Source organism: Micromonospora coerulea (assembly GCF_016598485.1).
GTDB classification, from domain to species: Bacteria; Actinomycetota; Actinomycetes; order Mycobacteriales; family Micromonosporaceae; genus Micromonospora; species Micromonospora coerulea.
Genome location: NZ_JAEMUW010000005.1, coordinates 57253 through 113590, shown reverse-complemented (window position 1 = coordinate 113590; position 56338 = coordinate 57253). Strand labels below are relative to the sequence as shown.

General features: G+C 73.8%; 52 protein-coding genes, 1 tRNA gene and 1 pseudogene (1 of these 54 cut by a window edge). 31 read left to right on the top strand and 23 right to left on the bottom strand.

Annotation, left to right across the window (positions count from 1 at the left end; all coding sequences use genetic code 11):
• Together ppc and I8N68_RS08985 are read right to left on the bottom strand one after the other, a co-directional pair.
• Positions 1-674, bottom strand: partial view of a phosphoenolpyruvate carboxylase gene (gene ppc / locus I8N68_RS08990; protein ID WP_200209411.1) — the start only. Its footprint begins 2113 nt before the window's first position; the window shows 674 of its 2787 coding nt (coding positions 1-674); it begins with the start codon at positions 672-674; its stop codon lies off the left edge, out of view.
• Positions 675-802: 128 nt separating this feature from the next.
• Complete coding sequence (locus I8N68_RS08985) at positions 803-1816, bottom strand: hypothetical protein (protein WP_200209410.1); 1014 nt, start codon at positions 1814-1816, stop codon at positions 803-805.
• 83 nt (positions 1817-1899) lie between these two features.
• Here I8N68_RS08985 and I8N68_RS08980 point away from each other — a divergent pair, with 83 nt between their 5' ends.
• Positions 1900-2940 (top strand): S66 family peptidase, encoded by a 1041-nt coding sequence (locus I8N68_RS08980; protein ID WP_200209409.1) that lies wholly within the window; start codon positions 1900-1902, stop codon positions 2938-2940.
• A 17-nt stretch (positions 2941-2957) separates the two neighbouring features.
• Here the strand turns inward: I8N68_RS08980 and I8N68_RS08975 are convergent, their stop codons facing one another.
• Both I8N68_RS08975 and I8N68_RS08970 read right to left on the bottom strand, forming a co-directional pair.
• Positions 2958-3866, bottom strand: coding sequence for a cyclase family protein (locus tag I8N68_RS08975; RefSeq protein ID WP_200209408.1), 909 nt, complete (start codon positions 3864-3866; stop codon positions 2958-2960).
• Between the two features lie 271 nt (positions 3867-4137).
• The gene (locus tag I8N68_RS08970) at positions 4138-5031 is read right to left on the bottom strand and encodes a helix-turn-helix domain-containing protein (RefSeq protein ID WP_200209407.1); all 894 of its coding nucleotides are present in this window, start codon (positions 5029-5031) and stop codon (positions 4138-4140) included.
• 133 nt (positions 5032-5164) lie between these two features.
• Here I8N68_RS08970 and mfd point away from each other — a divergent pair, with 133 nt between their 5' ends.
• The 4 genes from mfd (at position 5165) to I8N68_RS08950 (ending at position 12430) form a co-directional block, all read left to right on the top strand.
• Positions 5165-8797, top strand: coding sequence for a transcription-repair coupling factor (gene mfd, locus I8N68_RS08965; protein WP_200209406.1), 3633 nt, complete (start codon positions 5165-5167; stop codon positions 8795-8797).
• Positions 8798-8931: 134 nt separating this feature from the next.
• Positions 8932-9708 (top strand): hypothetical protein, encoded by a 777-nt coding sequence (locus I8N68_RS08960; RefSeq protein ID WP_200209405.1) that lies wholly within the window; start codon positions 8932-8934, stop codon positions 9706-9708.
• A gap of 2 nt (positions 9709-9710) precedes the next feature.
• Positions 9711-10703 carry a nucleoside triphosphate pyrophosphohydrolase gene (locus tag I8N68_RS08955; protein ID WP_200209404.1) on the top strand — a complete coding sequence of 331 codons (993 nt, stop codon included), beginning with the start codon at positions 9711-9713 and terminating at the stop codon, positions 10701-10703.
• Between the two features lie 107 nt (positions 10704-10810).
• Complete coding sequence (locus I8N68_RS08950) at positions 10811-12430, top strand: DUF885 domain-containing protein (protein WP_200209403.1); 1620 nt, start codon at positions 10811-10813, stop codon at positions 12428-12430.
• Positions 12431-12441: 11 nt separating this feature from the next.
• On the opposite strand, the gene nudC is transcribed toward I8N68_RS08950, so the two are convergent.
• The gene (gene nudC, locus I8N68_RS08945) at positions 12442-13365 is read right to left on the bottom strand and encodes an NAD(+) diphosphatase (protein ID WP_307812711.1); all 924 of its coding nucleotides are present in this window, start codon (positions 13363-13365) and stop codon (positions 12442-12444) included.
• Positions 13362-14054, bottom strand: a complete 693-nt coding sequence (locus tag I8N68_RS08940) for a hypothetical protein (RefSeq protein ID WP_200209402.1) — start codon at positions 14052-14054, stop codon at positions 13362-13364. The genes nudC and I8N68_RS08940 overlap by 4 nt, the downstream gene beginning before the upstream one ends.
• Positions 14055-14298: 244 nt before the next feature.
• On the opposite strand from I8N68_RS08940, the gene eno reads away from it, so the two are divergent.
• Genes eno through I8N68_RS08920 form a run of 4 tightly spaced genes read left to right on the top strand, consistent with a single transcriptional unit; the run spans position 14299 to position 17342 of the window.
• A complete protein-coding gene (eno, locus tag I8N68_RS08935; RefSeq protein ID WP_200209401.1) occupies positions 14299-15582 on the top strand; it encodes a phosphopyruvate hydratase in 1284 nt (427 codons plus the stop codon).
• Between the two features lie 29 nt (positions 15583-15611).
• On the top strand, positions 15612-16244 hold the full coding sequence (locus I8N68_RS08930; protein ID WP_200209400.1) for an FtsB family cell division protein: 633 nt from the start codon (positions 15612-15614) through the stop codon (positions 16242-16244).
• Positions 16245-16278: 34 nt separating this feature from the next.
• Positions 16279-16836, top strand: a complete 558-nt coding sequence (locus I8N68_RS08925; protein ID WP_200209399.1) for a DUF501 domain-containing protein — start codon at positions 16279-16281, stop codon at positions 16834-16836.
• Positions 16833-17342, top strand: coding sequence for an amino-acid N-acetyltransferase (locus tag I8N68_RS08920; RefSeq protein ID WP_200209398.1), 510 nt, complete (start codon positions 16833-16835; stop codon positions 17340-17342). The genes I8N68_RS08925 and I8N68_RS08920 overlap by 4 nt, the downstream gene beginning before the upstream one ends.
• 8 nt (positions 17343-17350) lie before the next feature.
• Here the strand turns inward: I8N68_RS08920 and I8N68_RS08915 are convergent, their stop codons facing one another.
• Positions 17351-18244 carry a CE1 family esterase gene (locus I8N68_RS08915; protein WP_307812709.1) on the bottom strand — a complete coding sequence of 298 codons (894 nt, stop codon included), beginning with the start codon at positions 18242-18244 and terminating at the stop codon, positions 17351-17353.
• A gap of 97 nt (positions 18245-18341) precedes the next feature.
• Here I8N68_RS08915 and I8N68_RS08910 point away from each other — a divergent pair, with 97 nt between their 5' ends.
• Positions 18342-19361, top strand: a complete 1020-nt coding sequence (locus I8N68_RS08910; protein ID WP_200209397.1) for a helix-turn-helix transcriptional regulator — start codon at positions 18342-18344, stop codon at positions 19359-19361.
• Positions 19362-19401: 40 nt separating this feature from the next.
• Complete coding sequence (locus I8N68_RS08905; protein WP_200209584.1) at positions 19402-20331, top strand: Ppx/GppA phosphatase family protein; 930 nt, start codon at positions 19402-19404, stop codon at positions 20329-20331.
• Positions 20332-20425: 94 nt separating this feature from the next.
• On the opposite strand, the gene I8N68_RS08900 is transcribed toward I8N68_RS08905, so the two are convergent.
• Complete coding sequence (locus I8N68_RS08900) at positions 20426-21133, bottom strand: hypothetical protein (RefSeq protein ID WP_200209396.1); 708 nt, start codon at positions 21131-21133, stop codon at positions 20426-20428.
• Positions 21134-21313: 180 nt separating this feature from the next.
• Complete coding sequence (locus I8N68_RS08895) at positions 21314-21943, bottom strand: LysE family translocator (protein WP_200209395.1); 630 nt, start codon at positions 21941-21943, stop codon at positions 21314-21316.
• Between the two features lie 79 nt (positions 21944-22022).
• On the opposite strand from I8N68_RS08895, the gene I8N68_RS08890 reads away from it, so the two are divergent.
• The 11 genes from I8N68_RS08890 (at position 22023) to I8N68_RS08840 (ending at position 31261) form a co-directional block, all read left to right on the top strand.
• Positions 22023-22355 carry a PadR family transcriptional regulator gene (locus tag I8N68_RS08890; RefSeq protein WP_089011147.1) on the top strand — a complete coding sequence of 111 codons (333 nt, stop codon included), beginning with the start codon at positions 22023-22025 and terminating at the stop codon, positions 22353-22355.
• Positions 22352-23377: an HAAS signaling domain-containing protein gene (locus I8N68_RS08885; protein WP_200209394.1), complete on the top strand. Its 1026-nt coding sequence runs from the start codon at positions 22352-22354 to the stop codon at positions 23375-23377. Before I8N68_RS08890 ends, I8N68_RS08885 begins: the two co-directional genes overlap by 4 nt.
• A gap of 132 nt (positions 23378-23509) precedes the next feature.
• Entirely contained in the window at positions 23510-24013 is a 504-nt protein-coding gene (locus tag I8N68_RS08880) for an LppU/SCO3897 family protein (RefSeq protein ID WP_200209393.1), read from the top strand.
• Positions 24014-24123: 110 nt separating this feature from the next.
• Positions 24124-24810, top strand: a complete 687-nt coding sequence (locus I8N68_RS08875; RefSeq protein ID WP_200209392.1) for a dienelactone hydrolase family protein — start codon at positions 24124-24126, stop codon at positions 24808-24810.
• Positions 24811-24829: 19 nt separating this feature from the next.
• Positions 24830-25543 (top strand): uracil-DNA glycosylase, encoded by a 714-nt coding sequence (locus tag I8N68_RS08870; RefSeq protein ID WP_200209391.1) that lies wholly within the window; start codon positions 24830-24832, stop codon positions 25541-25543.
• Between the two features lie 19 nt (positions 25544-25562).
• Positions 25563-26300, top strand: a complete 738-nt coding sequence (locus I8N68_RS08865; protein WP_200209390.1) for a DUF4129 domain-containing protein — start codon at positions 25563-25565, stop codon at positions 26298-26300.
• On the top strand, positions 26297-26881 hold the full coding sequence (locus tag I8N68_RS08860; protein ID WP_200209389.1) for a hypothetical protein: 585 nt from the start codon (positions 26297-26299) through the stop codon (positions 26879-26881). Before I8N68_RS08865 ends, I8N68_RS08860 begins: the two co-directional genes overlap by 4 nt.
• Positions 26881-27888, top strand: coding sequence for an AAA family ATPase (locus I8N68_RS08855; RefSeq protein ID WP_200209388.1), 1008 nt, complete (start codon positions 26881-26883; stop codon positions 27886-27888). The genes I8N68_RS08860 and I8N68_RS08855 overlap by 1 nt, the downstream gene beginning before the upstream one ends.
• The gene (locus I8N68_RS08850) at positions 27888-29258 is read left to right on the top strand and encodes a DUF58 domain-containing protein (RefSeq protein ID WP_200209387.1); all 1371 of its coding nucleotides are present in this window, start codon (positions 27888-27890) and stop codon (positions 29256-29258) included. Before I8N68_RS08855 ends, I8N68_RS08850 begins: the two co-directional genes overlap by 1 nt.
• 8 nt (positions 29259-29266) lie before the next feature.
• The gene (locus I8N68_RS08845; RefSeq protein ID WP_372433690.1) at positions 29267-29827 is read left to right on the top strand and encodes a hypothetical protein; all 561 of its coding nucleotides are present in this window, start codon (positions 29267-29269) and stop codon (positions 29825-29827) included.
• Between the two features lie 102 nt (positions 29828-29929).
• Positions 29930-31261: an NAD(P)/FAD-dependent oxidoreductase gene (locus I8N68_RS08840; RefSeq protein ID WP_200209386.1), complete on the top strand. Its 1332-nt coding sequence runs from the start codon at positions 29930-29932 to the stop codon at positions 31259-31261.
• An 89-nt stretch (positions 31262-31350) separates the two neighbouring features.
• Here I8N68_RS08840 and I8N68_RS08835 read toward each other — a convergent pair whose 3' ends face one another.
• Positions 31351-33183 carry a hypothetical protein gene (locus tag I8N68_RS08835; protein WP_307812706.1) on the bottom strand — a complete coding sequence of 611 codons (1833 nt, stop codon included), beginning with the start codon at positions 33181-33183 and terminating at the stop codon, positions 31351-31353.
• 101 nt (positions 33184-33284) lie between these two features.
• On the opposite strand from I8N68_RS08835, the gene I8N68_RS08830 reads away from it, so the two are divergent.
• From I8N68_RS08830 to I8N68_RS08815, 4 genes are all read left to right on the top strand, one after another.
• Positions 33285-33365 (top strand) — tRNA-Leu (locus I8N68_RS08830).
• Positions 33366-33475: 110 nt separating this feature from the next.
• Positions 33476-34312, top strand: a complete 837-nt coding sequence (locus I8N68_RS08825; RefSeq protein ID WP_200209384.1) for a Bax inhibitor-1/YccA family protein — start codon at positions 33476-33478, stop codon at positions 34310-34312.
• Between the two features lie 125 nt (positions 34313-34437).
• Complete coding sequence (locus tag I8N68_RS08820; protein ID WP_200209383.1) at positions 34438-35196, top strand: Bax inhibitor-1/YccA family protein; 759 nt, start codon at positions 34438-34440, stop codon at positions 35194-35196.
• 23 nt (positions 35197-35219) lie between these two features.
• Positions 35220-35540 (top strand): hypothetical protein, encoded by a 321-nt coding sequence (locus I8N68_RS08815; RefSeq protein ID WP_200209382.1) that lies wholly within the window; start codon positions 35220-35222, stop codon positions 35538-35540.
• Positions 35541-35607: 67 nt separating this feature from the next.
• Here the strand turns inward: I8N68_RS08815 and I8N68_RS08810 are convergent, their stop codons facing one another.
• The 4 genes from I8N68_RS08810 to I8N68_RS08795 all read right to left on the bottom strand — a co-directional run bounded on the left by I8N68_RS08810 (position 35608) and on the right by I8N68_RS08795 (position 40394).
• Entirely contained in the window at positions 35608-37101 is a 1494-nt protein-coding gene (locus tag I8N68_RS08810) for a CYTH and CHAD domain-containing protein (protein WP_200209381.1), read from the bottom strand.
• A 39-nt stretch (positions 37102-37140) separates the two neighbouring features.
• Entirely contained in the window at positions 37141-38403 is a 1263-nt protein-coding gene (locus I8N68_RS08805; RefSeq protein ID WP_200209380.1) for an acetyl-CoA C-acetyltransferase, read from the bottom strand.
• Between the two features lie 74 nt (positions 38404-38477).
• The gene (locus I8N68_RS08800) at positions 38478-39275 is read right to left on the bottom strand and encodes an SGNH/GDSL hydrolase family protein (protein WP_200209379.1); all 798 of its coding nucleotides are present in this window, start codon (positions 39273-39275) and stop codon (positions 38478-38480) included.
• Positions 39276-39347: 72 nt separating this feature from the next.
• Positions 39348-40394, bottom strand: coding sequence for an SGNH/GDSL hydrolase family protein (locus I8N68_RS08795; RefSeq protein ID WP_200209378.1), 1047 nt, complete (start codon positions 40392-40394; stop codon positions 39348-39350).
• Between the two features lie 179 nt (positions 40395-40573).
• On the opposite strand from I8N68_RS08795, the gene I8N68_RS08790 reads away from it, so the two are divergent.
• On the top strand, positions 40574-40930 hold the full coding sequence (locus I8N68_RS08790; RefSeq protein WP_200209377.1) for a YkvA family protein: 357 nt from the start codon (positions 40574-40576) through the stop codon (positions 40928-40930).
• A gap of 67 nt (positions 40931-40997) precedes the next feature.
• Positions 40998-42368 carry a cystathionine beta-synthase gene (locus tag I8N68_RS08785; RefSeq protein ID WP_200209582.1) on the top strand — a complete coding sequence of 457 codons (1371 nt, stop codon included), beginning with the start codon at positions 40998-41000 and terminating at the stop codon, positions 42366-42368.
• A gap of 45 nt (positions 42369-42413) precedes the next feature.
• On the opposite strand, the gene I8N68_RS08780 is transcribed toward I8N68_RS08785, so the two are convergent.
• The 4 genes from I8N68_RS08780 to I8N68_RS08765 form a co-directional block, all read right to left on the bottom strand.
• Positions 42414-43364, bottom strand: coding sequence for a S1C family serine protease (locus I8N68_RS08780; protein ID WP_200209376.1), 951 nt, complete (start codon positions 43362-43364; stop codon positions 42414-42416).
• A gap of 78 nt (positions 43365-43442) precedes the next feature.
• Positions 43443-43952 carry a GNAT family N-acetyltransferase gene (locus I8N68_RS08775; protein ID WP_200209375.1) on the bottom strand — a complete coding sequence of 170 codons (510 nt, stop codon included), beginning with the start codon at positions 43950-43952 and terminating at the stop codon, positions 43443-43445.
• The gene (locus I8N68_RS08770; RefSeq protein ID WP_200209374.1) at positions 43949-44878 is read right to left on the bottom strand and encodes a ribonuclease Z; all 930 of its coding nucleotides are present in this window, start codon (positions 44876-44878) and stop codon (positions 43949-43951) included. The genes I8N68_RS08775 and I8N68_RS08770 overlap by 4 nt, the downstream gene beginning before the upstream one ends.
• 356 nt (positions 44879-45234) lie before the next feature.
• A complete protein-coding gene (locus I8N68_RS08765; RefSeq protein WP_200209373.1) occupies positions 45235-46209 on the bottom strand; it encodes a helix-turn-helix transcriptional regulator in 975 nt (324 codons plus the stop codon).
• Between the two features lie 63 nt (positions 46210-46272).
• On the opposite strand from I8N68_RS08765, the gene I8N68_RS08760 reads away from it, so the two are divergent.
• Positions 46273-47400 carry an epoxide hydrolase family protein gene (locus I8N68_RS08760; RefSeq protein WP_234039153.1) on the top strand — a complete coding sequence of 376 codons (1128 nt, stop codon included), beginning with the start codon at positions 46273-46275 and terminating at the stop codon, positions 47398-47400.
• A 33-nt stretch (positions 47401-47433) separates the two neighbouring features.
• On the opposite strand, the gene I8N68_RS08755 is transcribed toward I8N68_RS08760, so the two are convergent.
• From I8N68_RS08755 to I8N68_RS08735, 5 genes and pseudogenes are all read right to left on the bottom strand, one after another.
• A complete protein-coding gene (locus I8N68_RS08755) occupies positions 47434-48618 on the bottom strand; it encodes an osmoprotectant NAGGN system M42 family peptidase (protein ID WP_200209372.1) in 1185 nt (394 codons plus the stop codon).
• Positions 48615-50445, bottom strand: a pseudogene (gene ngg, locus I8N68_RS08750) (N-acetylglutaminylglutamine synthetase). Before ngg ends, I8N68_RS08755 begins: the two are co-directional and overlap by 4 nt.
• Before the next feature lie 2 nt (positions 50446-50447).
• A complete protein-coding gene (locus I8N68_RS08745; RefSeq protein WP_200209371.1) occupies positions 50448-52232 on the bottom strand; it encodes an N-acetylglutaminylglutamine amidotransferase in 1785 nt (594 codons plus the stop codon).
• A gap of 203 nt (positions 52233-52435) precedes the next feature.
• Complete coding sequence (msrA, locus tag I8N68_RS08740; protein ID WP_200209370.1) at positions 52436-53098, bottom strand: peptide-methionine (S)-S-oxide reductase MsrA; 663 nt, start codon at positions 53096-53098, stop codon at positions 52436-52438.
• A 74-nt stretch (positions 53099-53172) separates the two neighbouring features.
• The gene (locus tag I8N68_RS08735) at positions 53173-53589 is read right to left on the bottom strand and encodes an HIT family protein (RefSeq protein ID WP_200209369.1); all 417 of its coding nucleotides are present in this window, start codon (positions 53587-53589) and stop codon (positions 53173-53175) included.
• 178 nt (positions 53590-53767) lie between these two features.
• On the opposite strand from I8N68_RS08735, the gene I8N68_RS08730 reads away from it, so the two are divergent.
• Both I8N68_RS08730 and I8N68_RS08725 read left to right on the top strand, forming a co-directional pair.
• On the top strand, positions 53768-54907 hold the full coding sequence (locus I8N68_RS08730) for a cystathionine gamma-synthase (protein ID WP_200209368.1): 1140 nt from the start codon (positions 53768-53770) through the stop codon (positions 54905-54907).
• Positions 54908-54923: 16 nt separating this feature from the next.
• Positions 54924-56333, top strand: a complete 1410-nt coding sequence (locus I8N68_RS08725) for an amidase (protein ID WP_200209367.1) — start codon at positions 54924-54926, stop codon at positions 56331-56333.
• Positions 56334-56338 lie beyond the last annotated feature (5 nt).

The window sequence follows — 56338 nt, the reverse complement described above, 5'->3', positions numbered from 1 at the left end:
AGGTCGTCGAGCACCTGCGGGGCGGCCTCGGCGTGCAGGTCGCGCAGGTAGTAGATGGCGTTGCGGGCCTCGTCGGTCGGGTCCGGCCGGTCCAGGCGCAGCTCGTCGGTCTGCCACATCAGGTCCAGCAGCTCCGCCAGCCGCCGGTTCGCCGGGCCCTCGTCGCTGGCCCCGTAGAGGATCGCGTTGGCGGTCTCGGTGTCCAGCTCGTCGGCGATCGCGCGCAGCTTCGACAGGATCGACCGGCGGGCCGCCTCGGTGGGGTGGGCGGTGAAGACCGGGCGTACCGCCAGCCGGCGGGCCGCGGCCGCGATCTCCTCGGCCGGCACCCCGCGCTCGGCGATCATCTTGGCCGCCTGGTCCAGCCAGCCGCCGTGGATCGCCCGGCGGCGGCGCAGGTCACGGGCCCGGTGCACCTGCTCGGTGATGTTGGCCAGGTGGAAGTAGGTGGAGAAGGCCCGGGCCAGCTTGGTGCCGGTGGTCACGTCCAGCCCGCCGAGGCGCTGGGCGGCGGCCGGCGGGTCGGAGCGGACCTGGGCGCGAATCTCCTCGACCAGGTCGAGCAGCGGGCGGCCCTCCTGCCGGGCGAGGGTCTGCCCGAGGAGCGTGCCGAGGCGGCGGATGTCGGCCCGCAGCGCGGCGTCCGGGCCGTCGTGGTCGTGCTGGTCGGTCACGGTGCGCTCCTTACGTGAGTACGAAGGACAGCGCTGTCCGACTCCCTGGATGGTATCCGCGCCGGAGTCGGTCGCAGGAGGGGCTCTCCGCATGGTGCGCCGTGACGAGGGACACCCCGGAGATCACCTCAACCGTCCTGGCCGGGCCGGGCCCGACGGCCACGGACCAGGGTCGCGGCGAGCAGCGCGGCCAGGCCGAGCACCGCCCAGAGCACCAACCCGGACACGGACCAGCCGATCGAGCGCCGGTCGAAGTAGGCCGCGGACTTGATCAGGTCGGTGCCCAGCCCCGGCACGTTCCACCGGTGCATCCCGCGCAACCAGGTGGGCAGGAACTCGGGTGCGTAGATGCCGCCGGAGCCGGGGTTGCCGAGCACCACCAGCAGAAGGATGACCAGCCCGGTGCCGAGTAGGCCGAGCCAGCCCTGGACCGCGGCGGCCACCATCGCGGCGGCGAAGACCGTGAGCACGCCGGTGCCCGCGATGGCCGGCAGGTCGTGGTTCCAGACGTCCAGCACCGGGCCGACCAGCGCCGCCCCGACGATGCCGAGCACCACGCTGTAGACGGCGAGCACGCTGATCCGCAGGGCGGCGCGACGCAGTGTGCGCGGGGTGGTGCCGGCGGACAGCCCGAGCGCGGTCGAGGCCAGGTAGCCGCCGAGCACGTACCCGACGGCCAGGTAGAACGGCACCAGGCCGCGCGGGTCGGTGTCGGCCACTGGCACCTCATCGGTCACCCGCAGCGGCAGGCGGGCCTGTTGCGCGGCGGCAGTGAGCACTTGGGTGACCAGGTCGGTGGCGGCCGGGGCGCTGGCGCTGGCGTTGGTCAGGACGAGCCCACCCTCGGGGCCGGAGCCGAGCACCGCGTACACCTCGCGGCTGGTCAGCCCGTCGTCGGCGGCGCCCGGGTCGTCGTACTCGACGGGTTTGATCTTGCTATTCCGTTCGCGGACGCCGGCCAGCACCCTCTGCGCGGGTTGGTCGCCGAGCGCCACCCCGACCGGCACGTCGCGAGGAGTGGGCTGGTGCAGCGCGCCGACGTAGGCGGCGATGAACGCGCTGGCCAGCGCCAGGGTGCCGAGCAGCAGGCCGGCGATGCGGGGCAGCCAGTCGCCTACCCGGACCTCCGGCGCCTCGCCCACCAGGCCAGCCTAGGGCCGGCTTTGCCCCGCTTGGGGCTTTTCGCCTGGCGGAAACCGGTGGTGGGGCCGGTTAACGTCTGATCATGGACCTGCCGCGCTACGCCGCCAAGCCGAAGCCGGGCGACCGGGTCGCCATCGTGTCGCCCTCCGCCGGCCTGCCAGGCCTCTTTCCGCACGTGCACGAGCTGGGCCTGCGACGGCTGCGCGAGGAGTTCGGCCTGGAGCCGGTGGAGTATCCGACCACCCGACGGATGGGGGCGGACCCCCGGGACCGGGCCCGGGACCTGACCGCCGCCTTCGCCGACCCGACGATCACCGCAGTGCTCGCCACCGTCGGCGGGGACGACCTGATCACGGTCACCCCGCACCTGGACGACGCCGTGATCCGGGCCAACCCCAAGCCGTACTACGGCTACTCGGACAACACCAACGTGCTCAACCACCTGTACCGGCTGGGCATGGTCGCGTACCACGGCGGGTCGGTGCTGGTGCACCTCGGCCGACCAGGGCGGCCGCACCCGCTCACCTTCGACTCGCTGCGGGCGGCGCTGTTCACCTCCGGGTGGTACGAGCTGACCCCGGCGACCGAGTGGGGCGACGAGCCGCGCGACTGGCGGGATCCGGCGACGCTGGCCGACGACCCCGTGATGTTCCCCGGCGAGGGCTGGCGCTGGCACGGGCCGGCCCGGGTGGTGCAGGGGCGGACCTGGGGCGGCTGCCTGGAGATACTCCACTGGCTGATGGCCGCCGACCGGGTCCCCTCGGCCGCCGAGCTGGCCGGTTCGGTGCTGGTCTTCGAGACCTCCAACGAGCTGCCCAGCGCGCAGGAGGTCTTCCGCATCGTGCGCAACATGGGGGAGCGCGGGCTGCTCACCGCCTTCCCGGCGATCGTGGTCGGCCGGCCCAAGGCGTGGGACTTCGAGAAGCCGCACAGCCTGGACGAGCGGCGGGCCTGGGGCGAGGCGCAGCGGGCGGCGATCCTCCGGGCGCTGGCGCCGTACGCCGAGGACCCGGTGGTGGTCTTCGACGTCGACCTCGGCCACACCGACCCGCAGCTGATCGTCCCGTACGGCGGCGAGATCCGGGTCGACGCGGTCGAGCGCCGGATCGCCGTGCGCTACTGACGTCCGTCCGGGACCGCTCAGTCCACGGTCGCGAAGGCCCGGACCGGGAAGGTGCCCATCCCGGCCACCCGGGGCGGGGCGGCGGTGAACCGGAAGCCTTCCGGGGGCAGCGCGTCCAGGCCGGTCAGGTGCTCGACGATCGGGATGCCGGCGCCGAGCAGGGTGCTGTGCGCGGGGCGTTCGCCGCCGGCCGTCGGGCTCATGTCGTCGATGTTGATCGAGTCGATGCCGACCAGCGCCGCGCCGGCATCGGCCAGCGCCCGGGCGGCGTCCCCGGTCAGGTGCGGCGCCTCCGGCGCGCCGTACCGGTCGGTGCCGAAGTGCGCGTCCCAGCCGGTGTGCAGCAGCACCGCGCGCCCGGCCACCTCGTACGGGGCGAGCATCAGCCGGTCCACGGCCCGGGTGCCGGCCGGCACCCGGACCACCGCGCCGGGCAGGTCGGCGAGCCGGTCCAGCGGCACCCCGGCCAGGTCGGCCCCCTCGGCCCAGCGGTGCGCCGGGGTGTCCAGGTAGGTGCCGGTGTTGGCGATCATGTCGACCCGGGCGACGTGGAACTCGACGCCGGGGGCGTAGTTCGCCCGGGACGCCGCGAAGGTCAGCCAGTCGGTGATCTGCGGCGCGGGCCAGCCGGGCAGAGTGGTCATGCCGTCGGTGATCACGTGACTCAGCTCGACCAGCCGGCGCGGGGGCCTGGTGCCGGTGGTGACGCCCCGACCGCCCTTGTGCGGCTCCTCGATGATCGTCTTGGCCCCGATCCGGACCTCGGCGACCATCAGCAGCCCGAGGTGCCGGACGAAGAGCGCGGCCAGCTCGTCGTCGGTGATGTCCCGGCCCGGGATGTCCAGCCGGAACCCGTCCGTCCGCAACCCGCCACCGTTGGCGAAGGTGACCTCCGCGTCGAACTGCGCCCGATACTGCTCCGCCATGCGGGCAAGCCGATCACGGGTGGCGAACCCCGGTCAAGATCCAAGTGTGCGGACGCCGGTAGCCGGCATTCGAGCAATTTTCTTCAAGAACCGCGCGGCGCCGGGCCCGGAGGATGGAACGCGTCAGCCCGACGGGGCCGCCACGGGACGGCGGCCGGAGCGGGGCACGCGGACCTGTTCGGGGAGGTCCGACGCCCCCGTCGGGCCGCCACGGGCAGCTTCGGGCGGGCCCGACGGAGGTGCCGTACGGCACCTCCACCGGCCGTTGCGCTCAGTCGGCGAGGAGGCGGCGCAGCCGGGCCGGCGGGTGCCCGACCTGGTCCCGCACCACCCGGGTCAGGTGGGCCTGGTCGGCGAAGCCGTACTCGCTGGCCAGCGCCCCGAGCGGACGCCCGTCCGGCTCGGCGAGGGTGTCCAGCACCGCCCGCACCCGCAGCCGGTTCCGGTAGGCGGTCAGGCTGCTCCCGGTCATCCGCTGGAACACCCGGCTGAGGTGGTGCGGCGAGGTGCCGATCTCCCGGGCGACCTCCTCCAGACCCAGGGTGAAGTCCGAGGTGGCCAGCACCTCGCGGGCCCGGTCGGCGAGGCGGCGGTGCGCGGCCAGGGTGGCCGGTCGCCGCCGGACGGCCCGCTCGATCTCGGCGCCGGCGTCGTGGGCGGCCAGCGCGCTGTGCTGGAGCAGCCGGCCCAGGAACCGGTGCAGCCGCTCGGCCATCTCGAACCGGTCCAGGCCCCGCCGGCACTCGGCCACCAGCAGCCGGTGCGCCAGGTCCAGGGAGGCGTCCGAGGTGCCCGCCCAGCCGGCCCGGTCCAGCCAGCCGACCGCGTCCGGCCGCCCGGTCAGCACCTCCCGGTCGATCTCCAGGCAGGTGTACGAGTCCCCGCAGCCGTACGGGTGGGCCACCGCCATCTCGTCTCCCGGGCGCGTGATCAGCACGGAGGTGGCGTCGGAGACGCCGGTACGGCCGTTCAGGCGGCGCTGGTAGGTCCCCGAGCGACCAATCACGATCTTGAACTGGTCCTCGGCGGCGGTCTCCGTCCAGCCGTGGTTCTCGACGATGCAGCGGACCTGGTAGATCAGCATCCCGTCCGGGTGCCCCAGCACCCGCCACCGCGCCGGGGTGGTCTTGCGGCGCGGATCACTGCCGGTTCCCTCAGCAGGCATTCGGTTCTCCCAGGTGTTCCTCGACGGCGTGGCGGCCGATCGTCTCCCGGAGAGATAGTGTCGATCCGCAAACCCCCCGTCCAGACCGGGCGCGGGGTGATCGTCGTGTGCCATCCGCAGGAAGTGATCACTGATGCTCACCGGACTGTTCGCCGCCGCCCTCGCCGACCCCGGGTTGGCCCGGGCGCGTGACCTGGCGCGTTCCGGTGCCGCGCAGGTCGACGGCCTGGACCTGACCGCCCCGGCCGCGCTGCGCCCGTTCGCGGTCGCCGCGGTCGCCGCGGACGAGCCCGCCGGCGGGGCCGGCCGCCCGGTGCTGGCGGTCACCGCCACCAGCCGGGAGGCCGACGACCTCGCCTCGGCACTGGGCAGCCTGCTGCCGCCGGAGCAGGTGGCGGTCTTCCCGTCCTGGGAGACGCTGCCGCACGAGCGGCTCTCGCCCCGCTCCGACACCGTCGGCCGCCGGCTGGCCGTGCTGCGCCGGCTGGCCCGCCCGGAGTCGGCCGACGCGCACGGGCGCACCGGGCCGCTGCGGGTGGTCGTGGCGCCGGTCCGGTCGCTGCTGCAACCGCAGCTCAAGAGCCTCGGGGACCTGGAGCCCGTGCAGCTCGCCGCCGGCGACGAGGCGGACCTGGAAGAGGTCGCCCGCCGGCTCACCGACATGGCGTACGCCCGGGTCGACCTGGTCACCAAGCGGGGCGAGTTCGCCGTGCGCGGCGGCATCCTGGACGTCTTCCCGCCCACCGACGAGCACCCGTCCCGGGTCGAGTTCTGGGGCGACGAGGTGGAGGAGATCCGCACCTTCGCCGTCGCCGACCAGCGGACCATCGAGGGGGTGCCGCAGCTCTGGGCGCCGCCGTGCCGCGAGCTGCTGCTGACGCCGTCCGTGCGTGAGCGGGCCGCCGCGCTGGCGCAGGAGCACCCGGAGCTGGCGGAGATCCTGGACAAGCTGGCCGAGGGCATCCCGGTCGAGGGGATGGAGTCGCTGGTTCCGGCGCTGCTCGGCAGCGAGAGCCTGGAACTGCTGGTCGACACCATGCCCGCCGGCACCCACGTGCTGCTCTGCGACCCGGAGCGGATCCGCACCCGGGCGCACGACCTGGTCCGTACCTCGGAGGAGTTCCTCCAGGCCAGCTGGGCCGCGGCCGCCGTCGGCGGCCAGGCCCCGGTCGACCTCGGCGCCGCCGCCTTCAAGACCCTGGCCGACGTACGCACGCGGGCCCGTGGCCTGCGCCAGCCCTGGTGGACCCTCGCCCCGTTCGGCCTGGTCGAGGCGGACGCCACCGCTCCGGCCCGGCAGCCCTGGGAGGACGCGCCGACCGAGGTCGACGTCACCCCGGACGACGCCATCGCGGTGACCCTGGCCGCCCAGCCCGCCCCGCTCTACCACGGCGAGACCGCCCGGGTGGTCGACGACCTCAAGCGCTGGGCCGGCGAGGGGTGGTCGATCGCCCTGGTATTCGAGGGTCACGGCCCCGCCCAGCGGGCCGTCGAGGTACTCCGCGACGCCGGCCTCGGCGCCCGGCTCACCGAGGCGGTGCCGAGCGCGCCCGCCCCGGGCGAGGTGATCGTCTCCTGCGGCTGCCTGACCGCCGGCTTCGTCGACGAGGCGTCCCGGTTCGTGCTGCTCACCGGCAACGACGTCACCGGCGGCCGGGGCACCTCCACCCGGGACATGCGCAAGATGCCGAGCCGGCGGCGCAACACCATCGACCCGCTGGAGCTCAAGGCCGGCGACCACGTCGTGCACGAGCAGCACGGCATCGGCCGGTACGTCGAGCTGGTGCAGCGCACGGTCAACGGCGCCTCCCGGGAATACCTGGTCATCGAGTACGCCGCGAGCAAGCGCGGCCAGCCCGGTGACCGGCTCTTCGTCCCCACCGACCAGCTCGACCAGCTCTCCCGGTACGTCGGCGGCGAGCAGCCCACCCTGCACAAGATGGGCGGCTCGGACTGGCAGAAGTCCAAGGCCCGGGCCCGCAAGGCGGTCCGCGAGATCGCCGCCCAGCTGATCCAGCTCTACGCCGCCCGCAAGGCGTCCAAGGGGCACTCGTTCGGCCCGGACACCCCGTGGCAGCGGGAGCTGGAGGACGCCTTCCCCTGGCAGGAGACGCCGGACCAGCTGGCCGCGATCGAGGAGGTCAAGCGGGACATGGAGCAGACCGTCCCGATGGACCGGCTGATCTGCGGCGACGTCGGGTACGGCAAGACCGAGATCGCGGTGCGTGCCGCGTTCAAGGCGGTCCAGGACGGCAAGCAGGTGGCGGTGCTGGTGCCCACCACGCTGCTGGTGCAGCAGCACTACAACACCTTCGCCGAGCGGATGGGCCAGTTCCCGGTGACGATCCGGCAGCTGTCCCGGTTCCAGACGCCGAAGGAGAGCGAGCGGACGTTGGAGATGATCGCCGACGGCACCGTCGACATCGTCATCGGCACGCACCGGCTGCTCCAGACCGCGACCCGGTTCAAGTCTCTCGGCATGGTGGTCATCGACGAGGAGCAGCGGTTCGGCGTCGAGCACAAGGAGCACCTGAAGACGCTCCGGGCCTCGGTCGACGTGCTGAGCATGTCGGCCACCCCGATCCCGCGGACGCTGGAGATGGCGATCACCGGCATCCGGGAGATGTCCACCATCGCCACCCCGCCGGAGGAGCGGCACCCGGTGCTGACCTTCGTCGGGGCGTACGACGACCGGCAGGTGGCCGCCTCCATCCACCGCGAGCTGCTCCGCGACGGGCAGGTCTTCTACCTGCACAACCGGGTCGAGTCGATCGACCGGGCGGCCCGCCGGATCCGGGAGCTGGTGCCGGAGGCGCGGGTCGCCGTGGCGCATGGCCAGATGGGTGAGGAAGCGCTGGAGAAGGTGATGGTCGGCTTCTGGGAGAAGGAGTTCGACGTCCTGGTCTGCACCACGATCGTGGAGTCCGGCATCGACATCCCGAATGCCAACACGCTGATCGTGGAGCGGGCCGACCTGCTGGGCCTGGCCCAGCTGCACCAGATCCGCGGCCGGGTGGGCCGGGGCCGGGAGCGGGCGTACGCCTACTTCCTCTACCCGACGGAGAAGCCGCTCACCGAGCACGCGCACGAGCGGCTGGCCACCATCGCCCAGCACACCGAGCTGGGCGCCGGCATGTACGTGGCGATGAAGGACCTGGAGATCCGGGGCGCCGGCAACCTGCTCGGCGGCGAGCAGTCCGGGCACATCGAGGGCGTCGGCTTCGACCTGTACGTCCGGATGGTCGGCGAGGCGGTGTCGGCGTTCAAGGGCGAGCAGCCCGAGGAGGAAGCCGACGTCAAGATCGATCTTCCGGTGGACGCGCACCTGCCGCACGACTACGTGGGGGTGGAACGGCTGCGCCTGGAGATGTACCGCAAGCTCGCCGAGGCGCGCGACGACGAGCGGCTGCGCGAGGTGGTCGCCGAGATGACCGACCGGTACGGCGAGCCGCCCGTCCCGGTGCAGAACCTGGTCGCGGTGGCCCGGTTCCGGCTGCTGGCCCGCCGGTACGGCCTCACCGAGGTCTCCATGCAGGGCAAGCACATCCGGTTCGGCCCGCTGCCGCTGCCGGACTCGAAGCAGTTGCGGCTCAAGCGCTACCACCCGGACTCGGTCTACAAGCAGGCCACCGACCAGGTCAGCGTGCCTCGGCCGAGCACCCGCCGGGTCGGCGGCGAACCCCTGCGCGACCAGGCCCTCCTGGAGTGGTGCGCCCAACTCCTCTCCGACGTCCTCGGCGAGCCCGCCCTGGCCGGTGCCCGCTGACCGGCCCATCGATCATGAAGTTGTTGTCGCGACACGCCGAGGCGGGCGGCAACAGTTTCATGATCAAGGCGGTGGGCGGCGCCGCTCGGTGGGTGGCGTCACAGCCGGGTACCTGGCGTGAGAGAGTGACCGGCATGCGTGCTCGCCGTCTCACCGCCGCCGCCAGCGTCGCGGCCCTCGCTGTCCTCTCCCTCGGTGCCTGCGGCCGGTCCGCGCCGGACGTCGCCGCCTACGTGGGTGACACGACGTACTCGGTCGACCGGGTGGACGCCATCCACGACGAGGCCCAGGCGACGTACGCGGAGTCGGTGAAGGCCGCCGCCGCGCAGCAGGGGGCCTCCCCGTCGCCGGAGCAGCTGAAGCTGAACGTGGACCGGCAGGACATCCTCAACCTGCTGGTCGGCATCGACCTGGGCAAGCGGATCGCCGAGGACAAGAAGGTGCCGGTGCAGGACCAGCTCAGCGCCGAGCAGATCGGCAAGGAGCTGGGCGTGCCGAACACCGAGTACGCGAAGCTCGCCGCCGAGTGGTACGACCTCTACCTGGGCCTGCAGGCGGGGCTGCCGCCGGCCGAGCTGACCGATGACTCCCGCGGCGACCTCTACGCCGCGCTGGTCAAGGCCGACGTGGCCCCGGCCGGGTGGTCCGTTGACGAGCAGCGCCAACAGTTCGCGGGAGCGGCGTTCACCCGCCAGGTCTCGGCGGTCAGCGTGGCGCTCCAGGACGAGGTGGAGAAGCTCGACGTCACGGTCAACCCGCGCTTCCCGGCGCTGGAGATCCCAGCACTGCTGCAGACCCAGAGCGGCCTGCGTCAGTTCGACCTGCCGTACGTCGACGGCAACGGGCAGGTGACCGACGTCTCCACCCCGGAGCCGCTGCCCACCGAGCCCACCGAGCCGGCCGCCTCCTGAGCATGTCCGCGCGGATCGTCCTGCTGGTCACCTCGCCCCGGCTGCCGGCCGGCCTGCTCACGGCCGCCGCCTGGGACGTCGTACGTGCCGCACCGGTGCTGGCCGGGGCGGAGAGCGCGCTGACCGCGGCGGTCCGCTCGGCGGGCGTCGAGGTCACCGTGGTCGACGGTGGCGCGACGAGCGCGCTGCTGGACGCGGTGGCCGCGCACGGCACGGCGGTCTGGCTGGCCGGGCCCGCCGGCGACGAGGCGCTGGCCCGGGAGCTCGGGCTGCGGCTGGCCCGCCAGCCGGGCCTGGCCGAGCTGGAGCTGATGTACGGCTCGTGGGATCCGCCGGGCGCCCGGCTGCTGGACGCGGTCGAGGTGATGGACCGGCTGGCCTCCCCGGGCGGCGATCCGTGGAAGCGGGCCCAGACCCACCGCAGCCTCGCCGGCTTCCTGCTGGAGGAGTGCTACGAGGCGTACGACGCGATCAGCGCCGACGACACCGACGCGCTCCGCGAGGAGCTGGGCGACGTGCTGCTCCAGGTGCTGCTGCACGCCCGGCTCGCCGAGGACCTGCCCGAGGGCGAGCGGTGGACCGTCGACGACGTGGCCGGCACCCTGGTCGACAAGATGGTCCGCCGCAACCCGCACGTCTTCGCCGGCGCGGAGACCGGCTCGCTGGAGGAGATCGAGGCCAACTGGGAGCGGATCAAGCGGGCCGAGAAGGCCCGCGCCTCGGTGCTGGACGGCATCGCGCTGAGCCAGCCCGCCCTCGCTCTGGCCGCCAAGATCCTCGACCGCGCCGCCCGGGTCGGCCTCGCGGTGCCACCACCCCTGTCCGACTCCCAGGTCGACCCGGAGGCGAGATTGGGAGCCAGCCTCCTCGCCACGGTCGCCGCCGCCCGGGAGGCGGGCATCGACCCCGAGGCCGCCCTGCGCCGCGCCACCCTCGCCTACGCCGACGCCGTCCGCGCCGCCGAACGCGCGTCCCGCACCGACCAGTCGAGGTGATCAAGAAGGTCGCGTCCGGAAACCGCACCTCGGCCCGACGCGAACTTCTTGATCACCGCAGGCCCCGACGCGACCTCGCGGAGCCGCGGGGTCGGTAGGGTCGGGGGATGGAAGCGTTCGTGCCGCTCGCGGAGCGGATCGTCGAGGCGGTGTTGGAGAGCCGGCCGGGACTGGCCACCTCGGCGGGGGACCACCGGTACGACGACCGGCTGCCGGACCTCTCCGCCGACGCGGTCGCCGCCGACCAGGCGATGCTCAAGGACGCGGCCGACGCGCTCTCCGAGATCGACCCCGACGCGCTCGACGTCGAGGAGCAGGTCGACCACGCGCTGCTCAGCTCGCTGGTGGACCGGGGGCTGTTCGAGTCGACGGAGATCCGCGCCCACGAGTGGGACCCGCTGCGGCACAACCCCGGCCCGCTGCTGCACGCGCTGCTGGCCCGCCCGTACGCGCCGGTCGAGGAGCGCCTGACCCACCTGGCCGGGCGGCTGTCGGCCGTACCGGACGCGCTGGCGACCGCGCGCGCGACGCTGCGCGACATGCCGCGGGTCCACGCCGAGACGGCGGTCGGGCAGTTCACCGGCGCGGCGGCGCTGATCCGCGACGAGGTGCCCCGGCTGCTGGCGCAGGCACCCGGGCTGTACGACCGGGTGGAGCCGGCGGCGATCGACGCGATCGCCGCGCTGGAGGAGTTCGTGGCCTGGCTGCGCATCGGGCTGGCCACCGACGCCGGGCCGGGGCGCGACCCGCGGCTGGGCCGGCGGCGCTGGGAGGCGCGGCTCTGGCACACCCTCGACACCGAGCTGGGCGCCGCCGAGGTGCAGCGCCGGGCCTGGGCCAACCTGGAGCGGGTCACCGCAGAGATCCGCGAGGCGGCCGTCGAACTGGTCGGCGGCCCGGCCGACGACGAGACGGTACGCCGGGCACTGGACCTGCTCGCCGCCGAGCACCCGGACGACCACTCCATCGTGGCGCTGGCCTCGGTCACCCTGGACGAGGCGAGCGACTTCGTCCGCGCGCACGACCTGATCACCCTGGTCGAAGACCCGTGCGTGATCCAGGAGATGCCGGAGTTCGCCCGGGGCGTCGCGGTGGCGTACTGCGACTCGCCGGGCCCGCTGGAGACGGCCGACCTGCCCACCTTCTACTGCATCGCGCCCACCCCCGCGGACTGGCCGGCGCACCGGGTCGAGTCGTTCTACCGGGAGTACAACGACCACATGATCCGCAACCTGACCGTGCACGAGGCGATGCCCGGTCACTTTCTCCAGCTCGCCCACGCCCGCCGGTACGCCGGCCCCACCCGGGTCCGCGCGCTGACCGAGTCCGGCGTGTTCGTCGAGGGCTGGGCGGTCTACACCGAGGAGCTGATGGCCGGCCTCGGTTTCGGCGGCCTGCCGGTGCGGTTGCAGCAGCTCAAGATGCAGCTCCGGATGACCATCAACGCGCTGCTCGATCAGCTCGTGCACTGCGAGGACCTGCCCGAGGCGGAGGCGATGGCGCTGATGACCGGGCGCGGCTTCCAGGAGGAGGGTGAGGCGGCCGGCAAGTGGCGCCGGGCGCTGCTCACCTCGACGCAGCTCTCCACCTACTTCGTCGGGTACAGCGAGATGGCCGACATCGCCCGGTCCCGGCCGGCCGGGGTGTCGGTGCGCGACTGGCACGACGGGATGCTCGCGCACGACTGCCCGCCGCCCCGGCACCTGCGCACCCTGCTCGGGATCTGACCGCCGGCGGGTCAGCGTCCGGCGGCGACGGCGTCGATCAGCCAGCGGGAGATCGAGTACGCCGGCGGCAGCTCCGCCGGCAGCGCGTCCAGCGGGAACCAGCGCGCCTCGGTGAGTTCCTTCCCGTCGACCACCGGCTCGGCGGCCGGGTCGGCGGCGGTGGCGGTGAAGCCGGCCAGCAGGGTGCCCGGCCCGGACATCGCCCAGGGCTGGCTGCCGAAGTAGGTCGGGTCGGTGATCGCCAGGCCCACCTCCTCGCCGACCTCCCGGTGGGCGGCCGCCTCCAGTGACTCGCCGGCCTCGACGAAGCCGGCCACCAGGGCCCACAACCCGGTCGGCCCGTACGCGTGCCGGACCAGCAGCAGCTCGTCGGGGCCGCCGGGGCGGGGGCGGGTGATCGCGACCAGCACGGCGGCGGAGAGCGGCAGCGGCACGTACAGGTCGCAGCCGGGGCAGCGCCGGGCGGTCTCGCCGGGCACGTCGGCGAGCTCGGTCCGGCAGGCGCCGCACCACCGGTGGGTGCGCCGCCAGGTCACCACGGCCAGCGCCCGCCCGGCGAGTGTCGCGAGGGGTTCGGGCAGCTCGGCGGCGAGTGCCCGCCAGCTCCGCCAGTGTCCGGGCAACTCATCGGCGTCGGGCACCTCGACCGCCCAGGCGGGTACGCCGTCGAGCGTCCCCACCGGCACCCGGGGCAGGCCCGTCGGCAGGTCGCCGATCCGGGGGAACGCCCCGTCGGGGCCGGTCCACAGCTTGCGACCGGCGACCGGCAGCGCGATGTCCCCGGGCGCGGGCGGCACGCTGCCGTCGGCCCCCGGCACGAACCCGCCGCGGCCGGACCTGGGACCGGTCGCGCCGGCCGGGTCGTTGGCCGCCGGGCCGGTGGCGGCTGGTGGGCCGGAGCTGCCGCCCGGGGCGGCGGGGGACGGGCCGGTCACGGCGTCGGCGTGCGGCGGTCCACCACGCCCGCGCCGGCCGGGACGTCGAAGGCGCGCGGGTCGACGATGTCGGTGTAGCTGGTCAGCGCCAGCTCCTCCGGCCGGCCGTCGAGGCTGCCGGTGAAGCTGCCGAGCACCCCCTCGTTGGTGACGCAGGCGGTGAAGCGCTCGCCCGCCCGGGTGACGTCCACGCAGGTGGCGTGGTGACCGGCGAGGGTGGTGTCGCTCTGCGTGATGCTCGCCTGCGGGTCGAGCGCCGCCTCGGTGAGCAGCCGGATCACGGCCGGCGGGGTGACCAGGCCGCGCTTGCTCGCCTCGGCGTAGACGGCGACCGACGGCTTGCCGGCGGTCAGCACCGGGGGCACCACCGTGCACGAGGTCTGGCCGGCGGCGGTCGTGCAGTTGGTGACCGCGTCCTGGGTCACCGTGATCTTGCCGGCCGGCCAGGTGTACGACGAGCGCAGTGGCTCCTTCGTCTGCGCGATCGAGGCGGCCCGTCCGCCGGAGAGCTGGTAGTCGGCGGCCCAGGTCTGCTCCAGCGACCGGTCCATCCGGGCGGCCAGGTCGTTGACCAGGTCGGCGTGGCCGAGGGCCTGTCCGGCGTCGTCGAGCGCCTGACACCCGGTGACCGTGAGCGACGCGATGACCGAGGCGGTGAGCACGCGGAAGGTGGTCGAGGCGGCGGGCATGGCGCCCAGCCTTGTCGATCGAGGCAACCTCTCGCAAACCCGTTGCCGGTTGACGCCCGAGAATCCGGGAATGTCCGTGTCACCCACCGCCGGGGGTGGGATCCGGGCCCGGCTCCGTGCGCCGGCGGGACACCGGGTGGAGACGTGCGACCGGGCGCCGCCCGATACGCTGCGTTCAACACCTGCCTCAGCCGCACCGTCGCGGCCCATACCGGACCGGAACACACAAACGAGGAGCGACTCAGTGGCAACCATCGAGGGAATCGTCGCCCGGGAGATCCTGGATTCGCGGGGCAACCCGACGGTCGAGGTCGAGGTCGGGCTCGACGACGGCACGATCGCCCGTGCCGCCGTGCCCTCCGGCGCCTCCACCGGCGCCTTCGAGGCGATCGAGCTGCGCGACGGTGACGCGGACCGCTACCAGGGCAAGGGCGTCGAGAAGGCCGTCTCGAACATCGAGGACAAGATCGTCGACCAGCTCATCGGGTACGAGGCCAGCGAGCAGCGGCTGATCGACCAGAAGATGCTCGACCTCGACGGCACGGACAACAAGGCCGAGCTGGGCGCCAACGCCATCCTCGGTGTCTCGCTGGCGATCGCCAAGGCCGCCGCGGGCAGCGCCGAGCTGAGCCTCTTCCGCTACCTGGGTGGCCCGAACGCGCACCTGCTGCCGGTGCCGATGATGAACATCCTCAACGGTGGGGCGCACGCCGACTCCAACGTCGACGTCCAGGAGTTCATGATCGCGCCGATCGGCGCGCCCAGCTTCCGCGAGGCGCTGCGCTCCGGCGCCGAGGTCTACCACGCGCTGAAGTCGGTGCTGAAGAAGAAGGGCCTGTCGACCGGTCTCGGCGACGAGGGCGGCTTCGCGCCGAACCTGCCCACCAACGCCGCCGCGCTGGACCTGATCGCCGAGGCGGTGGAGAAGGCCGGCTACCGGCTCGGCACCGACATCGTCTTCGCCCTGGACGTGGCCGCCACCGAGTTCTTCGACAACGGCACCTACACCTTCGAGGGCAGCGCGAAGTCCGCCGAGGAGATGAGCAACTACTACACCAAGCTCATCGGCGACTACCCGATCGTCTCCATCGAGGACCCGCTCTCCGAGGACGACTGGAGCGGCTGGGCCACCCTGACCGCCGCCGTGGGCGACCGGATCCAGATCGTCGGCGACGATCTCTTCGTCACCAACCCGCAGCGGATCGCCCGTGGCATCACCGAAAAGGCCGCCAACGCGGTGCTGGTGAAGGTCAACCAGATCGGCTCGCTCACCGAGACCCTGGACGCGGTGGACCTGGCCCACCGGGCCGGCTTCAAGTGCATGATGAGCCACCGCTCCGGCGAGACCGAGGACACCACCATCGCCGACCTGGCGGTGGCCACCGGCTGCGGCCAGATCAAGACCGGCGCCCCGGCCCGCTCCGACCGGGTGGCCAAGTACAACCAGCTCCTGCGCATCGAGGAGGAGCTGGCCGACGCGGCGCGGTACGCCGGTGCGGGTGCCTTCCCGCGTTACCGTTCGGCCTGAGCGCCTAGCTCCGGGGGAGGGGTGTGACGATGCAGCAGCGCCGCACACCGGGTGGTCAGCGTCCGACCCGCCGGCCTGGCCAGGCCGGCCGGCCGGGCGGGGCCCGGTCGGCGGTCCGTGAGGGTGGCGTGCGCGCCGAGCCGCGCGGCGCCGCCGGCCGCGCGCCCGGCGCGGCCCGGGGCGCGGAGGGCGTACGCTCCGCGAGCCGGCCCGCCGCCGCCCGGCGTACCGCCGCCGGCGGCACCGTCAAACGGCTCTCCGCACCCCACCCCCGGCGCTTCACCGGGCGGGCCACCGTGCTGTTCGCGGTGCTGATCGCGCTCGCCCTGGCGTACACCTATCCGGTCCGGGTCTACCTGGACCAGCAGGCCGACATCGAGCGGATGGAGGCGTCCCAGGCGGATCAGCGCCGCCGCATCGAGGACCTCTCCGCCGAGGCGGCCAAGTGGCAGGACCCGGCGTACATCGAGACGCAGGCCCGGGAGCGCTTCTTCATGGGCAAGCCCGGCGAGACGCTGCTGGTGGTGCTCTCCGATCCGGAGGGGGCGGCCAAGGACGGTGGCAAGGGCGCGAAGCCGGGGCCGCCGAAGCCCCCGGACCCCTGGTACGACACGCTGTGGTCGAGCGTGCAGGCGGCGAACGCCGAGCGCCCGGACAAGTGAGCACCACCGCAGCACCGAACGAGAGATGGGCACCGTGACTGTTGTACCACCGCAGGACCCGGCGGCGGGTTCCGTACCCCCGCCGGAGCGCCAACCGGCCACCGAGGCCGACCTGGCCGCGGTGGCCGCGCAGCTCGGCCGCCCGCCCCGCGGCACCCGGGCGGTGGCCCACCGCTGCCCCTGCGGCCTGCCCGACGTGGTGGAGACGACGCCCCGGCTGGCCGACGGCACGCCCTTCCCGACGCTGTTCTACCTGACCTGCCCACGGGCGACCGCGGCGTGCAGCCGGCTGGAGTCGGCCGGGCTGATGAAGGAGATGGCCGACCGGCTGGTCGAGGACCCGGAGTTGGCCGCCCGGTACCGGGCGGCGCACGAGGACTATCTGACCCGCCGGGAGGCCATCGGCCAGGTGCCGGAGATCGCCGGCATCTCGGCCGGCGGCATGCCCGGCCGGGTGAAGTGCCTGCACGTGCACCTGGGGCACGCGCTCGGCGCGGGGCCGGGGGTGAACCCGTTCGGGGACGAGACCCTGGCCCTGATGGAGAAGTGGTGGGCCGCCGGCCCGTGCGTGGACGTGCCAGGGCAAGAGTGAGCGGCGGGGAGATCGTCGTCCGGCGGGCCCGCACGGCTGACGTGCGCGGGATCCGGCGGCTGGTCGACACCTACACCGACGACCGGCGGCTGCTCAGCAAGGCCACGGTCACCCTCTACGAGGACGTGCAGGAGTTCCGGGTGGCGGTGGCACCCGACGGCACGGTGGTCGGCTGCGGCGCGCTGCACGTGATGTGGGAGGACCTGGCCGAGATCCGCACGGTGGCGGTCGACCCGGCCTGCCGGGGGCGGAAGCTCGGCCACCGGATCGTCGGCGACCTGATCGACGCGGCCCGTGGGCTGGGGGTGGCCCGGATCTTCGTGCTCACCTTCGAGACCGACTTCTTCGGCTCGTTCGGTTTCCGGGAGATCGACGGGGCGCCGGTGCCGCAGCCGGTCTTCGAGCAGCTGCTGCGCTCCTACGACGAGGGTGTGGCCGAGTTCCTGGATCTGGAACGGGTCAAGCCGAACACGCTCGGCAACACCCGGATGCTGCTGCGCCTCTAGGCCGGGCGTCAGTTCAGGCGGGGGTGGGCGACGAAGAAGTCCCAGACCACGTCGGTCGCCTGGAGCCCCGCGTCCGGCGCGGCCAGTTCGCCGGAGGCCGCCCCCGGCCAGCTGTGCCCCATGTCGGGGATGAGGTGGATGCTGACCTCGCTGCCGTCGGCGCACCGCGCCGCGCTCTGCGACACCCGGGACGTCTTCGGCGTCTTCGGCGTGGCCGGCACCGGCCGGCAGGAGAGCCGCTGCTGCCAGGTCCGGATGCCCGCCTGGAAGATCCCGGCGTACCGGTCCTGGCCGCCGATGACGGTGATGACGGACACCGGGCGCTTCGGCACGTAGTCCTCGCTCGCGGTCAGCGGTCCGCTGTAGCCGCCGCTGACCACACCGATCGCGGCGAAGACGCCCTCGGTCTCCACCGCGGCACGGAAGCTCATGTCGCCGCCGTTGGAGATGCCGGTGAGGAAGATCCGGTCCGGATCGGCCCCCCAGGTCTTCGTCAGGTGACCGGCGAGGGCCCGCAGGAAACCGACGTCGTCGGACTTTCCGCAGCAGATCAGCGCGTTGAAGCCGCCATCCTTGCCGTCCGGGTAGGCGACCAGGAACTTCTCCCGGTCGGCCTTGACGTCCAGTCCCACCATCTCCTGCATCGAGGTTCCGCTGCCGGGAAAGAAGTGCAGCGCGATGACCAGCGGGGTGGGTCGCGCGGGGTCGTACCCGGGCGGCGCGTGCAGCACGTAGCTGCGCTGCACCCCGTCGTGCCGGAGGCTGAGCCGGTGCTCGCCGGCCGCCGGCCGCTCGACCGGCGACGTGGCGGGTGGCGTCGCCGATCCGCGCCCCCCGTCACCGCACGCCGCGCCGACGAGCACCAGGCACAGCCCCACCAGCACCGCCACCGTCCGTCGCACGCTCCGCCCCCTTCGTGGATCCGCCGTCCACACTCGAATCCGCAGACGGGTCGGTCAAGCCCTTCGGTCCTGGCCGAAGGGAGGCAGGCTGCTTCGTATGCTTCGCCTTGAGCTCGGGCCGGCCGATCTCCGCCGGGTGACATTCGCCGAGCGGCTGCATCCGGTCGGCACCGCCATGCTGGCCTGGCAGGCATTGCGCGACCCCACCGTCGCCGCGCTGGCGCCGGCCCTGGCCGGCCGGGCGGCGACGGTCGAGCAGGCCGGCACGGCGCACCGGACGGTCGCGACCCTGCGGCACCTGCTGCCGGCCCGGGGGCGGATGCCGGATTTCCTCACCCCGTTCGACGGCCTGGAGTCGCTGGCGGCCGGGCTGGCGGTGATCCGGGCCACCTCGTCCCGGCGGATACGCGCCGAGGTGACCGCCGCCTACGCCGAACTGACCGCCACGCCGCTGCGGCGCCGGTTCGCCGCCGCCGACCCGGAGGTCCGGGACCTGCTCGGCCGGGCGGTGCGCGACTGGTTCGAGGCGGTGCTCGCACCGCACTGGGCCGACCTGTCGATCACCCACGGACACCAGGTGGCGAGCGCCGGTCACCGGCTGGCGATGCACGGCGTGGACGGCCTCTTCACCGGACTGCACCCGGCGATCCGGTGGCGTCCCCCGGTGCTGGAGGTATGCACCTGGTGGAGCGGGGAGTTGACCGGTACCGGCCACGGCCTGATCCTGCTGCCCTCACCGCTGGCTGGTCCGCGCCCGCGCGTGCTGGTCGAGCCGGACCGTCCGGTCCTGCTGGTCTACCCGGTGCCGATGCCGCGACCGGTCGCCGCGGGGGGCGATCCACTCGGCCGGCTGCTCGGCGCCACCCGGGCGGCCGTGCTGCGCCAGCTCGCCCGGTCCGGTGCCGCGACCACCACGGCGCTGGCCGGGGCCGCCGGGATCGGGCTCTCCTCCGCCTCCGAGCACGCCACGGTGCTGCGGGCAGCCGGCCTGATCACCAGTGACCGGGACGGCGGCGCGGTCCGGCACCGGCTGACGCCGCTCGGGGCGCACCTGCTCGGGCCGGGGCTGACGACCGCCGGCTCCGGGTCGGGTTCCGGCGGTGACGCCACCGGGTGACCGAGGCGGCTGCCGTAGGGTTGCTGCCGTGACGACGCGTGTGGCCGCCATCGACTGCGGGACCAACTCCATCCGCCTGCTGGTCGCCGACCTGCCCGACGAGTCCGCGGGCCCGGCGGCGCCGCTGGTCGACGTGACCCGCCGGATGGAGATCGTCCGGCTCGGCCAGGGCGTCGACAGGACGGGCCGGCTCGCCCCCGAGGCCATCGAGCGCACCCGGGTCGCGCTGGCGTCGTACGCCGCCGAGATCGAGAAGCTGGGCGCCGAGCGGGTCCGGATGTGCGCCACCTCGGCGACCCGCGACGCGGCCAACGCCGCCGACTTCCGGGCCATGGTCGAGCAGACCCTCGGCGTCGAGCCCGAGGTGGTCACCGGCGACGAGGAGGCCCGACTCTCGTTCACCGGCGCGGTGCGCGGCCTGCCCGCCGACGCCGAGCCGCCGTACCTGGTGGTCGACATCGGCGGCGGCTCCACCGAGTTCGTGGTCGGCACCCGTGCGGGCGGGGTCGAGGCCGCGATCTCGGTGGACATCGGCTGCGTCCGGATGACCGAGCGGCACCTGCACGACGACCCGCCGACGCTAAACGAGGTGGCCGCCGCCCAGGCCGACATCACGGTCGCGGTGGACCGGGCGCTCGCGGCCGTGCCGGGCCGCGGGGCCGCCACGCTGGTCGGGCTGGCCGGGTCGGTCACGACCGTGGTCGCCATCGCGCAGGGCCTGACCCAGTACGACCCGGCGCGCATCCACCACGCCCGGGTGTCGTACGAGCAGGTCGCCGACGTCACCGCCGACCTGCTGGCGAAGACCCGAGAGCAGCGGCTGGCCATCCCGGTGATGCACCCGGGACGGGCCGACGTGATCGGCGCGGGGGCACTGGTGCTCCGCGTGATCATGGAGCGGGCCGGCATGCCCTCGGTGGTCGCCTCCGAGCACGACATCCTCGACGGTATCGCCTGGAGCATTCTGTAACGGGCATCGCCTGGAGCCCCGCGGGTGGTGGTGTGGGTGGCCGGCGGTGAGATGACTGAGGGCTCTCTCTCGGCACACTGAGCCCGTCAGCGGTTCACCTCGACGGCTGGCGCGGCCAGTCCGATGACCGCCCGGACCTGTTCCCCGAGTTGCCCGACCACAGGCCGGTCCAGTCCGAACGACCGGCCCAGTCCGAACCGCCGGCCCCCTCCGAACGGCCGGCCCAGTCTGAACCGCCGGCCCCAACCAGCTCCGGTTCGGGCGTGCTGCCTGGCGTGTTCAGGCCGAGACCGTCCACGCCCAGTGGGCGGTCCCGTCGCGTTGTGGGCGGGATGATCTCGTCCGGTTGCAGCGCCCCGGGTGCGTCGGCCGCGTGCTGCGGCCACTGCCGCCAACGGCGGATGCTCACCACCCCGACGAGCAGCAGCGAGCCCACAAGCAGGCTCGTCCCGGTCCGGAGGGGGGCCGCCAGGTCGACTTGGTGGCCGCTCAAGGTCGGCTTTTGGTCGAGCAGTCTCAGCATCGCGGTCGGGTTGATCAGCAGGCCCAGGTAAGTGGTCGAGTAGATCAACCCGGTCAGCGCCGCGCCCAGCGGGGAGAACCGAAGCGTGGCGATGAGCCCGAGCAGGAGCCCCGCAGCCGCCAGGAGCAGCGCGGGTCGAACGAGATCACCGCTGTCCAGCGCGCCGCCGTTTTGTGCATCAGCGAACGCCCGCGCCGACTGATCCTGGCCAAGGGCGAAGAGAATCCAGGCCAGCGGGCCGACGATTGCCGCGGCGATCACGGTTCCGATGTGTCGCATCCGGGCAACGTACCGATCTTCCCCGAGGATGAGCAGGCCTCATAAGCGAAACTTAAGTCGATTGCCACGCCGTGGTGGCGGGGAACGTCAGTCCCTGGGCGACGGCGCGCAGGCTCGCGCGCTGGTGGGCGTACTCGGGAAACTGCTGCGGATCGCGGACCACGATGGGGCGGTCGGAGGTCAGGCGCGCTCGGTGGCGAGGCGGGCGCTGAAGCCGAGCAGGGCCACTCCGGTCAGCCCGTCCAGCCAGCGTCGTACCCGGCGGCGGGACAGCAGCCCGCGGGCGCGGTTCATCGTCGCGACCAGTAGCAGCAGGTAGGCCAGCCCCAGCACCGCATGACTGAGCGCGAAGACCAGCAGCACCGCCAGGGGCGCGGAGCCGCCGACGAACTGCGGCAGCACGGCCAGGTAGAAGGCCAGCACCTTCGGGTTGGTGATGTTGGACAGGAAGCCCTGCCGGAAGCCGGTGAACGCCTCGCCGGACGGGGTGGGGCCGCCGTCGGCCAGCGGCGCGTACCGGCCCCGCCAGGCCGAGCGCCACGCCTGCACGCCCAGGTACGCCAGGTACGCGACGCCGACCCAGCGGATGGTCTCGAACAGTGGCTGGGAGCGGACGATCAGCGCACCGAGGCCGGCCGCCGCGGCCGCACCCTGCACGACGTTGGAGCCGGTCACCCCGACCGCGCTCCACCAGCCGCGCCGTCGGCCGGCGGCCAGGGTGTTCCGGGTGACCACCGCGAAGTCCGGGCCGGGGATGAGGATCAGCACCGTGGCGAAGACCAGGAAGGATCCATAGCTGCTCCACGACATGCCTTCGACCCTACGACGGGACCGGCACACGGTACTGTTTTCTTGACGGTACTCCGCAATCCGCACTAGTGTCGGAAGCGTGGATACCACACAGCTCCTCAAGGGCGTGCTCGACCTCGCCGTCCTCGCCGTGCTCCGGGAGGAGGACGGCTACGGGTACGACATCCTCCGCCGGTTGCGGGACGCCGGCCTGGAGGAGGTCGGCGACGCCTCGGTCTACGGCACCCTGCGCCGGCTCTTCGCCGCCGGCCTGCTCACCACCTACGTCGTGCCGAGCGAGTCCGGCCCGCACCGCAAGTACTACGCGCTGAACGCCGCCGGCCGGGACCAGCTCGCCCGCTCCGGCAAGACCTGGCGCTCCTTCGCCACCACCATGGACGCACTGCTCGACGATCGGGGGATGGCGGCATGACCGTCACTGGGCAGGACATCGCGGACTACGTCGACCGGGTGCGCGCCGCACTGGCCGACCTGCCGCCCGCGGTCCGGGACGAGTTGACCGAGGACCTGCCGGAGCACCTGACCGAGGTGGCCGCCGAGGCGGACGGCTCGCTGGTCGACCGGCTCGGCGAGCCCGAGGCGTACGCGGCCGAGCTGCGGGCCGCCGCCGGGGCCGGCGACCCGGCCGCGGGCGGCCGGGGCCTCGACCGGCGGATCGCTGCCGCCCGACACCGGGTCCGCGCCCGGCTGTCCGGGCTCGACGCCCGGCTCGGTCCCCTCCTCGGGTACGCCTCGGCCAGCGAGTTCCTCCGACTGCTCCGCCCGGCCTGGTGGGTGCTGCGCGGCTACCTGGCGGCGGCGCTGCTCTCGGCGATCCTCGGTGGTGACCTCACCCTCCTGCCCCGGCCCTTCCGCAGCGAGGTCACCGGCCTCCTCGTGCTCATCGCCGCCGTGCTGACCTCGATCTGGCTCGGTCGCAACGCCGACCGCCTGCGGCGGTGGCCGCGCCGGCTGATGCACGCCGGCGCCCTCGTGCTGGTGGTCTTCGGGCTGGTCCTGCTCGTCAACCTCGACGAGCGGTCGCAGCGGGACGAGTTCGGCTACCAGGGGGTGTCCGTCGGCGACCGGTACGACAGCGTCCAGGACGTCTACGTCTACGACAGCGAGGGGCGGTTGGTGGAGAACGCCCGGCTCTTCGACCAGAACGGCGTGCCGATCCGGCTCGGCTACCCGTGGTGCGTCGACCCGGCCCAGCCGGACGCCGCGCTGCGGACCGGCTACCCGTTCTGCCCTGAGCTGGCCCCGTTCCGGTCGCGGCCGCCCGCGACGGCGCCGGTGCCACCGGGGACGAACGGAGGCCGGGCGCCCGCCGGGACCCCGGCGCCGTCGGGAGGCTCGGTGCCGACGGCGGCCGCCACGCCGACCGCGGTTCCCAGTGCGACGGTGACCCCGGCCCCGACCGGCACGGTCCCGGAGCCGAGCCCGACCCGCTGAACCATCCCGAAGGGGCGCCCGCCGAACCGGTGGGCGCCCCTGCTGCGTCCACGATGGACGGGGCGGGACAGCGCGGCCCGATCTTGGTCGCTACCGTGTCGCTTGCTCACCCCACCCCCGGAAGGAACGCCCGTGTCAGAGCAGGTCGCCGCACCGCCCGCACCGCCCGCACCGCCCGCGCCGGAGAGCGAGCAGCAGCCGGCCGCCCCGTCCGCGCCGACCGGCGGGCGGTCCCGGATCGGCACGGTCCTCGGCGTCGTCGTGCTGGTCTTCGGGGTGCTGGTCGCGTTGACCGTGACCGCGGTGCTCACGCGAGGGGTCGGCCCCCTCGCCGGACTGCTGGGCGGGGACGGCACCGCCGACGCGAAGGCCGGCGACTGCGTCGGCGAATTGCCCCGGGTCGCCGGCACCGGGGCGAAGTCGGTCGAGGACGGCCGCCTCGTCCCCTGCACCAGCGCCCGCGCCGCGTACGCGGTGGTGGGCCGGGTGGACGACGCGGCGGCGGCGCGGAACCAGTCGGCGGTGGCGTGTGAGCCGCACTTCCGGCCGGGGGACGACGCCTACGTCCTCTACCGGGTCGGCGACGACGGTGAGGGCTACCTGCTCTGCCTCGTCCGGAAGGCGAACGGGAGGTGAATGCCACTGTCCTCGCGTCTTCCCCGGCGCGGTGGCGGCGTGGCAGGCTACCGGCACGTAGGACCACTGGGCGACCAGCCAACGATGACTGACCGCTAGGAGGACGGGCCATGGGCGAGACGGTGAGCTTCACCAACAACGGAGGGACACGCGAGGGGTATCTCGCGATACCCTCCGGCGGTGTGGCCAGCCCGGCGGTCATCGTCATCCAGGACTGGTGGGGTCTGGTGCCCCACGTCCGGGCGGTCGTGGACCGCTTCGCCGAGGCGGGCTTCGTCGCCCTGGCCCCGGACTTCCGGCACGGCCAGCCGGCCAGCAGGCCGACCGAGCCTCGGCAGATGCTGAACGGGCCGCAGATGGACGAGGCGGCGACCGACATCGCCGCCGCGGCGGAATACCTCGCCGGCCGTCCCGAGGTCACCGGCAAGGTCGGCTGCGCCGGGTTCTGCGCCGGCGCCAGCCTGGCCCTCTGGTCGGCCACGTTCTCGGAGCGGATCGTCGCCACCGCCGGCTTCTACCCCCGCCTCCCCTGGGAGGGGATGCGCTCCGAGTGGGCCGACTATGCCGGCAAGGCCGCGCTCATCCACTGCTCCGAGGAGGACGGCACCTCGTCGGCGGACGGCGTGCAGACCGCCCGCCGGGCCATCGAGGCGGCCGGCGGCACCTGCCAGACCTACGACTACCCGGGCACGTCGCACGCGTTCTTCAACGAGGACCGGCCGGAGAAGTTCGACCAGCGCGCCGCCGCCACCGCCTGGGCCCGCACCCTGGAACTCTTCCGGGCCAAGCTTGGCTGAGCCGCGTACCCCTGGTGACGTGGTCGCTCGCGCCGCGCGGGCGACCGACCTGGTCGACCTCGACGGCGCGGTGAGTAACTGCTTCGCCTGCCCGCGCCTGGTCGCCTGGCGGGAGGAGGTCGCCCGGGTCAAGCGGGCGGCCTTCCGCGACCAGCAGTACTGGGGCCGCCCGGTGCCGGGCTTCGGCGCGCCGGACGCGCGGATCGGCATCCTCGGCCTGGCGCCGGCCGCGCACGGTGGCAACCGCACCGGCCGGATCTTCACCGGCGACCGCTCGGGCGACGTTCTCTTCGCCGCGCTGCACCGCGCCGGTCTGGCCAACCAGCCGACCAGCGTCGCCGCCGACGACGGCCTGGTCCTGCGGGACACCCGCATCTTCGCCGCGGTGCGCTGCGCGCCGCCGGACAACAAGCCGACCCCGGTCGAGCGGGACACCTGCGCGCCGTGGCTGCACCGCGAGGTCACGCTGATCCGGCCCACCCTGCGCGTGGTGGTCGCACTGGGTGCCTTCGCCTGGGCCGGCTGGTGGCCGGTGCTGCGGGACGTGTACGGACAGCAGCCGCCCAGTCCGCGACCGGCCTTCGGCCATGGGGCACACTGGTCCGGCAGTTCCGCACCGGCCCTGCTCGGCTGCTATCACGTCAGCCAGCAGAACACCTTCACCGGGCGGCTGACACCAGGGATGCTGGACGATGTGTTCGCCCGGGCGAAGCAGTTGGCCGGGGTGGACTGAGGATGCGTGGGGCGGTGGGATGGACCTCGGCGTGCTGCGCAGGTGGTGGCCGATCGCGGCGGTGACCGTCCTGCTGGCCGTCGCCGCGGTGGCGGCCGGGCACTCCTCGATCGGGGCCAGCCGGATCCCGCCCGCCGTGGACAACATCCCCTACGTACCGGACTACCCGTCAGCCGAGCCGGCACCCTCGATCCCGGTCGAGCCGCGGGGTGCCGCCGAGGCCAACCAGCCGCAGATCCCGCAGTGGATCTTCACCGCCGTCCTGGTCGTGCTCGGCCTGGCGGTCCTGCTCGCGCTCGGGTACGTGGCCTGGACGCTGATCGGGGGCGCGCTGCGGCGGACCACCCGGGCGATCCCGGCACAGCGGGCCCGGCGTACCGCCGAGGGCACCGCCCGGGAGGTGGTGGCCGCGCTCGACGCCGGCCTGGTCGAGCTGGACGACCGGTCCACCGACCCGCGGACGGCGGTGATCGCCTGCTGGGTCCGGCTGGAGGAGGCCGCCGAGGAGGCCGGTGTGCCCCGGCTCGCCGGGGACACCCCCACCGACCTGGTCAGCCGCCTGCTGGTCGGCGACCCGGCGGCGGGCGTCCCGGCGATCGCCAGCGCCGACGTGCTGGACGGGTTCGCGCACGTCTACCGCGAGGCCCGGTACGCGACGCACACCGTCGACGAGCGGATGCGCGACCAGGCCCGGGCGGCGCTACGCCGGCTGCGCGGCGAACTCACCAGCGTCGCCGCCGGTGAGGTGGCGTCATGAGTACCAGCATCGACGATCTGCTGTCGTTCGAGGAGGAGGAGGCCGCCGAGCCGGCCGTGGGGTCGCGCGGCGGCCGGGTGCGCCTGGTGCTGCGCACCCTCGCGGTCACCGCGGCGATCGTGGCGGTCGTCGTGGCGGGCCTGCGGGCGGTGGGTCTCCAGGTTTCCCTGTGGATCGTGGTCGCCGGTGTGCTCGCCCTGCTCGCCCTCCGGCGGGTCACCGGCGCCCTGTCGCCCCCGCCGCCGCCCCGGAGCGGTGGCCGGGCACCGATCGGCGAGGAACCGGGCACCTGGAACTGGGCCGCCCTGGACGCGCTGCGCGTCGCGATCAACGGGTGGGAACGCCCGCTGGACTGGTGCGCGGGCAACCGCGAGCGGTTCACCGAGCGGATCCTGCCGCGGCTCGGCGAGCTGGCCGACGAACGCCTGCGCCAGCGGCACGGCCTCACCCGCGAGTCCGACCCGGCTCGCGCCCGCACTCTGCTGGGGGAGCCGCTGTGGACGTTCCTCAGCACCCCCTCCCGCCGCCCCCCGTCGCCGCGCGACCTCGCGGTGATCGTCGCCGAACTGGAGAAGCTGTGATGAACGACGTGGACCGGAGCATGCCCCCCGCCGAGGTGGGCCGGCTGGCCCGGGCGGTGCTGGACGCGGTCGGCACGGTCGTGGTCGGCAAGCGGGAGGCACTCGAACTGGTCCTCGCCGGCATCCTCGCCGGCGGGCACGTGCTGCTGGAGGACCTGCCAGGACTGGGCAAGACGCTGACCGCGCGCTCGTTCGCGCAGGCGCTCGGCCTGGACTTCCGCCGCCTCCAGTTCACTCCGGACCTGTTGCCCGCCGACGTCACCGGCTCCTTCCTGTACGACCAGCGCACCGGGGACTTCTCGTTCCGGGCCGGTCCGGTCTTCACCAACCTGCTGCTGGCCGACGAGATCAACCGCACCCCGCCGAAGACCCAGTCGGCGCTGCTGGAGGCGATGCAGGAGAAGCAGGTCTCCGTCGAGGGCGTCACCTACCGGCTGGACGAGCCGTTCCACGTGCTGGCCACGGCCAACCCGATCGAGTACGAGGGGACCTACCCGCTGCCGGAGGCGCAGCTCGACCGGTTCCTGCTCCGGGTGTCGTTCGGCTACCCGAATCACGAGGAGGAGTGGGAGGTGCTCCGCCGGCGGATGGCCCGCCGCCGGGAGGAGGCCGAGATCAAGCCGGTGGTGGACGCGGCGACGCTGCGGGCCATGCAGGCGGCCCTGGAGGACGTGGTGGTCGAGGACTCGATCGGCCGCTACATCGTGGCGCTCGCCGCGGCCACCCGGGAGCACCCGTCCGCCCTGGTCGGCTCCTCGCCGCGTGGCTCGCTCGCGCTGCTGCTGCTGGCCCGCGTCCGGGCCGTCCTGTCCAACCGGGACTACGTGGTGCCGGAGGACGTCAAGGCGGTGGCGGTGCCCGCGCTGGCGCACCGGATCACGCTGCGCCCGGAGATGTGGCTGCGCCGGGTCGACCCGTCGTTCGTCGTCGGCGAGGTCCTCGAGCAGACGCCCGCCCCGGCCAGCGGCGCGCTGCCCAGCTACGCGGCCGGGCGGCCCGGGCGCTGATGGCCAGCCGTCACGAGCCGGAGCCGGCGACGGGCTGGGCGCCCACCTGGGCGCTCGGCCGGGCGGTGCTGCTCACCGGCCTGCTGGTGATCGCGGCGGTGCTCTTCGGCCGGATCGACCTGGTGGTGCTGGCCACGCCGTTCGCCGTGGGCACCGCGTACGCGCTGCGCCGCCGGCCCACCGCCGGACCGCAGTTGGAGATCGGCACCGGGGACGCGCACCTGGTCGAGGGCGGTCCGATGGCGGCCACGGTCGTCGTCGGCAACCCCGACACCGTGCCGTACCACGTGGCGGTGGTGCGGACCCGGATGTCGCCGTGGCTGCGGGTGGAGCAGGTCGGCTTCGGCGGGGCCGGCGTGGACGTGGCCCGTTCCGGAGGCGCCGACCGGCCGTTCGTCACCTCGGTGCCGACGGGTACCGCGGTCGACCTGGAGCTGTCCGGCACGGCGCTGCGCTGGGGCCGGCACCCGATCGGCCCGGCCGGCGCCCGGGTCGCCACGGCCGACGGGCTGCTGGTCTCCCGGGCCGTGATCACCGACCCGGTACGGCTGCGGGTCTATCCGCGGACGGAGCCGTTCGAGGCGGTGGAGGCGATGCCCCGGGCGGCCGGGCTGGTCGGCGCGCACCACTCCCGGCGGCCGGGGGAGGGCGGCGAACTGGCCGGCGTGCGGGTCTTCGCCCCCGGCGACCGGTTGCGCCGCATCGACTGGCGGGTGTCGCTGCGGGCCCGCCAGCTGCACGTCGCGGCCACCCTCTCCGACCGGGACGCCGAGGTGGTGGTGCTGCTCGACGTGCTGGCGGAGGCGGGCCGCTCCGGGGGTGTCAACGGTCCCGCGTCGGTGCTCGACACCACGGTCCGGGCGGCCGCAGCGATCGGCGAGCACTACCTGCACCGGGGTGACCGGGTGGCGATGCTGGAGTACGGCCCCGCCGCCCGCCGGCTGCGCCCGGCCACCGGTCGCCGGCAGTACCTGACCGTGCTGGAGTGGCTGCTCGACGTGCACGCCGAGTCCTCGCCGCACGAGCCGTACGACCAGGTCTTCGGGCCGCAGGTGCTGTCCTCCGACGCGCTGGTGGTGGTGCTCACCCCGCTGCTCGACGAGCGGTCGGCGCAGATGCTGGCCCGGCTGGCCCGGGGCGGCCGGTTCGTGGTCGCGGTGGACACCCTGCCGGCGGACCTGCCGCCGCCGAAGGACCGCGGCTGGGCCGAGGTGGCGTACCGGCTGTGGCGGCTGGACCGGGACACGATGATCGGTCAGCTGCGCGAGCACGGCGTGCCGGTGGTGCGCTGGGCCGGCGCGGGCAGCCTGGACCAGGTGCTCCGGGACGTGGCGAGACTGGCCACGGCCCCGAGGGTGGGGGCCCGATGAACGACATGCTGGACGCTCTGAACGAGCGGGTCCGGGCGGTGCGGTACGCGGCCACCCGGGTCAGCCTCGCCCCGCTGCTGGTGCGGCTGGCCATCTTCGTGACCGTGCTGGTCGGCTTGCTGCTGGCGTACCCGGCGGAGGTGTTCGCGGCGCGGGCGCTGCTGGCCCTGACGGTGGTGGCGGTGCTGCCGGCGGTCGGGCCGCGCCGGGTCTGGCCGACCTTCGCGGCACTGGTCACGGTCGGCGGGTGGCTGCTGGCCACCGCCGGGTTCGGCCGGCCGATCGCGCTGTGGCGCCTCCTGGCGGTGGCCACCCTGCTCTACCTCGCGCACACGCTCTGCGCGCTGGCCGCGCTGCTGCCCTTCGACGGGATCGTCGACCCGGACCTGATCGTGCGGTGGCTGACCCGGACCGGCGGCGTGGTGCTCGCCAGCGCGGTGCTCGGCATCCTGCTGGCGCAGCTCGGGGAGGTCGGCGCGGGCCGGGGCTTCCAGGCCGCCACGGTGGCCGGACTGCTCGTCGCGGTGGCACTCAGCGTGTTGCTCGGGTGGCTGTTGCGGCGCAGATAGTGGGACGATGCTGGACGTTGCGCAGGTCACAGGTGTTGTGCTCCGTCACAGAAGGGGGTCTCGGACGGGATTAGCCGAGCCGCCCGGGGAAAGATAGATGGCGTGAACCCGAAGCGGATCCTTGTCGTGGGTGCCGGGCACGTTGGCCTGTACGCCGCTCTGCGCCTGTCCAAGAAGCTGAGCTCCCGTGAGGCCGAGGTCATCGTCGTTGACCCGCAGCCGCACATGACCTACCAGCCGTTCCTCCCCGAGGCGGCGGCTGGCAACATCTCGCCCCGGCACTCCGTGGTGCCGCTGCGGCGCGAGTTGCGCAAGTGCAAGGTCGTGGCCGGCACGGTGACGCGGATCGACCACGACCGGAAGACGGCGATCGTGCAGCCGATCAGCGGCCCGACCCGGGAGATCCAGTACGACCACGTGATCGTCGCCCCCGGCTCGGTGTCCCGGACGCTGCCGATCCCGGGCCTGCACGAGCAGGGCATCGGGTTCAAGACGATCGGTGAGGCCATCTTCCTGCGCAACCACGTGCTGGACCGGCTGGACGTGGCGGCCGCCACGACCGACCCGGACATCCGCCGTTCCGCGCTGACCTTCACCTTCGTCGGTGGTGGTTACGCCGGCATCGAGGCGCTGGCCGAGATGGAGGACATGGCCCGGGACGCGCTGCGGTACTACCCGGAGCTCAAGCCGGACGACATGCGCTGGGTTCTGGTCGAGGCCACCCAGCGGGTGCTGCCCGAGGTCGATCGGGACATGGGCGCCTACACGGTGCAGCAGCTGCTCAAGCGGAACATGGACATCCGGCTGGACACCCGGCTGGAGTCCTGCGTCGACGGCGTGGTGAAGCTCTCCGACGGCGACAGCTTCCGCTCCGACACGATCGTCTGGACGGCCGGCGTGAAGCCGTCGCCGATGCTGGACGCCACCGACTTCCCGCGCGACGACCGCCGGCGGGTCACCTGCCTGCCCACCCTCCAGATCGTGGACGGGGACCGGGTCGTCGAGGGCGCCTGGAGCGCCGGCGACTGCGCCGCCGTGCCGGACCTGACCAAGGAGCCGGGCAACTTCTGCTCGCCCAGCGCGCAGCACGCGGTCCGGCAGGCCGCCCGGATGGCCGACAACATCGTGAACGTGATCCGCGGGCGCGAGCCGGTCAACTACAAGCACAAGCACGCGGGCAGCGTGGCCAGCCTCGGCCTGCACAAGGGCGTGGCGCAGGTCTACGGGATCAAGATGACCGGCTGGCCGGCGTGGTTCATGCACCGGACGTACCACATGTCGCGCATCCCGTCGTTCAACCGCAAGATCCGGGTCGTGGTCGACTGGTCGCTGGCGTTCTTCCTGAAGCGTGAGGTGGTCGCGCTGGGCCAGCTGCACGATCCGCGCGAGGAGTTCGCCGAGGCGTCCCAGCCGGTCGGCGCCGCGCGCGTCTGAGCCGTACGAGGAAGGGCCCGCCGCCACACGTGTCGTGGCGGCGGGCCCTTCTCGCGTACCCGGCCGCCAGCCCTGCGGTGGGTCCGAGGTCAGAAGCGCCAGGTCCAGGCGTCGGCGACCCGGGTGCCGGGGCCGAAGAGCGCCTCGAGCGTCTGCCGCAGGGTCGCCGCGTGCGGGGCGTTGTCGGTCAGCGCCACGCAGGACGCCCCCCAGAAGCGGACGTCCCGGGCGGCCTGCCGGCGCTGCTCGTCGCCGATCGCCGGCGGCACGCCCCGCCTGGCCACGTCGGCCAGCAGCGCCGAGGTGGGGCGCTTGTAGGTGCCCATGGTGGCGGAGCCGCCCCGCCCGTAGGGGCCGATGAAGAAGCCCTCGGGCATGCCGAACTCCGCGTCCGCGGCGGTCGCCCAGCGCATCGGCCACGGGTCCTTGGGGGTGGCCGTCGGCACCGGGACCAGCACCCCGCCCGGGCGTACGCACTGCCGCCAGTGCCCGGCGGTGACGAATTCCGGCAGCGCCGGCCGGTCGGTGGTCGGCAGCGGTGCCGGGAAGACGCTCAGCAGTGCCGCGCCGACGGCGAGTGGAACCAGCCACCGGGCCGAACCCCGTTCCCGCAGGGCCCGGTCCATCGCGAGCGTCAGCACCGTGCCGGCCAGTGGCAGCACGGCGAGGCCGAACCGCATCGGCAGCGCGCCGTCCACCACCGGCAGGCCGGCCAGCAGGGCGTACGGGCCGGGCAGCGCGGTCCGCTCGCCGGAGATCACCAGCTCCGGGCCGAGCGACAGCGCACCCATCACCAGGGCCCCCGCGACGCAGGCCAACACCAGCGGCCGCCGGCCCAGCCAGCCCGCGCACGCGGCGGTCACCAGCAGCAGCGGCCAGCCGAGGAAGGTGTTGTACTCGGCCGGCCCGGTGGTCAGCCGGGAAGAGGTGTCGCTGCCCGCCACGGAGAGCGGGGAGATCGTCCACCAGCTGCTCAGGTCGGCGGAGAAGTAGTGCGGGCTGAACATCCCGTCGGAGACGCCCTGCGGCCCGGCGAACTGGTACCAGAGCGGATACGCGAGCACCAGCAGCGCCAGGCCGGCGGCGAGCATCAGGCCGCCCCCGAACGTGGGCAGGGCGCGCCGGAGCAGCGGCCGGTCGGTCATCGCGTACGCGACTGTCATCACCAGCAGGGTGAGCGCGGCGAGGAAGAGCACCTCCTCGCCGACGAAGACCTGGAAGGTCACCGCCGCGGCCAGCCAGACCGCCGAGCTGACCATCCGGCGACGGTCCGGCCCGTCCGGGGTGCCGGCCGGGTCGGCGGCCCGGAGCAGCCGGACCACCAGCCAGACGATCACCGGGACCAGCCACTGCGCGGTCATGTGCAGGTGGCTGTTGCTCTGCGAGACCATCCCCGGGCCGAAGCCGCAGAGCGCGGCGCCGAGTCCGGCGGCGAGCCGGCGGACCCGCAGGGCGCGGGTGAACAGCAGATACCAGGCGACCGCCGTACCGGCCAGGTTGCCGGCGGCCAGCAGCGCGAAGGTGACCGGCGCCCCGACCAGCATCGTTACCGGGGCGAGGAGCACGCCGAGCGCGATGACCGTGGTGTTGGTCATCAGGTTGACCCCGTCCGGCGCGTTGAGCCGGTTGGTGAGCAGGCTGAAGTCGCCCACCAGGGCGCGCGAGTCGACCGCGAGGAACCACTCGTAGAGGGTCTGGTCGGCGGGGTTCAGCGCGAGCATCCGCTGCGCGGGCGCGGGCCACAACCCCTGGGTGAGCCAGCCGGCGAGCAGCACGAAGAGCAACCCGACGAACAGGTCCGCGCGGTGGCGGACCGCGGTGGCCAGTAGCCGGCTCGACCGCGACGGACGGACCAGCGCCGGCTCGAGGCGGACGGCCTGTTCGGGGTCGGGCCCGGGGGCCGTTCGGGCGGCGCTGGTCACGGCCTTGACCATAGTGGCGCGGCCACCACGGGGTACGCCGGGTCGGGGCGCAACGGCTACGGTGAGACTGCACCGCGCGTGTCGGCACGCCGGTGTCACCCGCCCGGGTGGTGGAACGGCAGACACGGCCGCCTTAAAAGCGGCTGCCGCAAGGCGTGCGGGTTCGACCCCCGCCCCGGGCACCGAGACTCTCAGGTTTCCCACAGCTTCGCGTCCGGCGCGGGCTGTCGGCCCCGTTTACCCTTGAGGGTGCACGTTCACGTGCACTGACCCCCTGAGGGAGGCCTGAGAAGTGAAGACCTCGAACCCGGTGCTCGCCCGGCTCGGCCAGGCGGCCCAGCGTGAGCGGGCGGCCGGGTACGCCCAGCCCGGGCCGTACGGACAGCCCGGTTACCCCCAGCAGTACGCGCCGTACCAGCAGCAGTACCCGACCGGCGTCGGCTACCCGGCCGCGCCGCCCACCGTGACCCCGATGACCCTCGACGACGTCGTCGTCAAGACGGTCATGCTCCTCGGCATCCTCGGCGCCTCCGCCGCGGCGGCGTGGGTGCTCGTGCCCGACGCCCTGGTCGGTGTCGCCTGGATCGGCGCCGCCGTCGTCGGCCTGGTGCTCGGCATGATCATCTCGTTCTCCCGGATGGCGAACCCGGCCCTGGTCGTGGCGTACTCGATCGTCGAGGGCGTCTTCGTCGGCATGGTCAGCAAGGCGTTCGAGTCGCTCTACGACGGCATCGTGCTCCAGGCGGTGACCGCCACCTTCGGCGTCTTCTTCCTGATGGCCGTGCTCTACAAGGCGCGCGTCATCCGGGCCACCCCGAAGTTCGTCAAGGGCATGATCGCCGTGATGGCCGGCCTCTTCGCGGTGATGCTGATCAACCTGGTGCTGGCGCGTTTCGGCGTCAACACCGGGCTGCGCGACGGCAGCCCGCTGGCCATCGGCTTCAGCCTGGTCTGCATCGTGGTCGCCTCGCTGAGCTTCGTGCTCAGCTTCCATGAGGTCGAGGAGGGCGTCCGGATGGGGCTGCCCCAGCGCTACTCCTGGATCGCCGCCTTCGGCATCCTGGTCAGCCTGGTCTGGCTCTACCTGGAGATCCTGCGCCTGCTCAGCTACTTCCAGGGCGACGACTGATCCGTCCGCCGCACGACCCCGGCGCCCGCCACCGCGACAGCGGCGGCGGGCGCCGTCGTTTTCCCGTCGCCGCCCGGCCGTCCGGGGCAGAGTGGGACCCGGGGTACGTCGGCGAGGAGGTCGCGGTGCGGAGTACCAACCCGGTGCTGACCCGACTGGACGACGTCGGCCGGACCGAACGCCAGGTGCTCGGGGTCGGTGCCGCCGAGGCGATGTCCGTGGACGACGTGGTCACCCGGACGGTCGGTCTGCTCCTGCTCACCGGCGTCACCGCCGCGGTCGCCTGGGTGGTGGTCCCGCAAGCGGTGTGGATCTCGGCGGCGCTGGCCGGCACCGCGCTGGCCGGGCTGGTGCTCCTGCTGGTCATCTCGTTCAGGCAGATCACCAACCCGGCGCTCATCGCGGCGTACGCGGTGCTCCAGGGGCTGCTGCTCGGGGTGGCCAGCCGCGCCTTCGAGCTGGTCTATCCGGGGATCGTGGTGCAGGCGGTGGTCGGCACGTTCGGGGTCTTCCTCGGCATGGGGGCGCTCTACCGGGCCCGGCTGATCCGGGCCACCCCGCGGCTGGCCCGGCTGGTCGCCGGGACACTGATCGGCCTCCTCGCGATCGGCCTGGTGAACCTGGTGACGTACCTGCTCACCGGGCGGCAGGGGGTCGCGACGTACAGCCTGACCAGCCAGGTCGGTTGGCTGCCGTACGTCTTCTCCGGGGTGGCGATCGTGGCGGGGGCGTTGAGCTTCATCCTCGACTTCGACCAGGTGGAGCGGTCGGTCCGCGGCGGGCTGCCCCGCCGGTACGCCTGGTTCTGCGCGTTCGGCCTCCTGGTCGGGCTGATCTTCCTGTACTGGCAGATCCTGCGCCTGCTCAGCTACCTGCGCCGCTGAGCACCCGCCTAGACTCGGCGGCGATGAGCGCAGTGGAACTGGACCGGGCGGTGGAGCTGCTGGTCCGTCAGGTCGGGCACTGGGAGCAACCCCGCTGGTCGGCGGCGGCCGAGGGCGGCAACGTGTCCCGGGCCGCCTTGGTGCACAAGCTGGTGCAGGAGATCGCGAACCTGGCGGCGGACGCGGAGGGGGAGCCGCGCCGGGACGTACCCCGGTTGGACAACGACCTGGTGCTGCCCGACCAGCTCCGGGTGGTCGCGGCCGACCTGCGCGCGGCCGGTCCGCCGGACGCGGTGCTCGCCCGGGCCGCCGAGGCGATCACGGCGACCCGCTCGGTGCTCTGACCTTCCGGCCCCGGCGCGCCGTTCGCGCCCGGCGCGCCGAGAGTGCTGAGCCCGCGACAGTGGTCGCTCAATGCTTCAACCAGCGCCGCAGCTTCCGCCGCCGGGCCCGGTCGCGGGCCCGGATGACGGCCGGCACGTCCCGGCCGGCCGCCGCGGCCTGCCGCGCGTGCAGCACGCCGTACGTGAAGGTGTTCTCGCCCTCGTCGTACGCGCGCTGCGCCTGCCCGCGCAGCACCGCGCGGGTGACCACCGAGTCCTGGTGCGCGCCGAGCAGATCCTGCAGGTCCTTGAGCCGGCCCACCAGCGCCGCGGCCCGTTTGCCGACGTCCGGCTCGCGGACCTCGACGGCATACCGGGCCGCCTTGTACGCCTTGCGCGCCTCGTGCAGCGCGACGTCCGGTGCCTCGTTCCCCGGGTGGTCACCGGCCAGCGCCCGGTCGAGCCGGTCGTCCGCCCTGGTCACCGCCCGCCGCACCCGCCGGGCCACCCACCGCGCGTCGACCGGCCGGGCCGTCGGCCCCTCCAGCAGTGCGTCGAGCCGGGCCAGCAGCGCGGTGTACCGGTCGGAGTCGAGCGCCGCCCGCAGCTCGTCCAGGGCGGTGGCCAGGTCGGCGGCGAACCGGCTGGAGATCCGCGCCGCGACCGGGCCGAGCACCAGGTCGGCCGGCTCGGCGTGCACCGCGTCGGCGAGCCGGGCCGCCATCACCTGGGTGTCGCGGACCGGCCCGAGCCGGGCGCCGAGCCAGCGCAGCTCCGCCCGCACCGACTCGCCCTCCTCGCGGTCCCAGAGACCGCGGAAGGTCCGCAGGGTCGACCGCAGCCGGCGGACCGCGACCCGCATGTCGTGCACGGCGTCCTCGTCGCCGCCGATCGCGCCGGGATGGTGGGCGATCAGCGCGTCGCGCTGGGCGCGGGCGTAGTCGAGGACCGGCGCGGCGCCGGGCCCCGGGGTGGCCACGGGCACGGCGAGCCGGCCGGACAGCGCCCGGTGCGACTTCGAGACGGGCACCGGGCGGGCCCCGGCCGCGCGCAGCCGGGCGTCCACCGCATCGAGCAGCGCCTCGTCGCCGTCGACCAGCTCGACCTCGATCTCCCGCCAGGCCTGCCGCTCGCCGGTGACCAGGTCGCGTCCCTCGACGGTGTCCTCGGCCAGCTCCGCCAGCACCCGGCCCCGCCCGTCGAGCAGCCGGCGCTCCAAGCGGCGGGTGGTGATCCGCGCCGCCGGGGCGACCGGGCGACCGCGGGAGGCGGCCCGGAACAGCGCGACCAGCTCGGCCGGCGGGTCCGCGTCGTCCGCTCCGGCGGGGAACTGGTACTCGGTCCGGTCGCCGCCGGCCGACCCGACCTTCAGGTGCCACCCCGCGTCGTGCCCGCCGCTGCGCCGGCGCAGCGCGAACCCGCTGCGGGCCAGCCGGAGGTCGTCGGTGTCCAGGTAGACCGCGTCGAGGTCGAGGGCGGTGGCGTCCGACACCGTCGTGACGCCACCGCACCCCGTCAGGTCCGGCAGGCGGAACCCGTCGTCACCGGAGTACTTGCGTTCCCGTTCCACGACCGCGGCCATGCCGGGACGGTACCCCGTGCCGGGAACGCCGAATCTGGCTCAGCTGAGCCGCTCGAGCACCATCGCCATGCCCTGGCCGCCACCGACGCACATGGTCTCCAGGCCGATGGTCTTGTCGTGCCACTCGAGGGCGTTCAGCAGGGTGCCGGTGATCCGGGCGCCGGTCATGCCGAACGGGTGCCCGACGGCGATCGCGCCACCCATCACGTTCAGCTTCTCCTCGGGGATGCCGAGCTGGCGGTACGAGGGGATCACCTGGGCGGCGAACGCCTCGTTGATCTCGACCAGGTCGACGTCGTCGATGGTCATCCCGGCCCGCTTCAGGGCCTGCTTGGAGGCTTCCACCGGGCCGAGGCCCATGATCTCCGGCGACAGCGCGGTGACGCCGGTGGAGACGATCCGGGCCAGCGGGGTGAGCCCCAGGTCCTTCGCCCGCTGGGCGCTCATGATCACCACGGCGGCGGCGCCGTCGTTGAGCGGGCAGCAGTTGCCGGCGGTGATCCGGCCGTCGGGCCGGAAGACCGGCTTCAGGCCGGCGACCGCCTCCAGGGTCACCCCGGGACGCGGGCCGTCGTCGGTGCTCACCACGGTGCCGTCCGGCGTGGTGACCGGGGTGATCTCCCGGGCCCAGAACCCGTCGGCGATGGCCTTCTCGGCCAGGTTCTGGCTGCGTACGCCGAACGCGTCCATGTCCTCGCGGGTGATGTCGTACACCTGGGCGAGGTTCTCCGCGGTCTGGCCCATGGTCAGGTAGATGTCGGGCAGCTCGCCTGACTCGCGCGGGTCGGTCCACACCTCGGCGCCGCCCTGGGCCCGGGCCTTCGACCGCTCCTGGGCCGCCGCGAAGCGCGGGTTCTCCCAGCCGCCGCCGACCAGCGCCTGCGCCTCCGGGGGGAGGGTGTCGGAGTTGCCGCGGGCGTACCGGGAGACCATCTCGACGCCGGCGGAGATGAAGACGTCGCCCTCACCGGCCCGGATCGCGTGCATCGCCATCCGGGTGGTCTGCAGCGACGAGGCGCAGTAGCGGGTCAGGGTGGCGCCCGGCAGGCCGTCCAGGCCCATCAGGGTGGCGACCACCCGGGCCATGTTGAAGCCCTGCTCGCCACCGGGCAGGCCGCAGCCCAGGTAGAGGTCGTCGATCTGGGTCGGGTCGAGCCCGGGGACCTTGGCCAGGGCGGCCTGGACGATGGTCGCGGCGAGGTCGTCCGGGCGGACGTCACGCAGCGAACCCTTGAACGCGCGGCCGATGGGGGACCGGGCGGTGGCGACGATGACGGCGTCGCGGGACGACTCAATCGGCATGAACCAACGTTAACCCGTGGGTAACTTACGGCGGAAGCAGCCCGCCCCCCGGGAAATGTCACCCCGCGGGGTGGTCAGGGGTGGCGGGAGGCGATCGCGGCGGCGGCGGAGACGGCCGGCAGCAGGGCGTGCGCCCAGACCCGGTATCCGTCGGCCGACGGGTGGTAGCCGTCGTGGCAGAGCGTTCCGGCGTCCGCCCGGAACACCGGGCCGGTCTCGGTGCCCAGGTCGACCACCGTGCCGCCGGCGTCAAGCACCGCGGCGGTCTGTGCGCGGGCGATCCGCCGCCCCGACCAGCCGAGCACCTGGCGCAGCGGAGCGGCGACCGCGCGGACCGCGCCCAGATCCGGGCACGTCCCGACGACCACCTCGACGTGCGCCTCGCGCAGCCGGCGCACGGCCGAGCCGAGGTAGGCGGCCGCGTCGGCCGGCCCGGTCATCGCGGTGGCGTCGTTGGCCCCGATCAGGATCAGCGCCACGTCGGGCCGCTCGCCGAGCAGCGCCCGGGCCACCTGGGTGGCCAGGTCGGTCGAGCGGGAGCCGGCGACCCCGACGCTGGACAGGTGCACCTGCCGGCCGGTCGGGCCCTCCGCGAGCAGGTGGGCCAGCTGCCCGCCGACGGTCTCCTCGAAACGGTCCACCCCGACGCCGACCGCCGAGGAGTCGCCGAGCAGCACCAGGCGCAGCGACGGGCCACCCGCCCGACCGACCGTGGCGCGCAGGGCGAGGCCCAGCTCCGGCTGGGCGTACCGGCGGTGGCGGGCGACGACGGCCTGGCCGGCGAGGACGGCGATGCCGCCCACCGTGCCGGCGACCAGCGAGAGCGCCGCCGCGCGACCCAGCCGGAACGCAACCTCGTGCTGTTCGCTCATGCCGTCACCTCCCGCCGGTCGGCGCCGGCATGACCCGGACCCCGTGCCGGACGATTCGCTCGCCGCGCTCGCTCATGCCAGTTCCTCCAGTGTCGGGGAGTCGGCGCCGGTGCCGGGTTGCGGCACCGCACCGACGCCGAAGAAGGCGCGTCGCCGCAGCTGCGCCCAGCGACCGCCCGGCCCCCGGTCGCGGCCCCGGACCTGGGTGCCGCTGACCTCGGTGCCGGCGTGCCGGGCCGCCTCGTGGGCGGCCTCCGGCAGCGACCGTACGCCTTCGCCGCGGGCAGCCGTCACCCGGCGGTCCGGGCCGGCGCCGAGCGCGGAGAGCAGGGTGGGCAGCAGCGCCGCCGCGGCCACCGCGTACCCCTCGGCGGAGGGATGGAACCGGTCCCAGGCGAACATCCGGGCCGGCTCGGCGGCGAACCGGGGACCCAGCATGTCGCCCAGGGAGACCGTCCAGCCGCCGGCCTCGACCACCGCCACTGTCTGGGCGGCGGCCAGCTGCCGGCTCCAGCGCCGGGCCAGCCACCGCAGCGGCGGCTGGATGGGCCGGATCGCGCCCAGGTCGGGGCAGGTGCCGACGACCACCTCGCAGCCGGCCGCCTGCAGCGTGCGGACCGCGTCGACCAGGTAGCGCACGGCCAGCGCCGGTGGGGTGCGGTTGGTGACGTCGTTGCCGCCGATCAGGATCACCGCGATGTCCGGCTCGCATTCGAGGGCGGACTCGACCTGCGGCTTGAGACCGGCCGACAGTGAGCCCACCACCGCGAAGCGGTGCAGCCGCACCGGCCGGTGCAGCCGGCGGGACAGCCCGGTGGCCAGCAGTGCGCCCGGGGTCTCCCGACGCCGGTGCACGCCGTAGCCGGCGGCCGAGGAGTCGCCGAGGATGACCATGGTGAGCGGCGGGCCGGGGAACTTCGCGCCGTACACCCCGTCGCAGCGTGGCGGGGGAGCCTCGGCCATCGGGATCGTCCGGCGGGCCTGGCGGGCCTGGCCGAGCAGCACCCCGCCCGTCGCGACGGTGGCCGCCACCGTGGCGCCCGTGCCGATCGCCGCCACGCGGGCGATCCGCCGGGCGTGCTGCCAGCCGGCCGGTACGACGGAACCAGCGTCCCCCATGAGCCGACATTATCGCGCCGGCCCGACACCCCGCTCTCCGCGTGACGGCTGGTTCGTGGCTGGGCAGCGACCGTTCTGGGTACGTCCTGTGGCAGGGCCGCCGATCGACGGTCCGGCCGGCGGGCGGGGCGGGCTTGCGCCCGGGCGGCACGCTGGTCGAACGGAGAGGGGCGTAGACCATGGGGAAGACGTTAAAGCGGAGCGCGGCGTTCACCGCGCTGGCCCGGGCGCTGATGGCGGGCGCGCGGGGTGGGCCGTCGCTGGGCGAGCGGCTGGCCGCGCTGCCCCGGATGATCCGGGCCACCGCCCGGGGTGAGTACGACGGCGGCCTGCGGCTGGCCATGATGACCGCGGCCACGGCGTACGTGGTCTCCCCGGTCGACGTGGTCCCGGAGCTGTTCCTGACCGTCTTCGGGCTGGTCGACGACGCGGTGATGGTGACCTGGCTGGCCGGCAGCGTGCTGTCGGAGACGGAGCGCTTCCTTGAGTGGGAGGCGCGTCGCAGCTCCGTCATCCCCGGGCATGTGGCGCCCTGACGGCACGTACGCTGGGCATCGAGAACACGTCCGCCGGCGCCGGCGCCGCAACGAAGGGCACAACGAGGTGCAGTACTACGACAACGTCGTCGAGCTGATCGGCAACACCCCGCTGGTACGGCTGCGCAACGTCACCGAGGGCATCCAGGCGACCGTGCTGGCGAAGGTGGAGTACCTCAACCCGGGCGGCTCGGTCAAGGACCGGATCGCCCTGCGGATGGTGGAGGACGCCGAGGCCGCCGGGATCCTCAAGCCGGGCGGCACCATCGTCGAGCCGACCAGCGGCAACACCGGCGTGGGGCTGGCCCTGGTGGCCCAGCTCAAGGGCTACAAGTGCGTCTTCGTCTGCCCGGACAAGGTCAGCCAGGACAAGCAGGACGTGCTGCGCGCGTACGGCGCCGAGGTGGTGGTCTGCCCGACCGCCGTCGCGCCGGAGGACCCGCGCTCCTACTACAACGTCTCCGACCGGCTGGCCCGGGAGATCCCCGGTGCCTGGAAGCCCAACCAGTACAGCAACCCGGCGAACCCGCGTTCGCACTACGAGACCACCGGCCCGGAGCTGTGGAAGCAGACCGAGGGTGGGCTGACCCACTTCGTCGCGGGTGTCGGCACCGGCGGCACCATCTCCGGCATCGGCCGTTACCTCAAGGAGGCCTCCGAGGGCCGGGTCAAGGTCATCGGAGCGGACCCGGAGGGCTCGGTCTACTCCGGCGGCACCGGCCGGCCGTACCTGGTCGAGGGCGTCGGCGAGGACTTCTGGCCGGAGACGTACGACCGGAACGTCGCCGACGAGATCGTCGAGGTCTCCGACAAGGAGTCCTTCGAGATGACCCGGCGGCTGGCCCGCGAGGAAGGGCTGCTGGTCGGCGGCTCCTGCGGGATGGTCGTGGTGGCCGCCCTGGAGGTGGCCCGCAAGGCCGGCCCGGACGACGTGATCGTGGTGCTGCTGCCGGACAGCGGCAAGGGCTACCTGTCGAAGATCTTCAACGACAAGTGGATGGCCCGGTACGGCTTCCTGGACAACTCGGGCGCCGAGCCGACCGTGGCCGACGCCCTCGCCAACAAGCCGGGCGGCCTACCGGAACTGGTGCACGTGCACCCGACCGAGACGGTCCGTGACGCGATCGACTACATGCGCGAGTACGGCGTCTCCCAGCTGCCGGTGCTCAAGGCCGAGCCGCCGGTGGTGACCGGCGAGGTGACCGGCTCGATCGCGGAGAAGGACCTGCTCGACGCGCTCTTCACCGGCCAGGCGCACCTGCACGACACCATCGAGCGGCACATGGGCGAGCCGCTGCCGATGATCGGCGGCGGCCAGCCGGTCAGCGAGGCGGTCGCCCTGCTGGAGAAGTCCGACGCCGCCCTGGTGCTGGTGGACGGCAAGCCCAAGGGCGTGCTCACCCGCCAGGACCTGCTGGCCCACCTCGGCGCCCGCTGACCCCGGTCGACAGGGCCTCTCCCCGACGGGAGGGCCCTGTCGCCGTCAGCGGGTCAGTTCGGTGGGGACGGCTATCACGTCGACGAAGGCGCCCCTGCGGAGCACCGTCACCGACAGGCGGGTGCCGATGGAGGGGGCGAGCATCAGGCGTTGGAGGCCCTGGCCGTCCTGCACCGGGCGCCCGCCGGCGGAGACGATGATGTCGCCCAGATAGATGCCGGCGACCCCGGCGGGGCTGCCGGGGACCACCTCGACCACCCGCAGGCCGCGCCGCTGGCCGGTGCGTTCGGCGATCTCCGGGGGCAGCGGCACCGGTACCCCGGCGACGCCCAGCCAGGCCCGGCGGACCCGGCCGTCGGCGGTCAGGTCGGCGATGATCTGCCGGGTGGTGGCGTTGATCGGCACGGCCAGGCCGAGGCCGTAGCCGGCGACCGCCGTGTTCACCCCGACCACCCGGCCGGCGGAGTCGGCCAGCGCGCCGCCGGAGTTGCCCGGGTTGAGCGCGGCGTCGGTCTGGATGACGTCCTCGATCAGCCGGACCACCCGGCCGTCCCGGGCCGGCAGCGACCGGCCCAACCCGGAGACCACGCCGGCGGTGACCGAGCCGGCCAGCCCCATCGGGTTGCCGACCGCCACCACCAGCTGCCCGATCCGCAGGCCGTCCGCGTCGCCCAATTCCACCGGCGGCACCGCCGGCTCCTCGACCCGCAGCACCGCCAGGTCCGACAGCGGGTCGGCGCCGACCACCCGGAACCGGGTCTCGGTGCCGTCGCCGAAGGCGGCCGAGCCGCCGCCGGCGCCCTGCACCACGTGGGCGCTGGTCAACAGCAGGCCCTCGGCGTCGATGGTGACGGCCGAGCCGGCGCCGGCCCCGCGCGCGGTCCGCACCGACAGGGCGGCCACGCTGGGCAGCACGCGCGCCGCCACGCCGGTCACCACCCGGGAGTACGCGTCCAGCGCGGCGTCCTCCGCCCGCTGCGTGTGATCCGTGTCCATGCAGCGAGCAACGCCGCCGGATCGACGGGCATGCCCGGATCCGCTGAGAGCGAACGGCCGGGCCCGGGATGCCGGCGGTCAGAGCGGGCGTGCGTAACGGAGCTGGGACACCAGCGCCGGGCCGATGTGTTCGTCGCGTCGCGCGTCGGTGGGCGTCCAGCCGCCGCGCTCGTAGAAGGCACGGGCGGGCCCGTTCTGTGCGAGCACCCACAGGACGGCCCGGGACCAGCCGCGGGCCCGCATCGCGTCCAGCGCGTCGACCATCAGCGCCCGCCCGGTGCCCCGGCCACGCTCGTCCGGCTCCAGGTGGATGGCGTTGAGCAGCCCGGTCGCCGGGTCACCCGCGTCGTCCGGGCCCAGGTAGCTGAAGCCGACCAGCCGGCCGTCCCGCTCCGCGACGGTCATCCGGTGGTCGTCCCGCTCCCAGCTCCACCGCTCCACCCAGTACCGCCCCATCGCCTCCGGCGTCGGGTCGGCCAGCGCCTCCGCCGGCAGGAACGACGAGTACGCCGCGACCCGCGAGCGCTGGTGCAGGGCGCCCACCGGCATCAGGTCGTCGACGGTGGCGGGGCGCAGGGTGAGCGTCATCCGGCCGAGGCTACCCGGCGGGGCGGGACCGGCACGGTCATCAGGTCCTCGGCGACGACCAGGTCACCGGCGAAGTGCTCGCGGGCCTCGTCGGCGAAGCGGCGCGGGTCGGCGTACCGCTGGGAGAAGTGGGTGAGGAGCAGCGTGCGTACCCCCGACTCGGCGGCCACCCGGGCGGCCTGCGCCGCGGTGAGGTGCCCGACCTCGGCGGCGAGCGCGGCCTCGGACTCCAGGAAAGTCGACTCGATGACCAGCAGGTCGGCGAGCTCGGCGAGGGCGTAGACCTCGTCGCAGAGCCCGGTGTCCATCACGAAGGCGAACCGCTGCCCGGGTCGGGGCGCGCTCACCTCGTCCCGGGTGACGCGGCGTCCGCCGACGTCCAGGTGACCGACGCGGAGCAGCTCGCCGACCGCCGGGCCGGTGATCCCGTACGCGGACAGCTTCTCCGGCAGCGCCCGGAAGCCGTCCGGCTCGACCAGCCGGTAGCCGTACGTCTCGATCGGGTGCCGCAGCCGGCGGGCCTCCAGCGTGCCGATGCCCAGCGTGATCCGCTGCCCGTCGGCGTCGATCGGCTCGACGCGCAGCTCCGCGGTCTCGTAGAAGGAGCTGGCGTGACGCAGCCGGGCGAAGTACTCGGCGCCGCCGGCCGGGAAGTGCACGGCCACCGGGTGCGGCACCCGGTCCAGGGAGAGCCGCTGGATGATGCCGGGCAGCCCCAGGCAGTGGTCGCCGTGGAAGTGGGTGACGCAGATCCGGGTGAGGTCGGTGGCGGAGATCCCGGTGTGCAGCAGCTGGCGCTGGCTGCCCTCGCCCGGGTCGAAGAGGAGCACCTCGTCGTCCCACCGCAGCAGGTAGCCGTTGTGGTTGCGGTACCGGGTGGGCGCCTGGCTGGCCGTCCCGAGCACCGCCAGCTCACGCATCGACACGGTGCTGACCTCCGCCGTCTGAGCTGACCGGTCCGGCTCCGCCGGCTGAGCCGGCCAGTCCGGCTCCGCCGGGTATGAAGCGACCCCCGGGGCTTCCGCGCTCACGCGCGGGCCGGCTGGACTGGGCCGGCACCCCGGGGGTCGGGTGGCTGTCGTGGTTTCGCCGCACCGCTGCCACACGGTCTCGACGATCGTGCATTTTTGCCCACCTCGCGGCGGACGGAATTTCACTGTCGAGGACAGCGGCTAGCGGACAGCCACCTCACGAGTCCGATTGCTATACAAGTCTGGACCACCTCCTTTCCCGTGTACCGCCACGCTATCGACTCTCCGGCGGCCCCGGCAACGGATTTCGATCACACGCCCGGCTGGGAATGTGCTGTGGACGCCCGCAGCGCTCGGCCGGCGAGGTCGCGCAGGTGGCGGCGGAGTTCGGGCGGCTCGTGCACCTCGACCTCGCAGCCCAGCGTGGTGAGCCGGAACGCCAGCCAGTCCAGGGTGTCGACGTGCGAGACGAGCCGGCAGGTCCGCTCGTCGACCGGCGTCAACTCGCCGTCGCCGACCCGGCCCCGTACCTCGGCGACTGGGGCGTGCAGGGTGGCCACCGCCCGGTACGTGGGCGCGAGCGCGTACAACTGCTCGTGCACGTACGCCGCGGCGTCCGCGGCTGGCAGGTCTCGGGGTACGACGCGGACCCCGGTGGCTGCGGCGTCGGCGAGCCGGTCCACGCGGTAGATCCGCCGGTCGTCGCGGTCGTTGTCGTACCCGACGAGGTACCAGCGGTGCCCGGCGGCGACCAGCCGGTCCGGGTCCACGTGCCGGCGGCTCTCGGTGCCGTCGTGACTCCGGTAGCCGAACCGGACCCGCTGCCGGCCGGTGATCGCGGCGGCGAGTGTGGTGAGCACGTCGGGGTCGACCGGATCGGGCGCACCGAACGGCGCCATCGGCACGGTGGCCGCGGTGAGGTTGCGGACCCGGTACCGCAGCCGGGACGGCAGCACCTGGTCGAGCCTGGTCAGCACCCGTAGGGCGGCCTCCGCGATCCCGGTCACCGCCTGCCGGGCGGCGGTCCGCAGGCCGACCGCGACGGCCACCGCCTCCTCGTCGTCGAGCAGCAGCGGTGGCAGGGCGGCCCCGGCGACCAGCCGGTAGCCGCCGGTCACGCCGAGGCTGGCCGCCACCGGGTAGCCGAGGTCGCGCAGCCGGTCGATGTCCCGGCGGACGGTCCGGGGACTGACGGCGAGGCGCTCGGCCAGCTGGCTGCCGGGCCACTCGCGCGGGGTCTGGAGCAGGGAGAGCAGGCGGAGCAGTCGACCGGGGGTGTCCGTCACGATTTCCAGCATGCCAGCGAACGAGGACGGGAACTGACCTAGATCGTCGTTACCGTCCCCGCCATGACCGACGAGATCAGAACGTTCCGCATCGACGTCCCGGAGTTCGACCTGGCGGACCTGCACCGCCGGCTGGACGCCACCCGGTGGCCGCGCCAGCTCCCCGGCGAGGGCTGGCAGCGCGGCGTGCCGGTCGACCACCTGCGCCAGCTGGCCGGGTACTGGCGCACCGGCTACGACTGGCGGGCCTGGGAGGCGCGGCTGAACGCGTTCCCGCAGTTCGTCACCGAGATCGACGGCCTCGACGTGCACTTCCTGCACGTCCGCTCGCCCGAGCCGGGCGCGCTGCCGCTGCTGCTCACCCACGGTTGGCCGAATTCGTTCGTCGAGTTCACCGAGCTGATCGGCCCCCTGACCGACCCCCGCGCGCACGGCGGCGACGCCGGGCAGGCGTTCCACGTGGTGGTGCCCTCGATGCCCGGCTTCGGCTTCTCCGCCGCACCCACCGAGGCCGGGTTCTCCGTCACCCGGGCCGGGCGGATGTTCGCCGAGCTGATGCGCCGGCTCGGGTACGAGCGGTACGGCGTCCAGGGCGGCGACGTGGGGGCGTACGTCGCGCCGGAGGTGGCCCGGGCCGCCCCGGACCGGGTGGTCGGGGTGTACGTCACCGCTGGGCTCGGCATGCCGACCGAGGCGGACCTGCCGAGGCTGGACGAGGCCGAGCAGGCGTTCTATCACCAGGTGCGGCAGTGGGCCGGCGTCGGAGTGGACCACCACGGGCTGCTCCGGGCGGCCCCGCAGACGTTCAGCTACGCGTGGCAGGACTCGCCGGTCGGGCTACTCGCCTGGCTGATGCACAAGTTCAAGGAGTTCACCTGGACGGTGGACGTGCCGGAGAAGGCGATCGACCGGGACCTGCTGCTGACCAACGCGACCGTCTGGTGGTTCACCGGCACGTCCGGCTCGTCCTCCTGGTTCATGTACGACAACACCGCCTTCGCCTGGCCCCGGGGGCAGAACCTGGCCCCCACCGGCGTGTACTCCGGCCCTCCGGGGATCCGTCGGCTCGCCGAGCGGGACAACCGGATCACGCACTGGCCGGCCGGGAACCGGGGCAGCCACTTCGTGGCTATGGACGAGCCGTACGCCTACGCCGCCGATCTGCGCGCCTTCTTCGCCCAGCTCCCCTGACGGCGGGTCGCGTGGGCATGGGCCCGCCGTGGGTCAGGTCTGGTCGGCGAGGCCGATGGGGCCCTCGCGCGGGCCCTCCTCGGACGCCGGTTGGACGGCCAGCGACGGGAAGTCGGCCAGGTCACCCGCCGGCTCGGCGTCCCACTCGGGGAAGACCAGGTCGCTCTGGAGGTAGAGGCAGAGCAGTTGGGTGAGGTGGCGCAGCCCGTCCAGGTGGGTGCGCTCGTGGCCGTGGGTGGCGTCCACGCCGAAGCCGAGCAGGGCCACCCGGGCGTGGGCGCCCGCCTCGACCGCGGCCGCCACGTCCGAGCGGTAGTGGTCGAAGACGTCGCGGACCAGGTCGACGCCGTGCTCCCGGGCGATGGACGCCAGGTTGCGGGTCAGGTGGTAGTCGAACGGACCCACCCCGTCACCCATCGCGAGGGTCGCCGCGTCCTCCCGGGACTGCTGCCCGGGGGCGACCACCGCGGCGTCCACCGAGACGATCTCCGCGACGTCCGGATCGAGGCCGTGGCTGGCGCCGTGGCCGATCTCCTCGGTGACCGTGACCAGCAGGTGCGCGGTGACCGCCGGGGTGATCCCGGCGTCGACCATCGCCTTGAACGCGGTGAGCACCGCCGCCACGCCGGCCTTGTCGTCCAGGTGCCGGGACTTCACGTACCCGCTGGGGGTGATCGTCGGGTGGGGCAGCAGTGCCACGAAGTCGCCCGCGTCGATGCCGAGCGCGCGGAGCCCGGCGATGTCCGCCACCGGCTCGTCGACCCGGACCTCGACGTGCTCCCAGCCGACCCCCTGCAGGTCCACGTCGTCGTTGTAGCGGTGCCCGCTGGCCTTCAGCGGCAGCACCTGACCGGTGATCACCCGGTCCAGGTCGTCGGTGAAGATCCGGACGTGGGCGCCCTCGGCGAACCGGGCGCTGTGCGTGCCGATCGTCTTCAGCTCCAGCCGGCCGTTGCACTTGAGCTGCTTGACCATCCCGCCGATGGTGTCGGTGTGCACCACGATCGCCCGGTCGGCGCCGGTTTTCCGGGGGCCGGGCAGGCAGGCGCTCAGCGCCCCGCGCCGGGTCAGCGTGGAGGGGATGCCGAGCGCGGAAAGCCGTTCGCCGACGTACTGCTGGATGTGGTCGGTACGCCCCGACGGGCTGGGGATCTCCAGCAACTCCACCAGCACCTGGCGGAGGTAGTCGAGGTCGAGATCCAGCGGCTTCGGGCTCACGCGGCACCCCCGGGGCCGGCCGGGGACCAGAGCCGCTGCGGTGCCCGGGTGCCGGGGAAGAGCAGGTCGACGAAGCGCTCGGCGGTCGGCTGCGGCTCGTGGTTGGCCAGGCCGGGTCGCTCGTTCGCCTCGATGAAGACGTGCTCCGGCCGGTCGGGCGCGGGCACCAGCAGGTCCAGCCCGGTGACCGGGATGTCCAGCGCCCGGCTGGCGGTCACGCACGCCTCGGCGATGGCGGGGTGCAGCTCGGCGGTGACGTCGTGGATGGTGCCGCCGGTGTGCAGGTTGGCGGTCCGGCGGACGGCCAGCACCGCACCCTCCGGGAGCACGTCGTCCATCCGGTACCCGGCCTCCGCCACCACCTCGCGGGTCATGTCGTCGATCGGGATGCGGGACTCGCCGCCGGTGGCGGCGGCCCGGCGCCGGCTCTGCCGCTCGATCAGCTCGGTGATGTCGTGCACCCCGTCGCCGGTGATCCGGGCCGAGCGCCGCACGGCGGCGGCGACCACCTCGTGGTCGATGACGATCACGCGCAGGTCCTCGCCGGAGCGCAGCTCCTCGATCAGCACGTCCGGGCAGAACCGCCGGGCCAGCGCCACCGCGGCGGTCAGCGCCTCGGCGGTGCGTACGCCGACGGTGATGCCGTTGCCCTGCTCGCCCCTGGCCGGCTTGATCACGACCGGTCCCACGTCGGCGAGGAAGGCGAGGTCGTCCGGCCCGCCGCTGGCGGTCCGGCCGTGGGGCACCGACAGGCCGGCCTCGGTGAGGATCCGGCGGGTGACCCGCTTGTCGTCGCAGCGGCTCATCGCCACCGCCGAGGTCAGCTCGGACAGCGACTCCCGGGTGTGTACGGTCCGGCCGCCGTTGGTCAGCCGCAGCTCGCCCCAGCGCGGGTCGGTGACCTCGACCCGGATGCCGCGCCGCATCGCCTCGTCGGCGACGATCTTCGCGTACGGGTTGAGTTCGTCGTACCCGGCCGGGGTGGCGGGCAGGAAGAGCCGTTCGTTGATCGGGTTCTTCCGCTTCACGCAGAGCGTGCCGGTGCGGTGGAAGCCGAGCCGCTCGTAGAGCCGGATCGCGCCGGAGTTCTCGGCGAGCACCGACAGGTCGACGAAGGCGCGCCCGCGCTCGTCGAGCCGGTCGGCCAGCGCGGTGAGCAGGGCCTGGCCGGTGCCGGGCGGTGCGTGGTTGAAGTCGACGGTCAGGCACCAGAGGCTGGCGCCGTTCTCCGGGTCGGCGAAGACCGCCACGTGGTCGACGCCGGTGATGGTGCCGACGATCTCCCCGGTGGCGGCCTCGGCCACCAGGTGCAGGAACCGGTCGGTGCCGGCGTTGTCGACCAGTACCTCCACCGGGGCGGTGACCATGCCGTTGCGGGCGTAGATCCGGTTCACCGCGTCGGCATCCTCGGCGTCGCGCAGCGGGCGGATCACCAGCCCGGGGGTCTCGTCGTCGGGATCGGTGGCCGCCGGACGCCGGTCGCCCAGCGGCAGCCGGTAGGTCAGCGACGGGTCGATGAACAGCTCGTCCGGCAGCCGGGAGACCAGCACGTGCGGGTCCCGCAGGTAGATGCAGATGTCCCGGGCGCCGGCCGCCTCGGAGCGCAGCACGTCGGCCACGGCGGCCTGGTCGGTGAAGGTCTGGCCGAAGACCAGTCGACCCCAGCCGCAGTCCAGCACCACGCCGGCCGGGTCGGTGGGCTGCCGCCGCGGCTCGGGCGCGCCGGGCGCGATCGGGTCGCCGCCCGGGCCGACGTGCTCCCGACGGCGGCCGAGCACCCCGCTCCCGGTCGGTACGGGCCGCGCCGGTGGCGAGGGTGTCGGTCACGGTCAGTCGATTCCGTGGCTCTGGAGCCACATTTCCAGGAGTCCCAGTTGCCACAGCTTGTTTCCGTTCAACGGGGTCAGTTCGGCGTTCGGGTCGGCGAGCAGCGCGTCGACGTAGTCGGCGCGGAACAGGTCGCGGCGGCGGGCGGCCGGCGCGGAGAGCGCGTCGCGTACCCGGTCGAGGAGCTTGCCCTCGAGGTGGGTGAGCCCCGGCACCGGGAAGTAGCCCTTGGGCCGGTCGATCACCTCGTGCGGCAGGACCCGGCGGCCGATCTCCTTGAGCACGCCCTTGCCGCCCTGCGCCAGCTTCAGCTCGGGCGGGCAGCTCGCGGCCAGCTCCACGAACTCGTGGTCGAGGAACGGCACCCGGGCCTCCAGCCCGTGCGCCATGGTCATGTTGTCCACCCGCTTCACCGGGTCGTCGGTGAGCATGATTTGGGTGTCGATCCGCAGGCCGGCGTCGACCGCGGTCTGCGCGCCCGGCCGGGCCAGGTGCGCCGCCACGAACTCCCGGGCCGGGTCGCCGCCGGCCAGCCGGTCCGGGTTGAGCACCCGGGCCAGTCCGGCCGCGTCCCGGTCGAAGAACGCCTTCGCGTACGTCTGGAGCGCCTGCTCCCGGTCGACCCCGGCCAGCGGCGGGTACCAGTGGTAGCCGCCCAGGATCTCGTCGGCGCCCTGCCCGGACTGGACCACCTTGACGTGCCGCGACACCTCCTGGCTGAGCAGGTAGAAGGCGACGCAGTCGTGGCTGACCATCGGCTCGCTCATCGCCGCGACGGCCGCCTCCAGCGGCGGCACCAGGTCGCCGGCGGCCACCTTGAGCTGGTGGTGGTCGGTGTCGAAGGTCTTCGCCACCAGGTCGGAGTAGACGAACTCGTCGCCCTCCCGGCCGCCGACGGCGTCGAAACCGATGGAGAAGGTGGCCAGCCCGGACTGCCCCTCGCCGGCCAGCAGCGCGACCACCAGGCTGGAGTCCAGCCCGCCGGAGAGCAGCACGCCGACCGGCACGTCGGCGACCATCCGGCGGCGCACCGCGGTGGTCAGCGACTCCAGCAGCGCGTCCTGCCAGTCCCGTTCGGACCAGTCGGCCCGCTCGTCGGCGCGGGCGAAGGAAGGGTCCCAGTAGACCCGTTCGTGGCTGCGGCCGTCCGGCTCGTAGACCCGGACGGTCGCCGGGGGCAGCTTGGCGACGCCACGCAGGATGGTGCGCGGCGGCGGCACGATGCTGTGGAAGCTCAGGTAGTGGGCGAGCGCCACCGGGTCGATGGCGGTGTCGATCCCGCCGCCGGCCAACAGCGCCGGCAGGGTGCTGGCGAAGCGGACCGCGCCGGGGGTCTCGGCGACGTAGAGCGGCTTGATGCCCAGCCGGTCCCGGGCCAGCACCAGCCGTCCGGTGTCCCGCTCGCTGATCGCCACGGCGAACATCCCGATCAGGTGGTCGACGAAGTCGAGCCCCCACTCGGCGTACGCCTTGACCACGACCTCGCTGTCGCCGGCGGAGAAGAAGCGGTGGCCCCTGCCCTGGAGCTCGGCGCGCAGCTCGCGATAGTTGTAGATGCAGCCGTTGAAGACGCCGGTCAGGCCGGCGGCGGGATCGATCAGCGGCTGGCCGCTCGCCGCGGAGAGGTCGATGATCTTCAGACGGCGGTGGCCGAGGGCCGTCGGGCCCTGGGACCAGACCCCGCTGTCGTCGGGTCCCCGGTCGCTCATCGTGGCCGCCATGCGCTCCACCGCCGACACGTCGGCGCGCGAGCCGTCACGGCGGAACTCTCCAGCCAGTCCGCACATGGCAGGCCATGCTGCCAGAGGTGATCGCAGTTCGCCCGTTGAGCTGATGTCCGCAGCGTTACGTGTTTGCTAAGGTGCGCGCCGCCCGACTTGGGGGCACCGCCTGCGCCGACGTTCCTGCCGGCGGCCTGCCCGGTGCCCGAATCCGGCCGGGCCCGCGGTGTGACAAACACCGCAGGCCCGGGAAACGGACATCAGTTCGGTCAGCCGGCGGTACGCGCCACCCCGACCGGGCAGCTCAGCCCGTTCGGCCCGTGGTTGCAGTAGCCGTTCGGGTTCTTGGTCGCCGCCAGGTACTGCTGGTGGTAGTCCTCCGCGAAGTAGTAGTCGCCGAGCGGGGCGATCTCCGTGGTGATCTCACCCTTGCCGGCCCGCGCCACGATCGGCGCGAACGCGTCCCGGGAGGCCCGCGCCGTCGCGGCCTGCTCCTCGGTGGTGGTGTAGATCGCCGACCGGTACTGGGTACCGACGTCGTTGCCCTGGCGCATGCCCTGGGTCGGGTCGTGGTTCTCCCAGAAGACCTTGAGCAGGTCCTCGTAGGCGATCTTCGTGGGGTCGTAGACCACCTGGACGACCTCGGCGTGCCCGGTCATCCCCGAGGAGACCTCCTCGTACGTGGGGTTCCGGGTATAGCCACCCGCGTAACCGGCCGACGTGGTGAGCACCCCCGGGAGGGTCCAGAACAACCGCTCAGAACCCCAGAAGCAGCCCATGCCGAAGACCGCGACCTGCGCGCCCTCCGCGAACGGGCCCTTCAGCGAGGACGGCAGCACCTCGTGCCGGTCAGCAACCGGCATCGCGAGCGGCCGGCCCGGCAGGGCCTGGTCGGGGGTGGGCATTTCAGCCTTCATGCGGCGAAGGAACACGGTGGAACTCCTCTCGTACCTCTGCCCGCATGCAACACCCGCGGGTCCGACTTCCTTACCCGCCCCGCTGGTGCTCAGGCGGGCAGGGCCGCGGCGACCCGCCGGGCGAAGCCCTCGGCCTCGGCGTCGTCGGTGTAGCGGGTCCGCGGCCAGAAGAAGCCGCGCAGGCCGTCGCCCTTGGTCCGCGGTACGACGTGGGTGTGCAGGTGGGGGACGGACTGGGACACCTTGTTGTTCATCGCCACGAATGTGCCACCGGCCCCCAGGCCGGTCTCCACGGCGCGGGCCAGCCGCTGCACCACCCCGAAGTAGCCGGCCAGCGCCTCCGCCGGCAGGTCGTTCAGCGTGATCAGGTGGGTCCGCGGCACCACCAGCACGTGGCCCTTGAAGACCGGCCGGGTGTCCAGGAACGCGACGCCGTCCGCCTCGTCGGCGACGAGAAACGCCGGCACCTCGCCCGCCAGGATCCCGCAGAACACGCACCCGCTCACCGGGCCAGGTTAGGCGCTCGACCGGTGTGCCGCCGGACTTGTCCGACCCGAAGGTGAATCGCTCACGGCATCGCCGGTGGCCGCGACCGACGTCGTCGGGTGGCTCCACCGGCAAGCGGATGTGACCCGCGCCCAGGTTCCATCCGCTGGGACAAACGAGAGGACTAACGTCTGCGGAATGAGTCACGGCTTCGAGACGCTCGCCATCCACGCCGGTCAGGACCCGGAAGCCCGCACCGGCGCGGTGATCCCACCGATCTACCAGACCAGCACCTACGCCCAGGACGCCGTCGGCGCGCCCCGGCAGGGCTACGAATACAGCCGCTCCGGCAACCCCACCCGGGACGCGCTCCAGGAGTGCCTGGCCGCGCTGGAGGGCGGCCCGGTCGGGCTCGCCTTCGCCAGCGGGCTGGCCGCCGAGGACACCCTGCTGCGTACCGTCTGCAAGCCGGGTGACCACGTGGTCATCCCGGACGACGCGTACGGCGGCACCTACCGGCTCTTCGCCCGGGTCGCCGAGCGTTGGGGGGTGGACTACACCCCGGCGAAGGTCTCCGACACCGACGCCGTCCGGGCCGCCATCCGCGCCACCACGAAGATCGTCTGGGTGGAGACGCCGACGAACCCGCTGCTCGGCATCGCCGACATCGCCACCCTGGCCGCCGTCGCGCACGACGCCGGTGCGCTGCTGGTGGTCGACAACACCTTCGCCTCGCCGTACCTGCAGCAGCCGCTCGCGCACGGCGCCGACGTGGTGGTCCACTCGACCACCAAGTACATCGGCGGACACTCCGACGTGGTCGGTGGCGCGCTGATCGCCGCGGACAGCGGACTCGGCGACGAGCTGCGCTACCACCAGAACGCGATGGGTGCGATCAACGGCCCGTTCGACGCCTGGCTCACCCTGCGCGGCATCAAGACCCTCGGGGTACGGATGGACCGGCACTGCGACAACGCGGAGCGGATCGCCGCCTATCTGGACGGGCACGCCAGGGTCGGTCAGGTCATCTATCCAGGCCTGCCCGCGCACCCCGGCCACGAGGTGGCCGCCAAGCAGATGCGCCGGTTCGGCGGCATGATCTCCTTCCGCGCGGCGGGCGGCGAGGAGCACGCGGTGGAGATCTGCAACCGGGCGAAGCTCTTCGTGCTCGCCGAGTCGCTGGGCGGGGTGGAGTCCCTGATCGAGCACCCGGGTCGGATGACACACGCAAGTGCTGCCGGCTCGCCGCTTGAAGTTCCCGGCGATCTCGTGCGACTGTCTGTCGGCATCGAGACGGTTGACGACCTGCTTGCCGATCTGGAGCAGGCGCTGGGCTGACCGCTGGCTGGGGAGGGTGGCCGTGCAGGACATCATGCCGACCTGGGTGGGGGCGACCGCGAAACAGATCGCCCGGGGCGTACGCCGGGGCGACGTCTCGGCCACCCAGGTGGTCGCCGACCACCTGGACCACATCGCCCGGGCCGACGCCGAGCTCGCCGCGTTCCGCGCGGTGCGCGGCGGGGAGGCGATCACCGAGGCGGAGAAGGTCGACGAGCAGGAGGACCTGGCCAACCTCCCGCTGGCCGGGGTGCCGGTCGCGGTCAAGGAGAACACCGCCGTCGCCGGCCTGCCCACCTGGAACGGGTCGGCGGCGGTGCGTACCGCCGTCGCGGAAGCCGACCACGAGGTGGTCCGGCGGCTGCGCGGCGCCGGCGCGGTGATCCTCGGGGTGACCCGGATGCCGGAGCTCGGCCTCTGGGCGCTGACCGACGACGAGACCGGGGTGACCCGCAACCCGTGGGACCCGCGCCGTACCCCGGGCGGTTCCTCGGGCGGCGCGGCCGCCGCGGTCGCCGCGGGCCTGGTGCCGATGGCGCACGGCAACGACGGCCTCGGCTCGATCCGCATCCCGGCGGCCTGCTGCGGCCTGGTCGGGCTCAAGCCCGGCCGGGGCGTGGTGCCCTGCCAGCTCGGCGCGGACGACTGGTTCGGCCTCACCGAGCACGGCGTGCTCACCGGCACGGTGGCCGACGCGGTCGTCGGCTTCTCGGTCCTCGCCGGCCGCCGCCCCGACAAGCTGGAGCAGCCGCCGCGGCTGCGGGTCGGCGTCTCGCTGCGCTCCCCGGTGCGCGGCGTCTCGCCCGATGCGCCGAACCGGGACGCGGTGGCCGCCGCGGGACGGCTGCTCGCCGCGGCCGGGCACGACACCGTCCCCGCCGACCCGGTCTACCCGACCCGGCTCGGCCTGGCGGGCATCGCCACCTGGTTCGCCGCGGCCGCCGCCGACGTGCAGGCCGCCGGGCTGGAGCGGGGCGTCCTGCAACGACGCAGCCGCCGGCACGTGGCGCTCGGCGAGTGGGCGCAGCGGCGCGGGTACGTCCGGGAGGCCGACCGGGCCGCCTGGCGCGACCGCTCGGTGAACTTCTTCGCCGACCACTCGGTCGACCTGCTGCTCACCCCGGCGCTGGCCGGGACGCCACCGGAGGCCGCCGGCTGGGCGGGCCGCTCCTGGGTGGCGAACATGAAGGCCAACATCGGGTACGCCCCGTACGCGGCCCCGTGGAACATCGCCGGCCTGCCCGCCATCGTGGTGCCGGTCGGCCGCCGGCCGGACGGGCTGCCGGTCGCCGTGCAGCTGGTCGGGCCGCCCGGCTCGGAGCTGCTGCTGCTCGGCATCGCCGGCCAGTTCGAGATGCAGGCCCCGTGGCAGCGGCATGCCCCGGGCTACCCGCGGGTGGAGACGGGGTCGCCGGCCACCGCATGATCGTC

What these genes read in the sequence shown, in the direction of transcription:
- I8N68_RS08850 (WP_200209387.1), top strand. Translation starts at nt 27,888, where the DNA reads ATGGCCAGCCGTCACGAGCCGGAGCCGGCGACGGGCTGGGCGCCCACC.
- I8N68_RS08980 (WP_200209409.1), top strand. Translation starts at nt 1,900, where the DNA reads ATGGACCTGCCGCGCTACGCCGCCAAGCCGAAGCCGGGCGACCGGGTC.
- I8N68_RS08960 (WP_200209405.1), top strand. Translation starts at nt 8,932, where the DNA reads ATGCGTGCTCGCCGTCTCACCGCCGCCGCCAGCGTCGCGGCCCTCGCT.
- I8N68_RS08950 (WP_200209403.1), top strand. Translation starts at nt 10,811, where the DNA reads ATGGAAGCGTTCGTGCCGCTCGCGGAGCGGATCGTCGAGGCGGTGTTG.
- I8N68_RS08895 (WP_200209395.1), bottom strand. Translation starts at nt 21,943, where the DNA reads ATGTCGTGGAGCAGCTATGGATCCTTCCTGGTCTTCGCCACGGTGCTG.
- I8N68_RS08900 (WP_200209396.1), bottom strand. Translation starts at nt 21,133, where the DNA reads ATGCGACACATCGGAACCGTGATCGCCGCGGCAATCGTCGGCCCGCTG.
- I8N68_RS08860 (WP_200209389.1), top strand. Translation starts at nt 26,297, where the DNA reads ATGAGTACCAGCATCGACGATCTGCTGTCGTTCGAGGAGGAGGAGGCC.
- I8N68_RS08795 (WP_200209378.1), bottom strand. Translation starts at nt 40,394, where the DNA reads ATGGGGGACGCTGGTTCCGTCGTACCGGCCGGCTGGCAGCACGCCCGG.
- I8N68_RS08940 (WP_200209402.1), bottom strand. Translation starts at nt 14,054, where the DNA reads ATGCCCGCCGCCTCGACCACCTTCCGCGTGCTCACCGCCTCGGTCATC.
- I8N68_RS08910 (WP_200209397.1), top strand. Translation starts at nt 18,342, where the DNA reads ATGCTTCGCCTTGAGCTCGGGCCGGCCGATCTCCGCCGGGTGACATTC.
- I8N68_RS08855 (WP_200209388.1), top strand. Translation starts at nt 26,881, where the DNA reads ATGAACGACGTGGACCGGAGCATGCCCCCCGCCGAGGTGGGCCGGCTG.
- mfd (WP_200209406.1), top strand. Translation starts at nt 5,165, where the DNA reads ATGCTCACCGGACTGTTCGCCGCCGCCCTCGCCGACCCCGGGTTGGCC.
- I8N68_RS08975 (WP_200209408.1), bottom strand. Translation starts at nt 3,866, where the DNA reads ATGGCGGAGCAGTATCGGGCGCAGTTCGACGCGGAGGTCACCTTCGCC.
- I8N68_RS08800 (WP_200209379.1), bottom strand. Translation starts at nt 39,275, where the DNA reads ATGAGCGAACAGCACGAGGTTGCGTTCCGGCTGGGTCGCGCGGCGGCG.
- I8N68_RS08885 (WP_200209394.1), top strand. Translation starts at nt 22,352, where the DNA reads ATGACCGTCACTGGGCAGGACATCGCGGACTACGTCGACCGGGTGCGC.
- I8N68_RS08745 (WP_200209371.1), bottom strand. Translation starts at nt 52,232, where the DNA reads ATGTGCGGACTGGCTGGAGAGTTCCGCCGTGACGGCTCGCGCGCCGAC.
- I8N68_RS08955 (WP_200209404.1), top strand. Translation starts at nt 9,711, where the DNA reads ATGTCCGCGCGGATCGTCCTGCTGGTCACCTCGCCCCGGCTGCCGGCC.
- I8N68_RS08810 (WP_200209381.1), bottom strand. Translation starts at nt 37,101, where the DNA reads ATGGCCGCGGTCGTGGAACGGGAACGCAAGTACTCCGGTGACGACGGG.
- I8N68_RS08790 (WP_200209377.1), top strand. Translation starts at nt 40,574, where the DNA reads ATGGGGAAGACGTTAAAGCGGAGCGCGGCGTTCACCGCGCTGGCCCGG.
- I8N68_RS08815 (WP_200209382.1), top strand. Translation starts at nt 35,220, where the DNA reads ATGAGCGCAGTGGAACTGGACCGGGCGGTGGAGCTGCTGGTCCGTCAG.
- I8N68_RS08930 (WP_200209400.1), top strand. Translation starts at nt 15,612, where the DNA reads ATGCAGCAGCGCCGCACACCGGGTGGTCAGCGTCCGACCCGCCGGCCT.
- I8N68_RS08805 (WP_200209380.1), bottom strand. Translation starts at nt 38,403, where the DNA reads ATGCCGATTGAGTCGTCCCGCGACGCCGTCATCGTCGCCACCGCCCGG.
- I8N68_RS08760 (WP_234039153.1), top strand. Translation starts at nt 46,273, where the DNA reads ATGACCGACGAGATCAGAACGTTCCGCATCGACGTCCCGGAGTTCGAC.
- I8N68_RS08730 (WP_200209368.1), top strand. Translation starts at nt 53,768, where the DNA reads ATGAGTCACGGCTTCGAGACGCTCGCCATCCACGCCGGTCAGGACCCG.
- I8N68_RS08865 (WP_200209390.1), top strand. Translation starts at nt 25,563, where the DNA reads ATGGACCTCGGCGTGCTGCGCAGGTGGTGGCCGATCGCGGCGGTGACC.
- I8N68_RS08780 (WP_200209376.1), bottom strand. Translation starts at nt 43,364, where the DNA reads ATGGACACGGATCACACGCAGCGGGCGGAGGACGCCGCGCTGGACGCG.
- I8N68_RS08775 (WP_200209375.1), bottom strand. Translation starts at nt 43,952, where the DNA reads ATGACGCTCACCCTGCGCCCCGCCACCGTCGACGACCTGATGCCGGTG.
- I8N68_RS08970 (WP_200209407.1), bottom strand. Translation starts at nt 5,031, where the DNA reads ATGCCTGCTGAGGGAACCGGCAGTGATCCGCGCCGCAAGACCACCCCG.
- I8N68_RS08875 (WP_200209392.1), top strand. Translation starts at nt 24,124, where the DNA reads ATGGGCGAGACGGTGAGCTTCACCAACAACGGAGGGACACGCGAGGGG.